The organism is Pedobacter sp. GW822-FHT03F06 (assembly GCF_058801365.1).
In genome coordinates, this window is sequence record NZ_JBXANE010000002.1 from 1 (window position 1) to 57,441 (window position 57,441).

58 protein-coding genes and 1 riboswitch are annotated in these 57,441 nt (G+C 38.1%); of the genes, 32 read left to right on the forward strand and 26 right to left on the reverse strand.

All coding sequences use genetic code 11. From position 1 onward, the window contains the following. Positions 1–156: 156 nt before the first annotated feature. A complete protein-coding gene (locus AC1RJ8_RS02500) occupies positions 157–537 on the reverse strand; it encodes a VOC family protein (RefSeq protein WP_492952383.1) in 381 nt (126 codons plus the stop codon). Between the two features lie 115 nt (positions 538–652). On the opposite strand from AC1RJ8_RS02500, the gene AC1RJ8_RS02505 reads away from it, so the two are divergent. The 4 genes from AC1RJ8_RS02505 to AC1RJ8_RS02520 all read left to right on the forward strand — a co-directional run bounded on the left by AC1RJ8_RS02505 (position 653) and on the right by AC1RJ8_RS02520 (position 5,021). Continuing rightward, the gene (locus AC1RJ8_RS02505; protein WP_492952384.1) at positions 653–1,933 is read left to right on the forward strand and encodes a replication-associated recombination protein A; all 1,281 of its coding nucleotides are present in this window, start codon (positions 653–655) and stop codon (positions 1,931–1,933) included. Positions 1,934–1,999: 66 nt separating this feature from the next. Then, the gene (locus tag AC1RJ8_RS02510; RefSeq protein ID WP_492952385.1) at positions 2,000–3,472 is read left to right on the forward strand and encodes a DUF5687 family protein; all 1,473 of its coding nucleotides are present in this window, start codon (positions 2,000–2,002) and stop codon (positions 3,470–3,472) included. A 2-nt stretch (positions 3,473–3,474) separates the two neighbouring features. After that, the gene (locus AC1RJ8_RS02515; protein WP_477579948.1) at positions 3,475–4,167 is read left to right on the forward strand and encodes an ABC transporter ATP-binding protein; all 693 of its coding nucleotides are present in this window, start codon (positions 3,475–3,477) and stop codon (positions 4,165–4,167) included. 176 nt (positions 4,168–4,343) lie between these two features. Then, positions 4,344–5,021 (forward strand): YiaD family glycine zipper/OmpA-like lipoprotein, encoded by a 678-nt coding sequence (locus AC1RJ8_RS02520; protein WP_029274435.1) that lies wholly within the window; start codon positions 4,344–4,346, stop codon positions 5,019–5,021. 623 nt (positions 5,022–5,644) lie between these two features. Here the strand turns inward: AC1RJ8_RS02520 and AC1RJ8_RS02525 are convergent. Then, on the reverse strand, positions 5,645–5,989 hold the full coding sequence (locus tag AC1RJ8_RS02525) for a hypothetical protein (protein WP_131028267.1): 345 nt from the start codon (positions 5,987–5,989) through the stop codon (positions 5,645–5,647). A 105-nt stretch (positions 5,990–6,094) separates the two neighbouring features. Here AC1RJ8_RS02525 and AC1RJ8_RS02530 point away from each other — a divergent pair, with 105 nt between their 5' ends. Genes AC1RJ8_RS02530 through AC1RJ8_RS02540 form a run of 3 tightly spaced genes read left to right on the forward strand, consistent with a single transcriptional unit; the run spans position 6,095 to position 8,852 of the window. After that, entirely contained in the window at positions 6,095–7,120 is a 1,026-nt protein-coding gene (locus AC1RJ8_RS02530) for a Gfo/Idh/MocA family oxidoreductase (protein WP_492952386.1), read from the forward strand. Between the two features lie 51 nt (positions 7,121–7,171). Beyond that, positions 7,172–7,945 (forward strand): M90 family metallopeptidase, encoded by a 774-nt coding sequence (locus tag AC1RJ8_RS02535; RefSeq protein ID WP_492952387.1) that lies wholly within the window; start codon positions 7,172–7,174, stop codon positions 7,943–7,945. A 16-nt stretch (positions 7,946–7,961) separates the two neighbouring features. Then, positions 7,962–8,852 carry a DUF6263 family protein gene (locus AC1RJ8_RS02540; RefSeq protein WP_492952388.1) on the forward strand — a complete coding sequence of 297 codons (891 nt, stop codon included), beginning with the start codon at positions 7,962–7,964 and terminating at the stop codon, positions 8,850–8,852. Between the two features lie 127 nt (positions 8,853–8,979). Here the strand turns inward: AC1RJ8_RS02540 and AC1RJ8_RS02545 are convergent, their stop codons facing one another. From AC1RJ8_RS02545 to AC1RJ8_RS02565, 5 genes are all read right to left on the reverse strand, one after another. Next, a complete protein-coding gene (locus tag AC1RJ8_RS02545) occupies positions 8,980–9,966 on the reverse strand; it encodes an alpha/beta fold hydrolase (protein WP_492952389.1) in 987 nt (328 codons plus the stop codon). Positions 9,967–10,094: 128 nt separating this feature from the next. Next, positions 10,095–10,952, reverse strand: a complete 858-nt coding sequence (locus AC1RJ8_RS02550) for a hypothetical protein (protein WP_492952390.1) — start codon at positions 10,950–10,952, stop codon at positions 10,095–10,097. Positions 10,953–10,955: 3 nt separating this feature from the next. Next, a complete protein-coding gene (locus AC1RJ8_RS02555) occupies positions 10,956–11,330 on the reverse strand; it encodes a GntR family transcriptional regulator (RefSeq protein WP_492952391.1) in 375 nt (124 codons plus the stop codon). Position 11,331: 1 nt separating this feature from the next. Next, entirely contained in the window at positions 11,332–12,129 is a 798-nt protein-coding gene (locus tag AC1RJ8_RS02560) for a hypothetical protein (RefSeq protein WP_492952392.1), read from the reverse strand. 3 nt (positions 12,130–12,132) lie between these two features. Beyond that, positions 12,133–12,960, reverse strand: a complete 828-nt coding sequence (locus tag AC1RJ8_RS02565) for an ABC transporter ATP-binding protein (protein WP_492952393.1) — start codon at positions 12,958–12,960, stop codon at positions 12,133–12,135. Between the two features lie 231 nt (positions 12,961–13,191). Between AC1RJ8_RS02565 and AC1RJ8_RS02570 the strand changes: the two genes are divergently transcribed. The 3 genes from AC1RJ8_RS02570 (at position 13,192) to AC1RJ8_RS02580 (ending at position 15,764) form a co-directional block, all read left to right on the forward strand. Then, positions 13,192–13,587, forward strand: coding sequence for a DoxX family protein (locus AC1RJ8_RS02570; RefSeq protein WP_057931607.1), 396 nt, complete (start codon positions 13,192–13,194; stop codon positions 13,585–13,587). Between the two features lie 2 nt (positions 13,588–13,589). Continuing rightward, positions 13,590–14,579, forward strand: coding sequence for an aldo/keto reductase (locus AC1RJ8_RS02575; protein WP_492952394.1), 990 nt, complete (start codon positions 13,590–13,592; stop codon positions 14,577–14,579). Between the two features lie 105 nt (positions 14,580–14,684). Next, positions 14,685–15,764, forward strand: coding sequence for an NADH:flavin oxidoreductase/NADH oxidase (locus tag AC1RJ8_RS02580; RefSeq protein ID WP_492952395.1), 1,080 nt, complete (start codon positions 14,685–14,687; stop codon positions 15,762–15,764). A 250-nt stretch (positions 15,765–16,014) separates the two neighbouring features. Here AC1RJ8_RS02580 and AC1RJ8_RS02585 read toward each other — a convergent pair whose 3' ends face one another. Next, the gene (locus tag AC1RJ8_RS02585; protein WP_492952396.1) at positions 16,015–18,327 is read right to left on the reverse strand and encodes a TonB-dependent receptor; all 2,313 of its coding nucleotides are present in this window, start codon (positions 18,325–18,327) and stop codon (positions 16,015–16,017) included. A gap of 633 nt (positions 18,328–18,960) precedes the next feature. On the opposite strand from AC1RJ8_RS02585, the gene AC1RJ8_RS02590 reads away from it, so the two are divergent. The 6 genes from AC1RJ8_RS02590 (at position 18,961) to AC1RJ8_RS02615 (ending at position 22,412) form a co-directional block, all read left to right on the forward strand. Continuing rightward, complete coding sequence (locus AC1RJ8_RS02590; protein WP_492952397.1) at positions 18,961–19,533, forward strand: TlpA family protein disulfide reductase; 573 nt, start codon at positions 18,961–18,963, stop codon at positions 19,531–19,533. 103 nt (positions 19,534–19,636) lie between these two features. Beyond that, a complete protein-coding gene (locus AC1RJ8_RS02595) occupies positions 19,637–20,140 on the forward strand; it encodes a GNAT family N-acetyltransferase (protein ID WP_492952398.1) in 504 nt (167 codons plus the stop codon). Then, the gene (locus tag AC1RJ8_RS02600; RefSeq protein WP_426327117.1) at positions 20,140–20,622 is read left to right on the forward strand and encodes a MarR family transcriptional regulator; all 483 of its coding nucleotides are present in this window, start codon (positions 20,140–20,142) and stop codon (positions 20,620–20,622) included. The genes AC1RJ8_RS02595 and AC1RJ8_RS02600 overlap by 1 nt, the downstream gene beginning before the upstream one ends. Before the next feature lie 87 nt (positions 20,623–20,709). After that, positions 20,710–21,768 (forward strand): nucleoid-associated protein, encoded by a 1,059-nt coding sequence (locus AC1RJ8_RS02605; protein ID WP_131528988.1) that lies wholly within the window; start codon positions 20,710–20,712, stop codon positions 21,766–21,768. 80 nt (positions 21,769–21,848) lie between these two features. Next, on the forward strand, positions 21,849–22,091 hold the full coding sequence (locus tag AC1RJ8_RS02610) for a transposase (RefSeq protein WP_492952399.1): 243 nt from the start codon (positions 21,849–21,851) through the stop codon (positions 22,089–22,091). Continuing rightward, positions 22,092–22,412, forward strand: coding sequence for a hypothetical protein (locus AC1RJ8_RS02615; RefSeq protein ID WP_492952400.1), 321 nt, complete (start codon positions 22,092–22,094; stop codon positions 22,410–22,412). 119 nt (positions 22,413–22,531) lie between these two features. Here AC1RJ8_RS02615 and AC1RJ8_RS02620 read toward each other — a convergent pair whose 3' ends face one another. From AC1RJ8_RS02620 to AC1RJ8_RS02645, 6 genes are all read right to left on the reverse strand, one after another. Further along, on the reverse strand, positions 22,532–23,878 hold the full coding sequence (locus AC1RJ8_RS02620) for a DUF58 domain-containing protein (RefSeq protein ID WP_492952401.1): 1,347 nt from the start codon (positions 23,876–23,878) through the stop codon (positions 22,532–22,534). Between the two features lie 82 nt (positions 23,879–23,960). Further along, the gene (locus tag AC1RJ8_RS02625) at positions 23,961–24,938 is read right to left on the reverse strand and encodes an AAA family ATPase (RefSeq protein WP_492952402.1); all 978 of its coding nucleotides are present in this window, start codon (positions 24,936–24,938) and stop codon (positions 23,961–23,963) included. Further along, positions 24,919–26,109 carry a DUF4350 domain-containing protein gene (locus tag AC1RJ8_RS02630; RefSeq protein ID WP_492952403.1) on the reverse strand — a complete coding sequence of 397 codons (1,191 nt, stop codon included), beginning with the start codon at positions 26,107–26,109 and terminating at the stop codon, positions 24,919–24,921. The genes AC1RJ8_RS02625 and AC1RJ8_RS02630 overlap by 20 nt, the downstream gene beginning before the upstream one ends. Next, entirely contained in the window at positions 26,106–26,834 is a 729-nt protein-coding gene (locus AC1RJ8_RS02635) for a DUF4129 domain-containing protein (protein WP_492952404.1), read from the reverse strand. The genes AC1RJ8_RS02630 and AC1RJ8_RS02635 overlap by 4 nt, the downstream gene beginning before the upstream one ends. 2 nt (positions 26,835–26,836) lie before the next feature. Continuing rightward, a complete protein-coding gene (locus tag AC1RJ8_RS02640) occupies positions 26,837–27,721 on the reverse strand; it encodes a hypothetical protein (RefSeq protein WP_492952405.1) in 885 nt (294 codons plus the stop codon). Between the two features lies 1 nt (position 27,722). After that, positions 27,723–28,676: a stage II sporulation protein M gene (locus AC1RJ8_RS02645; protein ID WP_492952406.1), complete on the reverse strand. Its 954-nt coding sequence runs from the start codon at positions 28,674–28,676 to the stop codon at positions 27,723–27,725. 197 nt (positions 28,677–28,873) lie between these two features. Between AC1RJ8_RS02645 and AC1RJ8_RS02650 the strand changes: the two genes are divergently transcribed. Further along, a complete protein-coding gene (locus AC1RJ8_RS02650) occupies positions 28,874–29,614 on the forward strand; it encodes an RDD family protein (protein ID WP_492952407.1) in 741 nt (246 codons plus the stop codon). Here AC1RJ8_RS02650 and AC1RJ8_RS02655 read toward each other — a convergent pair whose 3' ends face one another. From AC1RJ8_RS02655 to AC1RJ8_RS02680, 6 genes are all read right to left on the reverse strand, one after another. After that, on the reverse strand, positions 29,615–29,935 hold the full coding sequence (locus tag AC1RJ8_RS02655) for a DUF2752 domain-containing protein (RefSeq protein WP_492952408.1): 321 nt from the start codon (positions 29,933–29,935) through the stop codon (positions 29,615–29,617). Positions 29,936–30,010: 75 nt separating this feature from the next. Continuing rightward, positions 30,011–30,352, reverse strand: coding sequence for a CD225/dispanin family protein (locus tag AC1RJ8_RS02660; RefSeq protein WP_492952409.1), 342 nt, complete (start codon positions 30,350–30,352; stop codon positions 30,011–30,013). A gap of 84 nt (positions 30,353–30,436) precedes the next feature. Continuing rightward, positions 30,437–31,162: an SGNH/GDSL hydrolase family protein gene (locus tag AC1RJ8_RS02665; RefSeq protein ID WP_492952410.1), complete on the reverse strand. Its 726-nt coding sequence runs from the start codon at positions 31,160–31,162 to the stop codon at positions 30,437–30,439. 33 nt (positions 31,163–31,195) lie between these two features. Continuing rightward, positions 31,196–32,248 (reverse strand): serine hydrolase, encoded by a 1,053-nt coding sequence (locus tag AC1RJ8_RS02670; protein WP_492952411.1) that lies wholly within the window; start codon positions 32,246–32,248, stop codon positions 31,196–31,198. Continuing rightward, positions 32,245–32,976, reverse strand: coding sequence for a lipoyl(octanoyl) transferase LipB (gene lipB / locus AC1RJ8_RS02675; RefSeq protein WP_492952412.1), 732 nt, complete (start codon positions 32,974–32,976; stop codon positions 32,245–32,247). The genes AC1RJ8_RS02670 and lipB overlap by 4 nt, the downstream gene beginning before the upstream one ends. An 11-nt stretch (positions 32,977–32,987) precedes the next feature. Then, positions 32,988–33,635: a 4'-phosphopantetheinyl transferase family protein gene (locus AC1RJ8_RS02680; protein WP_492952413.1), complete on the reverse strand. Its 648-nt coding sequence runs from the start codon at positions 33,633–33,635 to the stop codon at positions 32,988–32,990. A gap of 71 nt (positions 33,636–33,706) precedes the next feature. Here AC1RJ8_RS02680 and dcd point away from each other — a divergent pair, with 71 nt between their 5' ends. From dcd to AC1RJ8_RS02730, 10 genes are all read left to right on the forward strand, one after another. Continuing rightward, positions 33,707–34,243, forward strand: coding sequence for a dCTP deaminase (gene dcd, locus AC1RJ8_RS02685; RefSeq protein ID WP_215129483.1), 537 nt, complete (start codon positions 33,707–33,709; stop codon positions 34,241–34,243). Positions 34,244–34,777: 534 nt separating this feature from the next. Continuing rightward, positions 34,778–37,468: a carboxypeptidase-like regulatory domain-containing protein gene (locus AC1RJ8_RS02690; RefSeq protein ID WP_492952414.1), complete on the forward strand. Its 2,691-nt coding sequence runs from the start codon at positions 34,778–34,780 to the stop codon at positions 37,466–37,468. Positions 37,469–37,566: 98 nt separating this feature from the next. Continuing rightward, the gene (locus AC1RJ8_RS02695) at positions 37,567–38,328 is read left to right on the forward strand and encodes an enoyl-CoA hydratase/isomerase family protein (RefSeq protein ID WP_492952415.1); all 762 of its coding nucleotides are present in this window, start codon (positions 37,567–37,569) and stop codon (positions 38,326–38,328) included. Positions 38,329–38,415: 87 nt separating this feature from the next. Continuing rightward, positions 38,416–39,291, forward strand: coding sequence for an SDR family oxidoreductase (locus tag AC1RJ8_RS02700; RefSeq protein WP_116249187.1), 876 nt, complete (start codon positions 38,416–38,418; stop codon positions 39,289–39,291). A gap of 6 nt (positions 39,292–39,297) precedes the next feature. Continuing rightward, positions 39,298–39,723, forward strand: coding sequence for a DoxX-like family protein (locus tag AC1RJ8_RS02705; RefSeq protein WP_492952416.1), 426 nt, complete (start codon positions 39,298–39,300; stop codon positions 39,721–39,723). Next, positions 39,708–40,445: a DUF2071 domain-containing protein gene (locus tag AC1RJ8_RS02710; RefSeq protein ID WP_492952417.1), complete on the forward strand. Its 738-nt coding sequence runs from the start codon at positions 39,708–39,710 to the stop codon at positions 40,443–40,445. Before AC1RJ8_RS02705 ends, AC1RJ8_RS02710 begins: the two co-directional genes overlap by 16 nt. Next, positions 40,436–41,188, forward strand: coding sequence for a class I SAM-dependent methyltransferase (locus AC1RJ8_RS02715; RefSeq protein ID WP_492952418.1), 753 nt, complete (start codon positions 40,436–40,438; stop codon positions 41,186–41,188). Before AC1RJ8_RS02710 ends, AC1RJ8_RS02715 begins: the two co-directional genes overlap by 10 nt. A gap of 127 nt (positions 41,189–41,315) precedes the next feature. Continuing rightward, the gene (locus AC1RJ8_RS02720) at positions 41,316–41,600 is read left to right on the forward strand and encodes a hypothetical protein (RefSeq protein ID WP_492952419.1); all 285 of its coding nucleotides are present in this window, start codon (positions 41,316–41,318) and stop codon (positions 41,598–41,600) included. Positions 41,601–41,675: 75 nt separating this feature from the next. Continuing rightward, on the forward strand, positions 41,676–42,947 hold the full coding sequence (gene purD, locus AC1RJ8_RS02725) for a phosphoribosylamine--glycine ligase (protein WP_492952420.1): 1,272 nt from the start codon (positions 41,676–41,678) through the stop codon (positions 42,945–42,947). A gap of 11 nt (positions 42,948–42,958) precedes the next feature. Continuing rightward, positions 42,959–43,465, forward strand: coding sequence for an SMI1/KNR4 family protein (locus tag AC1RJ8_RS02730; protein WP_492952421.1), 507 nt, complete (start codon positions 42,959–42,961; stop codon positions 43,463–43,465). Between the two features lie 64 nt (positions 43,466–43,529). Here the strand turns inward: AC1RJ8_RS02730 and AC1RJ8_RS02735 are convergent, their stop codons facing one another. Both AC1RJ8_RS02735 and AC1RJ8_RS02740 read right to left on the reverse strand, forming a co-directional pair. Then, complete coding sequence (locus AC1RJ8_RS02735; protein ID WP_492952422.1) at positions 43,530–44,684, reverse strand: redoxin domain-containing protein; 1,155 nt, start codon at positions 44,682–44,684, stop codon at positions 43,530–43,532. Between the two features lie 177 nt (positions 44,685–44,861). Next, positions 44,862–46,043: a formimidoylglutamase gene (locus tag AC1RJ8_RS02740; protein WP_492952423.1), complete on the reverse strand. Its 1,182-nt coding sequence runs from the start codon at positions 46,041–46,043 to the stop codon at positions 44,862–44,864. A 71-nt stretch (positions 46,044–46,114) separates the two neighbouring features. Here AC1RJ8_RS02740 and AC1RJ8_RS02745 point away from each other — a divergent pair, with 71 nt between their 5' ends. The 3 genes from AC1RJ8_RS02745 to AC1RJ8_RS02755 all read left to right on the forward strand — a co-directional run bounded on the left by AC1RJ8_RS02745 (position 46,115) and on the right by AC1RJ8_RS02755 (position 49,256). After that, positions 46,115–47,077, forward strand: a complete 963-nt coding sequence (locus AC1RJ8_RS02745; RefSeq protein WP_492952424.1) for an NAD-dependent epimerase/dehydratase family protein — start codon at positions 46,115–46,117, stop codon at positions 47,075–47,077. Further along, positions 47,077–48,378 carry an HAD-IB family phosphatase gene (locus tag AC1RJ8_RS02750; RefSeq protein WP_492952425.1) on the forward strand — a complete coding sequence of 434 codons (1,302 nt, stop codon included), beginning with the start codon at positions 47,077–47,079 and terminating at the stop codon, positions 48,376–48,378. Before AC1RJ8_RS02745 ends, AC1RJ8_RS02750 begins: the two co-directional genes overlap by 1 nt. Before the next feature lie 281 nt (positions 48,379–48,659). Beyond that, positions 48,660–49,256, forward strand: coding sequence for a transposase (locus AC1RJ8_RS02755; RefSeq protein ID WP_492952426.1), 597 nt, complete (start codon positions 48,660–48,662; stop codon positions 49,254–49,256). 96 nt (positions 49,257–49,352) lie between these two features. Here AC1RJ8_RS02755 and AC1RJ8_RS02760 read toward each other — a convergent pair whose 3' ends face one another. Further along, on the reverse strand, positions 49,353–50,642 hold the full coding sequence (locus tag AC1RJ8_RS02760) for a voltage-gated chloride channel family protein (protein ID WP_492952427.1): 1,290 nt from the start codon (positions 50,640–50,642) through the stop codon (positions 49,353–49,355). A 19-nt stretch (positions 50,643–50,661) separates the two neighbouring features. Further along, positions 50,662–50,724: riboswitch (Fluoride riboswitch) on the reverse strand. A 64-nt stretch (positions 50,725–50,788) separates the two neighbouring features. Here AC1RJ8_RS02760 and AC1RJ8_RS02765 point away from each other — a divergent pair. Both AC1RJ8_RS02765 and AC1RJ8_RS02770 read left to right on the forward strand, forming a co-directional pair. Further along, a complete protein-coding gene (locus AC1RJ8_RS02765) occupies positions 50,789–51,754 on the forward strand; it encodes a tryptophan 2,3-dioxygenase family protein (RefSeq protein WP_492952428.1) in 966 nt (321 codons plus the stop codon). Positions 51,755–51,899: 145 nt separating this feature from the next. Then, complete coding sequence (locus AC1RJ8_RS02770) at positions 51,900–52,964, forward strand: branched-chain amino acid aminotransferase (protein ID WP_492952429.1); 1,065 nt, start codon at positions 51,900–51,902, stop codon at positions 52,962–52,964. A gap of 155 nt (positions 52,965–53,119) precedes the next feature. Here the strand turns inward: AC1RJ8_RS02770 and AC1RJ8_RS02775 are convergent, their stop codons facing one another. From AC1RJ8_RS02775 to AC1RJ8_RS02785, 3 genes are all read right to left on the reverse strand, one after another. Further along, complete coding sequence (locus tag AC1RJ8_RS02775; protein ID WP_492952430.1) at positions 53,120–53,584, reverse strand: DUF4920 domain-containing protein; 465 nt, start codon at positions 53,582–53,584, stop codon at positions 53,120–53,122. 322 nt (positions 53,585–53,906) lie between these two features. Then, a complete protein-coding gene (gene radA / locus AC1RJ8_RS02780) occupies positions 53,907–55,283 on the reverse strand; it encodes a DNA repair protein RadA (protein ID WP_492952431.1) in 1,377 nt (458 codons plus the stop codon). 383 nt (positions 55,284–55,666) lie between these two features. Then, positions 55,667–57,217, reverse strand: a complete 1,551-nt coding sequence (locus AC1RJ8_RS02785; RefSeq protein WP_029274483.1) for an Rne/Rng family ribonuclease — start codon at positions 57,215–57,217, stop codon at positions 55,667–55,669. Positions 57,218–57,441 lie beyond the last annotated feature (224 nt).

Genomic DNA, 57,441 nt, shown 5'->3' on the forward strand with positions numbered 1-57,441 from the left:
AACGCTTACCAAGCTTTCTTCTTGTAATACTATTTGAAAGAAGAAAAATCAGTTTGATAAACCAAAGGAGATGACGCTTTTTCTATATGCCTATCATGATTAAATAACACCTCTGTGTCAATCCGTGTTTCCGTGGCAAAAATCTTTGCGAGGAGTTTACAAATAATTACTCACCTCAATTAAATTCATATCCGGGTCGCGGAGGTAAATAGAGGTGATTTTCCCATTGGCGCCGGTGCGTTCTACAGGACCTTCCTCAATTTCAATGCATTTTTCTTTAAGTTCCTGCATCACTTCGCGTAAGGGGAAATCGGTAATGAAACATAGATCGGCCGTTCCGGGCATGGGTTTGAAAGCTTTTGGTTCAAACTCACTTCCATATTGGTGCAGGTTAATTTTCTGATTCCCAAATTTCAAGGCTTTTCTGTTTTCGCCAAATTCAATAATTTCCATTCCCAGGGCAAGGCTGTAAAACCTGCAGGTGCTTTCTAAATTGGCAACCGTTAGTACAAGGTGATCTAAGTTTTTAATGTCCATAGTAATAAATTAGAACTAAAGCATTCGTCCTTTTGTTTTAAAACAGTTATGCTTTCAATATTTGGTTAGTAAATTATCGACAAACAAAATACTCAATTTTTATATATTTACCATTATGCAAAACCTGCCCCCTTTAGCCGAACGTATGCGCCCTCAAAATCTCGATGAATATGTTGGGCAACAGCATTTAGTTGGAGAAGGTGCGGTTTTACGCAAAGCGATCGAAAGCAGTCAGCTCCCCTCCATGATTTTTTGGGGACCTCCAGGTGTGGGTAAAACAACTTTGGCCTATATCATTTCGCAGGCATTAGATCGTCCGTTTTTTAACCTAAGCGCCATTAATAGTGGTGTTAAGGATATTCGGGAGGTGATCGATAGGGCCGCACAGCTGAAGGATAGTTTTTTAGGCCTTCCCATTCTGTTTATTGATGAGATTCACCGTTTTAGTAAATCGCAACAAGATAGTTTGTTGGGCGCAGTAGAAAGAGGCTTGGTTACCTTAATTGGCGCAACAACCGAAAATCCATCTTTCGAGGTGATCTCCGCTTTACTTTCCCGCTGTCAGGTTTACATTTTAAAATCCTTAACCGAAACGGAGCTGGCGGGTTTATTGGAAACAGCCATTAAAAAAGATAGTATTCTTTCAGCGAAGAATATTTCCATAAAAGAGCACGAAGCACTGATCCGTTTATCGGGTGGTGATGCACGGAAATTGTTAAATGTGCTCGAAATTGCCATTAATGGCATAGGCGGAAATAAAATTGTACTCACCAACGAAAATGTGCTGGCGCATGCGCAGCAGAACCTTGCGCTATACGATAAAGCCGGAGAGCAACACTACGATATCATTTCGGCCTTTATTAAATCCATCCGTGGCAGCGACCCGAATGCTGCCGTTTATTGGCTTGCGCGTATGATAGAAGGAGGGGAAGATCCGCTGTTCATTGCCCGTAGGTTACTGATCTTGTCTTCAGAAGATATTGGCAATGCCAACCCTAATGCCCTGCTTTTGGCCAATAACTGTTTCACTGCGGTGAATGTAATCGGTTATCCGGAGGCGAGGATCATCTTATCGCAGTGTGTAACCTATCTGGCGAGCTCGCCTAAAAGTAATGCATCTTACGAAGCCATTAACAAAGCACAGGCTTTGGTTAAACAAACAGGTAACTTGCCCGTGCCTTTGCATATCCGTAATGCACCAACCAAACTGATGAAAAATATCGGTTATGGAAAAGATTACCAGTATTCGCACGGATATGAAGGCAATTTTTCGCCACAAGAATATTTTCCGGAAGAATTAAGCGGCACTAAACTCTACGATCCGGGGAAAAACCCTGCAGAAGAGAAGTTGCGTGAAAAGCTTAAGCAGAACTGGAAAGACAAATACAAATATTAGTGTAACATTTTCTGCTGAATGCATACTAATAGATATATTGACTAAAATCAAACACCTAAACTAAATATGCTGAGTACTTTTTTAAGCCATCAAAGAAAATCTTTCTGGCGTTCGCGAAACAGGGGCAGTAGTATTGCTGGCCAGATTGTTTTGGGTTTTTTTATGCTGTATTTTTTTACGTTGGCACTTGGAGCTGGCTTAGGTATGTCTCATTTATTGGCCTACTTTTTCCCAAATCAAGATGTAATTAAAAGCTTCAACGGAATTATCCTCTATTATTTTGCATTCGATTTTATCATGCGCATGCAGTTTCAGGAGTTGCCAACATTAAGTATCATTCCTTACCTGCATCTCAAAATCCAGAAGAGTAAGATCATTAAATTTTTAAATGTTAAAGCACTCTTCTCGGCATTTAACCTTTGGCCATTTTTTATTTTTCTGCCTTTCTGTTTTATCAAAATTGCTCCAAGCCTTGGTGCAGTTACCACCATCATGTACATCGTTTCGATATTTTCGATCATGATTTTTAACAACTACATGGTGTTGTATATCAAACGGAAATCAATCACCAATACTTTGTATACTTTTTTAGGCCTGGTGGTTATTGCTGCCTTTGCTGCTTTAGAATATTATAAGGTTATTTCGATCATGGCAGGTTCTGATGTGGTATTCAGGGCCATCGCAGCACAGCCTTTATATGGCTTTGCCTTTACAATTGCTGCGGTTGCTATTTTTTACTTCAATTCTAATTTCCTGCGTAAAAATTTATATGTAGAAGAATTAAGTACAAAGCAAGAGAAGAAGGGGAGTACCGATTATGCTTTTCTTAACCGCTTTGGTAAAGTGGGCGAACTGGCAGCTTTAGAGCTGAAATTAATCCTTCGCCATAAACGCCCCCGTTCTTCGGTTATTCTTGGTTTCTTCTTCCTTTTCTATGGGTTTATCTTTTATAAGGAAAAAGCAATAGATCGCGATGCTTTCGGACAAATGATGTTTGGTGCTATTTTTATGACAGGTGTTTCGATCATTATTTATGGCCAGTTTATGTTTGCATGGCAAAGTGCCCATTTTGACGGAATATTAGCCAATAAAATCAATTTTAAAGATTACATCAGGGCTAAATTTCTACTATTTACCATTGGCTGTACCATTATTACCTTATTGGCGAGTTTTTACGGGTTTTTAAGTCCAAAGCTATTACTCTTACACCTGGCAGCCTATTTATACAACATTGGTTTTGGTACCGTAGTGGTGCTCTATCTCGCTACATTAAACTATAAAAGACTGGATATCACCAAGGCCGCGAGTTTTAATTACCAGGGCACCGGGGCTACCCAATGGTTGTTAATGTTTCCTTATGCACTTACGCCAATATTAATTTATGTGCCATTCGGCATATTAAATAAACCTTACTGGGGGTTGGTAGCCGTATCTGTTTTTGGCCTGGCCATGTTATTGTTGCGGGGCTTTTGGGTTAATTACATTGCAAAAAGATTAGAGTTACAACGTTATAAAATAGCCGAAGGCTTTAGAGAATAATTATGATTTTAGAAGTTAAGAATTTACAAAAAGTTTATGGCGATAAAACCGTTGTAAACATCGAAGATCTGCAGATTGCTGCTGGCGAAACCGTTGGCTTAGTTGGAAATAACGGCGCTGGTAAAACCACTTTCTTCCGGATGCTTTTAGATTTGATCCGCCCAACTAATGGCGAGGTTTTATCAAAAGGCGAAAATGTAATGCACAACGATAACTGGAAGAATTATACTGCATCATTTTTGGATGAAGGTTTTCTGATTGATTATTTAACCCCTGAGGAGTATTTTATTTTTATTGGCAGTTTGAATAACTTAAGTGTGGCTGATGTTTCTGCCTATCTGAGCCAGTACGGTGAGTTCTTTAATGGGGAAATATTAAACAGTGGAAAGTACATCCGCGATTTTAGTAAAGGAAACCAGAATAAAGTAGGAATTGCGGCTGCCCTGATGCAGAAGCCTGAAATTTTAATTTTGGATGAGCCTTTTGCCAACCTCGATCCAACTACGCAGATCCGATTGAAGAAACTGTTGAAAGAGCAAACAGGCAACATGACCACCTTTATCTCCAGTCACGATTTAAATCACGTTACCGACGTTTGTAACCGGATCATATTGGTTGAAAAAGGGCAGGTAATTAAGGATTTTAAAACAGATGAAAATACATTGAAAGAGTTGGAGAGTTATTTCTCCGCTTAGTTTTTGTACTAAGAATGATACATTATCAAAGAGTCTCCATTATTCGGGACTCTTTTTTTGTGCTGATAATTTTTATTTAGGGTAAAATTTGGGCAAAACAGACAGAAAATACGGTTCAATAACTTTTTGGCATTGTGTTTGAATATATGGAGTAGAAATTATAAATCTAGATTATTATGAGTATTTCAAAAGTAAGAATAGCAACATTAAGTATAGGGTTAGCAGTAGGTTCGATGGCATTCCAAAGTTGTGATAGTTTAACTAAAACACAAAAAGGAGCTGGTATTGGTGCTGCAGCTGGCGGTGTTATTGGTGCATTGATCGGTAAAAAAGCCGGTAATACAGCAGTAGGTGCCTTAATTGGTGGTGCTATTGGCGGTACAGCGGGAGCTTTTATCGGCCGTAGAATGGACAGACAGGCAGCTGAAATCCAGAAAGCTATTCCTAACGCAGAAGTTATTCGTGAAGGTGAAGGAATTATTGTAAAATTCGACAGTGGTATTCTATTCGATTTTGATAAAACGGCTTTAAAAGATGCAGCTAAAACAAATATCCAGAGTTTAGCTTCTTCATTAAATCAATATCCTGATACTGATATCAAAATTATCGGTCATACCGATAGCCGCGGTACAGAACAATATAACATGGGCCTATCGGAAAGAAGAGCAGCAGCAGTTAAAGCTTATGCCGTTTCTCAAGGCGTTCCATCATCAAGGTTAGTTACCATTGGTAAAGGTTTTGCTGAGCCAATTGCAGATAACGAAACTGATGCTGGCCGTGCAGCTAACCGTCGCGTAGAGATTGTAATCGTTGCTAACGATGCATTAAAAGCGACCGCGCAGAAACAAGGATAAGATTGCACGCAATTTCCCTCTACCTATGAGGTCATTATAAATGCAGCCCCAGTGTACATCCACTGGGGTTTTTTTGTGTTGTCAGATGTCGCCATCAAACGTAGGGTAGTTGTGTTGTCAGATGTTACCATTTGGCACTAGTTAATGAATTAGTCTGTTTTTTGAAAATCAGGTTCCTGTGTGTATCGGTTGCGAAAGCCCTGCTATCCACTTCAAGCCTCCACTTCGTTACGGGCTTTCCGTTTCTATCAGGTTTAGTTATCTTGGGTTTGGTGCTGGGCAGGCCAAACTTCCGAAGTTTCACTTAGGCTAAGGTCGAGGCCAAATCGGAAGTTTTCTAGCGCACCTGCAACCCCAAATACTTGCACAAACTGAATGATCTAAACGGGATTGAAGCGACATCCTTCCAATCCCGATTCTTCATCGGATTGGGAGATATAGCGAAAAGCCCGACTAACTTAAATAGATGTAAATGGCCTTGCTTTCCAAAACCTCTAAATGATCGTGTCGGATAGCAACATCCAACACCACGATGATGTTATGAAATCTATTGTGCCGTCAGATGTTACCATCTGATGGAGTAGATTGAGGCCGGATAGAAATATCCAACACCACGATAGGTTCTAAGAATAAATATCTTCGAAATAACTTACCACAAGCGATTTCATCAGCATTTCCTGCTCGAGCATGGTATAGGGAGGTATTGCTTTAATTAACTTCCAATGGGGCCAGCCGTCCTGATCTAAGCCCTCAAGCTCATAAAAGCCCATTTCGCTCAATAAACGGCAGGTAGCAATGTGCATCAGTTCCTCTTTTTGGCGTTTACTGTATTTCTTTGGTCCTTTGCCCAATTCCTGAACGCCAATTAGAAAAAGCATTACTTTTAAATCAGGAAAATCTGAATCAAATTCCTTTGAAATCTTTTCCTGTAAAACTTTCCACTTGGCATTAATCTCCGATGGCTTCATATCTTGCAAAGATAAGGTAAAAAGGTGTAAGGCCTAAGTAAAAGCTTTGCGGTTTTAACATTAAAGCTTGAATCGTAATTGTATTTTTAGCTACATTTATAACCTATGGATACGAATATCAATAAAACAGTTAATGCGGGTTTATTAGCTTATGGCATGTCGGGGCAAGTTTTTCATGCTCCCTTTTTACAGGCACATAGTGGATTCAATTTAAAGGCTATAGTAGAACGCAGTCAAAAAAAAGCGGTTAATAATTACCCAAATATTACAAGTTACAACAGTGTTGATGAACTTTTGAATGACGAGGAAATAGAATTGGTAGTCATTAATACCCCTAATAACCTGCATTATGAACATGCTAAAGCGGCATTAATCAAACATAAACATATTCTGGTTGAAAAACCGTTTACAGCAACGGCTGTACAGGCAAAAGAACTTTTTGAACTCGCCGATAGTGTAGGGAAACAAATCTTTTTCTACCAGAACCGCCGTTGGGACAGTGATTTTATCGCGGTGAAAAAGGTAATTGAAAGTGGTAAACTGGGTAAGCTGGTTGAAGTTCATATGCGTTACGATCGCTATCGTAATGTAATTGGCCCAAAGGCATTTAAAGAAAACCCGATAGCGGCCAGCGGACTTTTATACGATTTAGGTCCACACTTGTTAGACCAGGTAATCAGTCTGTTTGGCAAACCATTAAGTTACCATAAAATTCTGGGGAAAAATAGGGTAGGTACTTTGGTCGATGATTATTTCTCGATCCAACTGAGTTATCCAAATAGTCTGCAAGTTTTTGTTACGGCGAGTATGTTGGTGGTAAATCCGCAGGCGGGGTTTGTTTTACATGGCGTAAATGGAAGCTTTATTAAACAAAGAACAGATATTCAGGAAGAACAATTGCTGGCGGGTATGAAATTAACCGATCCGGGCTATGGTGTTGAGCCCGCAAGTAAAGATGGTTTATTAACAACTATTGATGCTGAAGGCCATAAAACCGAGGAGACGATTCCATCAGAAGTAGGAAGTTATTTGCCGCTTTTCGAAGCCGTTTATCAAGCAATAAACAACAATAAACCATATCCGGTTACACGTGAGGATGTTTTGACCCAATTAGAAATTATCGAAAGCTAATATAAATCATCATCCAACCTGTGTAATCCCCTAATCTGTGTAATCCCATTTATGAACTCGCTTCCACTTGCCTACTTAATTCCTATTTTTCTAATTGCCCTTTATCTTATCCTTAAAAAAAAGAAGGTGGCTATTGATCCTTTAACGGATGTAGACAAAAAGATACTGGATGATTACGTAGGGTATTACCATAATCTCGATTCGACCGATAAGCTGCGGTTTGAGCAAAAAGTGGCCGCATTTTTCAGTACGGTTAAGATAGAAGCGGTGGGTTTAGAAATGACAACATTAGACGAATTGCTGATTGCTTCAAGTGCCGTGATCCCGATTTTCGGTTTTGACGACTGGCAATACAAAAACTTAACCAGCGTTTTATTGTATCCGGATACTTTTAATAAAGATTTTCAGTTTGAAGGTGGCGAAAGGAACATTATGGGTATGGTAGGTACAGGCTATATGAATGGACAAATGATTTTATCGCGTTCGGCCTTGCGACATGGTTTTTCTAAAAGTGCAGGGAAAGAAAATACGGCTATACATGAATTTGTACACCTTTTAGATAAATCTGACGGCGCAACAGATGGGGTGCCGGAGAATTTAATTGCACATGAATATACTTTGCCCTGGATTAAAATGATGCATGAGGAAATGGAGAAGATTGAAGACAATAAATCGGATATTAATCCATACGCGATCACCAATCAGGCCGAATTTTTTGCTGTAGTTTCTGAATATTTCTTTGAAAAACCAGAGCAGCTAAGGGATAAACATCCAGAATTATATTTTCAGTTAAGCCGCATTTTTGCGCAACAGCCTGCAGGTTAAAATGATCAATCCACTAATGAAAATATTTGCAACAGTTATCTGGAGTTTAGTCTCTATATGTGCCTTTGCACAGAAAACCTATGTGCTAAGACAAAATTATCCAACGGGCTATAAGTACGATTTTACAATCGCTTCCGAACAGATTATTAACCAGAAAATTGCTGGCCGGGATGTACATTTGACCCAAAGCATTGGAACGGACTATACTTTTGATATTACCGAAGGCCATAGTGGCGAAAAGGATGTAAAAGTTACCTATAATAAGATTTTCATTAAATCTGTAGCAATGGGCAACACCATGAGCTATAGTTCAGATGATCAGGACAGTTCCAAAAAGAATCCTTTTAGTGGTTTTAAGGGTGCTTCTTTTTATATGACAGTAAGCCCAAATGGTGGGATTAAAACAGTTGCTGGCATAGATAAAATGCTCGATAATATGGCAGCCAGGATGACTAAAGATACTAGTCAGGTTAAACAGATTAAAAATGCTTTAAGTAAACAATTTAGTAATGAGGTGGTGAAACAAACCATGGAATCGTCGTTTAAAATTTACCCCGATAAACCGGTTAAAATAGGCGACAGCTGGACCGTTGATACCAAAATGCAGCTGAGTATGCCCATTGAAACGATTACACAATACACATTGAAGGAAGTGAAAGAGGGTATTGCTATTTTGAGCGTAAAAGGAACATTGGTCTCAAAAGGAAATTTTGAAGTGATGGGCAACAAAATGGAAACTGATTTACAAGGAACCAACTCGGGAGAAACTTCACTTGATATGAAAACGGGAATTGTGCTTAATAGCCACCTCCGTGTTGAGCTGTATGGTAAAATGAAATCGATGGGGCAGGACATCGATTTCGACATGCAAGGCATTAATAAAATTGTAGGGAAAGAGGTTAATTAGAAATTAAGTTCGCTATTTCTGCTGTCAGTCTGAGCCTGTCGAAGACCGTTATTCTTAAAAGAAATCAAAAAAGATTTTCCTTCGACAAGCTCAGGATGACATCTTTTTTGATTTGACTTCTTTCGTATTACAAACTACCAGTTAACGCTACCAGAAATTCCGTCGGGATTTCGATATGCGGAATATGGCCGCAGGCATCAAATTCGATAATTTTAGCACCGATAATTTTGGCTGCAGTCTGCTTTCCTAAAAGTTTATACTGCCCATGTAATGCCTGTTGATCTGGCGTAAGCAGCCCTTTGCCCACAATGGTTTTGTCTTCTTTACCAATAAACAAAACAGTGGGTACTTTTAAATTCTGAAATTCGTATACCACAGGTTGTTCATAAATCATGGTATAAGTTAACGCGGCAACTTTAGCCCAGCGCGGGTAGTCGGAGCTATTGGTTACGCCTCCGGCAATACTCACCAGGTACTCGTATTCAGGTTTCCAATAGGTAAAGTAGGAGCCCTGGTAATACTTTCGTACGCTCTCAGCTGTTGTTTTAAGTTCTGTTTGGTACTGTTGAGCAGTAGTGACATAAGGAATGAAAGTTTTATAATCTTCTAATCCGATTGGATTTTCGAGTAAAAGTTTTTCAGTCGTTTCCGGGTACATCAAAGCAAAACGTGTAGCCAGCATACCGCCCATACTATGACCTAAAACTACGGTCTTTTGAACGCCTAGCGTATCTAGAAGTCGTTTATTCCAGCTAGCCATTTGGTGGAAACTGTAATGGATAAATGCTTTAGAAGATTTACCAAAACCAATTTGATCAGGTACGATAACCCGGTAACCAATATTTGTAAGTGCTTTAATTACATTGCCCCAGTAATAACCTCCAAAATTTTTCCCATGGAAAAGGATGGCTGTTTTTCCATTGGCTGCTGCGGTTGGTGCAACATCCATATAAGCCATTTTAATATCTTGCCCTTCGGTGTGGATAGGAAAATATTTAACCGGATATGGGTATTTAACGTTATCAAGGGTGATAGATAGGGTGTCTGTTTTTTGTGCATGTACATGGCTAAAAACGAACAGGCTGAGGGCAAATAAAAGAAAATATTTCTTCATGATTGGTAATGATGTAAAAAACTAAAAAGCTAATTGGCCCAAGTTAAACTTTTGCCAATTAGTTAGCTTAAAAATCATGCCCTTTTTGCAAAATCACAATATATATGTGGTCTTAATCACACTAAACTTTATTTGATCAATTGTTTTAAATTAACAGTAGGAATCTGAATTGTAGTTTCGTCAGAAAGATTTCCTTTCGCTGTGTTAATCCTGATGTGCTGAAAATTGACATCGTTCTTACCTATACTATTTAGCGAGAGTGTTTCTATTGGGCCAATGTTCTTATTTTCTTCATTTTTAAATTCAGCTTTTGCATCCTTCACTTTTAGATCAACATTCCGGAGCGGCGTGTTATTCACAGTTAAATACCCCGAATTGATGTCTGCCCGGATATTTTCGATTTTTGCATCTTCGATGGTAATCTCAGGAATCACTATATATTGTGGATCATATGTAGTTTTCTTGGTCAAGCTCAAATTTTTGATTTTCATACCCTCACCAAACCTGAAGTTTATACCTTTTGTGATCTCTACATTTAAGCTATCAGTATTAGCCGATAACGCATCAATCGATACATTGTTAAAAATAATTCCTTTTAAGTTTGGGGAAAAAATCAGCAGTGTTCCATGCTGGTAATTGCGTTCTGCCTTTAAGGATATATGAAGTTTCCCATCTTTATCTACCTTATATTCAATATAAGGAGCAAGATCGTTTGTTGCTTTAAACAAAAACTTATCATTGGCAATTATTTTTATATTAAGATAAGATGATTCTGAGCCATTAATTACCACATTTTGAAATGCCTGGACAGGATATTTTTTGATATACCGACCTGCTGCACCATCTGTTGTCTCGGCTCCCATCAACATTTTGTTATAGGTTTTATTGTCGATCCGGTTTACTTTGGCAATCAAGATCATAACCGTTAGTGGAATGATAAGTAGTGCAATTGCCAATCCTATTAATAATTTATTGCTTGTTTTCATCTTTTAGGCATTAAAGTTTTGTGATATGAAAGTTTGATAACGGGATTTTAACTCGTCGAAATCAATTTCCAACAGATAGAGATTTCTAAATAAGTTTGGCAGTTCATCTTCGATGAAGCTGGTTTTCCGGTATTGTTTTACCTGATCGATGGTATTATCAGCCAGAAAAAAACCAATCCCTCTTTTATTGTTCAGGATGTTTTTGCCCTGTAACAATTCGTAGGTACGCATTACTGTATTGGGGTTTACTTCCAGTTCTACTGCCATTTCCCTTACAGAGGGTATTTTATCTTCGGTCTTCCATTTGCCCAACAATATCTGCTCACAAACGTATTCAGCTATCTGCAGGTAAATGGCCTTGTTATTGTTAAATTCCATTTCAGGCCTCCTTTTCTTTTAAACGTATAAATGAGATGAACCATAATGCCAAGGTTAAAAATATGCCTATTAGGCTCATTACAAGGGAGACGTTGTTCTTATCTTGCCAGTATGGGCCACCAACCCAAACGGTATTGTCAGTTAATCTGTTCATTACAAATATTATGGAGGTCACCCAGAGCACCACAAATGCCATTACGGATATAGCCGTTTTAATGTAATGGAAGTTCTGGAAAAAGATAGAACCTAATAGGAAAACAGCATTGATCAGGAATGGCACATAATAAAACTGATAAAACTCTTTAACCGTTGTAGTTGAGAAAAAATAAGCTAAATTATCTATAACTACTTTTTTGCCCTGGTAATCGGTGTAGCTTGCTATTAGTGTATGTGTTGCCCTAATAGATGAAACAAAAGCAAGATCGATCAGATAGAAGCACAGAAGATAAGTAGGGATTGCAATAATTAAGGTGTAAAATATGGCGCTTAAAAATTTTTCAACACCTGATGCCGGAACCAAAATGTTAATAATTGCTTTCGGTTTTTGTCCTAGATGCATAAAATAACTGTTTGCTATAATGCTTACAAATAAAAGTCCTGTGATCAGGAAAAGGGGGTATCTAAAATTTAAAGTGTTGGATGAAAGGTGTTGTAGATTATTATCAGTTAAGTTTATGGCATAAAATAAAGCCAAAACCCCAATTAATACACCAAAACTGATTAAATAGATTTTTCCAAACTCAAGCCATTGTCTTTTAAGCAATAAGCCAAATCGATTGATATTAAAGGTATTGTTCATTGCTTAACTGAATAAAGGTTTAAATTTGATTTTTTCGGTAAGTATGGCATTAAAAAGAAGTTCCATATCTAATTTGCTTTCTTCCTGGTGATAGTTCGGCATAACGGCATTATAGCCAGAAAGTGATGCCTCGGCATAGATGATGCTGTCATCGAGTTCTTTAACTTTCTTGAAGGTTAACTTGGCCGTAATTTCTTCTACTGAAGCTTTAAGTGCAACGTCATTTTCGTCAAGCATAATCACCGTGTCGATCAAATTGTCCAAATCTCTGACCTGGTGGGTGGAGATGATGATGCAACGTTCATCTGTCATGGCAGAAGCCATAATTTTTCTAAACTGTGCTTTAGAAGGAATGTCTAAACCATTGGTAGGCTCATCCATAATCACTAGTTTGGCTTGCGTAGCCAATCCGAAGGCGATAATTACTTTTTTCTTTTGGCCATAACTCATATTGATGAGCTTCTGTTTAACCGGAATATCAAATTCCTTAATCAGATCGGTAAAATACTGATGATCGAAATTTTTGTAAAATGGAGCGTTGGCTTTTAAATAGGCATCTATTTTAACCGGAGGCAAATAAAACTCTTCTGGTATAAAACAGATCTGCGCTAACAGTGCTGGCTGTCTTTTGGCAGGATTAAAGCCCATTACATCCAATGTGCCACTCTGCGCATGTACCAAGCCGGCCAGGTTTTTTAGCAAGGTGGATTTACCTGCTCCATTTTTTCCAAGCAAACCGTAAATATGACCATTGCTTAACCGCATGCTCATATTTTTAAATAATGGCTTATGCTTGCTGTAGCCAAAATTAAGATTGTTAATGTTGATCATATCTACTGTATTAGTTAAATAATACACTAATGTATGATCTATTTTGATATTGTCCAAATTATTTTGAAAAAAAAATGGCGCTAAGCGAATAACGCTTGGTGTTTTCATGCCTATCGCTCCACGCGCTCCGCCCTTTGCTCCGCCACGGGGAGGTAAAATATCAGTTTAATAATCGTTGCATTAAAACATCCTTAATGTGGAGATTGTATGTTTGTAGTATATCGATATAGTATGGATACAAAATGGGCATATTTACTTAGCCGCTTGGCAATTGGTTTAAGTTTTTTCGGACATGGTTTGGTACGTTTACCAAAACTTTCAGGTTTTAGCCATTGGATGGTAGGGCAATTTTCAAAATCGTATTTACCGGATGCATTGGTCATTCCCTTCAGTTATATTTTGCCATTTGCTGAATTTATAGCGGGGCTAATGATTATATTAGGATTATTTACAAGGCAAGGATTATTATTTGCGGGAGTAATTTCTTTAGCGCTTATTTTCGGAACAACAATAATTGAGAATTGGGAGGCACTACCTTCTCAACTCGTCCATGTGGCATTTTTGTCGGTACTACTCGCTTACTTGCCGCATAACAGCTATGCGGTTGATAAAATCATTAAAAAATAATTATGGAATACAGAAAAATTGGAAATTCAGATTTGGAACTTTCAGTAATCACTTTTGGGGCCTGGGCAGCCGGCGGATGGATGTGGGGAAGTACAGATAGAAACGATGCGATTAATGCAATTAAAGCAGGTTACGATTTAGGGGTTACATCAATCGATACCGCTCCAATATATGGTCAGGGCGATAGTGAAGAAATTGTGGGCGATGCGATAAAAGGCATCTCGCGCGATAAATTACAATTGGTAACCAAATTTGGGATGCGTTGGGATCTGGCCAAAGGCGATTTCGGCTTTAAGAGTAAAAACAACGACGGAAAAGAGATCGATATTTATAAATATGCCGGAAAAGAAAGTGTAATTTATGAATGCGAACAATCTTTGAAACGCCTGGGCACCGATTACATTGATCTTTACCAGATCCACTGGCCAGATATAACCACACCGATAAGCGAAACTTTCGAAGCGGTGAACAAGTTAATTGAGCAGGGTAAAGTGCGTTATGCGGGCGTATGCAATTATAATATAGCACAATTAAAAGAGGCAGATCAAACGCTAGAAATTATTTCTAACCAGATTCCATTTAGCATGGTAAACCGCGGTGTTGAGGAGGAAACTGTTCCATATTGCATCGAAAAAAATAAATCAGTTTTGGCTTATAGTCCGATGGAGCGCGGTTTATTAACCGGAAAAATGACCGCCGATTATAAATTCGAAGAAGGTGATCACCGTCAAGGAAATAAATTTTTCACACCAGAAAGTATCGAAAAAACAAATTCATTTTTAGCTAAAATAAAACCTTTGGCCGATGAGAAAAAAGCTACCCTATCCCAATTGGTTTTGCGTTGGACGGTTGAACGCCCAGGCATTACCATTGCTTTGGTTGGCGCAAGGAATGAAAAGCAAGCTGCACAAAATGCAGAAGCAATGAACGTAAAATTAAATGCTGAAGAAATTCAGCTTATCAATACAGCATTAAAGAACGCTGGTTTTTAAATTTCAACCGCATAGAAAAGAAGGAATACGCAAAGAACACAGAGGTTAAGGTCTTTGATTTCTTTGCGAAAAACATTGCGTCCTTTGCGGTAAAACTAACAAGATATGTCTAAATTATTTTCGCCTTTAACCATAAAGGATGTAACCTTAAAAAATAGAATTGTTATTTCGCCAATGTGCCAGTATTCTGCAGTTGATGGTTTTGCAACCGATTGGCATTTGGTGCATTTAGGAAGCCGTGCCGTTGGTGGTGCAGGTTTAATTATCCAGGAAGCCTCTGCAGTAACTGCCGATGGAAGAATTACCTATGCCGATCTGGGCATCTGGAAAGATGAACATGTAGCCAAATTAAAACAGATTGTTTCGTTTATCCATGATAATGGAGCAATTGCAGGCATTCAACTGGCGCACGCAGGTAGAAAAGCCAGCTGTGAGGTGCCTTGGAATGGAGGTGAGCAGCTAGCCTCAGGTGAAAACAGCTGGAAACCAGTTGCACCATCTCCAATTTCTTTTAAGCAAGGACAGGTGGAACCGCATGAATTAACGATAGCAGAGATTCAGGATATTGTTTTTGCTTTCCGGGCAGCCGCTAAACGTGCATTGGCTGTAGGCTATAAAGTTGTAGAAATACATGCTGCACACGGTTATTTACTGCATCAGTTTTTTAGTCCGCTGAGCAATAAACGTACAGATGTTTACGGTGGAAGTTTTGAAAACCGTATTCGTTTGGTAATTGATGTGGTTGAAGCCGTACAATCGGTATGGCCAGAGAACTTGCCTTTATTTGTTCGCATTTCTGCAACGGACTGGACGGAAGGTGGCTGGAACGAGCATGATTCGCTACAATTAGTTGCGGTTTTAAAAGATCGTGGAGTCGATTTAATCGATGCTTCGTCGGGAGGAAATGTGCCTGATGCTTTTATCCCTGCTGGACCAAATTATCAGGTTCCTTTTGCTGATAAGATCAGGAACGAAATTGGCGTTTATACAGGTGCGGTAGGCGTAATTGTAGAGGCAAAGCAGGCGGAAGAAATTTTAGAGCAAGGCAAAGCCGATTTAATTTTTATTGCCCGCGAATCGTTACGTGATCCTTATTTCCCTACACATGCGGCGCAAGTGCTTGGCGATGATACCGAATGGCCAAACCAGTACGTTAGGGCTAAAAGAGAAACATTTAAGAAATAATTGGGTTTGGATAGCAACCTCAAATAAATTGGGCGTCATCTTGACTGAAGCGCAGTCCCGAACATTCGGGAGAGAGATCTGTCTATGCAGATTTCTCGGCTCCGTTATACTTCGCTCGAAATGACGACCTTTCTATTGGAATCCGTCGACGATAGCGAAATGACGATTAATCTTAGATATACTTAAACAAAAAGCGGAGTGATCTTATTGATCAACCCCGCTTTTTGTCTGTAAATGGTGTCCGTGAGTTTTATTTTACCAGCGTAAAAGGAACATACAATCCGAAAGTGATATTTCTACCGGTATTGTAAACACCTAAATTAGGATTCTCCTGATCAAAACGGCCTGGTTTAAATCTACTTAAAGCATCATAATATTTCTGATCTAACAAGTTATTGGCCGAAACAGATAGTTTGATTGGCTGTTTGCCTAAATTAAATGTAGCACCAATACCCGCGTTTAATAGCGTATAACCACTGGTTGGCGTTTCGAAAACATCATCCACACGCGTTTGTTTAAATGCCGAGTTGATGCCTACAGAAAGATAAGCATCATTTGTTCCTTTAAGTTTAGGCTCGAAACGCAACTCGTTTCTCAAAGTTCCTGCGGGAATAAATGAAAGTGGCCTGTTTAAAGTGTTATTCTGTGCATGAACATATCCAAAGGTATTCTCGAAGTGGATAAACGGAACCGGGTGGATGGTTAAGCTTGCTTCAGCACCGTAAAGATTCGCGTTTACCTGTCCGTAACGGTAAACATCATAAAGTGTACCTTCAGCTACTCTTTGTTCGCCATTGTTGGAAGCATAAATATAATTGTGGATGTAGTTGTTATAAACACTTGCACTTGCACTTACAAATTTTCCCTCATATTCTAAAGCTGCATCTACCTGGTAACTGCGCTCAGGACTTAAGCCGGAGTTACCGATTTCATATCTAAATGTTCCTTCGTGTACGCCGTTCGAGCCTAATTCTGCCGGGTTTGGCGCACGGAATGCAGAACCTGCATTGGCTTTAAAATTTAGCTCTTCATTAAACTGATGGGTAAACCCCAATGCACCACTTACATTGGAAAACTTATTTTTGAAAGGTGCAAAAAGCTCTTCTCCGTCATCAAACAATTGTTTTCCGTTGTTTTTTCTAAAATCATAACGTGCACCAATGCTAAATGTATTGTTCTCCCAGTTTTTCTTGGCAAAAGCAAAAACACCTAAACCAAAAGTATCATAAGCTGGAATTAAAAATTCTGTTCCTTTATTTTGGCTATGTGCATCGTCTACACTTACACCAAAAACAGGCTGCCATCCATTGGTTTCGTGTATGTAGTATTTCAGGTCTGCATTGTAGGTTTTAAGATCGAAGAATAAGGCTGGGTCTGGTCCATCTAACTCGCGACGTTGGTTTTGTTGATAGCCAAAATCGGCTTTCAAATTACCGTTACCGATAATGAAATTGTTATTTAAGGCAATTTTAAAGTGTCGGATATCCTGACGAGGGTATTCTAAAGTACGGTTTTTATAATCATCATTGGTAAAAGCACTACCATCTTCTTTTACAAAATTTCCATTGTCATCTAAAGTTGGCTCATAAAAACCAATATTGTTATGAAAGTTCGAAACATTTAAGTGGGTATAACCCCAGCTTTTATTTAAACCAACCATACCACTTAAATCGGTTTCGTTAAAGCCCGAATTAGGGAAGTAACCTGTTGGTGTTTTAAAAGAATAAGCATTTTTATACGTTCCACGGGCTCTCCAAACAAACCCGTTTTCGTTACCATTTAACATTAATGAGTTAGCGGTAAGGCCATTGTTTGTAGAATAATTGGTAATAAATTCACCTTTAATCTGCCCTTCTGGTGCGGTACTTGGCTCTAATAGGTTAATTACACCGCCGAGTGCATCAGAACCGTACATTAACGATGCTGCGCCACGTAAAACTTCAACGCGGTCTGATTTAAACTGATCGATTTCAATACCATGCTCATCGCCCCATTGCTGGCCCTGTTGTTTTATCCCATCATCTAAAGTTACAATTCTGTTGTAGCCCAAGCCTCTGATTACAGGCTTAGAAATAGATGGGCCAGTGGTAATTTGCGATACACCGGGTATTTTAGTTAAGGCATCAATTAAATTGGTTGAAGGCTGTAAAAGCTGATCTTTGCCAATTACTGCAGAGGAAGCGCTATTTCTTTTGCTGGTACTGCTGATCAGACTTCCGGTAATTACAATTTCCTTTGTTTCTATTGCAGTAGGTTGTAAAGAAAACGCTAATTCAGTTGCATTGGCAAAGTTTACTACCTGCGTAGCGGTTTTATAGCCTACATAATGTACCTCAACCAGGTAACTTCCTTTTGAAGGAAGATTATTCAACGTAAATTCTCCGTCATTGTTGGTTACTGCCGAAACTTTTAAATCAGGGATAAAAATGGTTGCGCCTGGCAACGTTTGTTTGGTGCTGGCATCAATAACCTTACCTTTTATATTCTTTAAAGCGGCAGCAAAAACGGTGCTGCTTAATAATGTATATAGAACTACTAAGCTAATAAGCTGTAATTTTTTCATGTGTTGTAGTAAATAAAAATGATAGAAAAACCAAAGCAATAGCGTAATGAAGCTAGTTTTAGTTTCTCATATAAATAATTTGATTAAGCACGGATGCGCTTGAAAGGAAAAAATTATGCTAATGGGGGGCCGCGTAAGCAAGTGCGCTTTATTTCGGTAAAGGCATTCTTTAAGGTCGCTTCGGTTCGGCTAAAAATTTTGGCTGATAAGAAGATTCTGTAGATGTGGTGCGTTTGCACATAATTTTTTTCAAAACTCGCATTACAGATTAAACAGGTATCGCCGTGGGCCTGCACGTGGCTAACATGTTTACAGTTGATCTCTTTCTCCACAACCGGAAGAGGATTGTGGTGGTGAAGAACACTCCACGGAGTTAAAGCAATAGCAAATACGATCAGCATAAATGCCGATAGATATTTTTTAATGTTTTGTCTATGCTTTTTCAACAGGCCAAAAGTAGTAATTCCTAAGCAATTATATATATTTACAAAGTAACATTGTATTTATAGTGTTATGACCTTCGATTTAATCGATGGCTTAACGTAAGAGGGGTATGAATCTTCTAATTAATTATTGAAGTACCAATTGCAAGCCCATTTCTTTACTATTAACGATAAGTAAAACGAACAATTAGTGAAGTTTATCAGAAAAAATATATTCAACGCATTATTTATCATTGTCCTTTTGATAATCGTTTTTGTACCTGATGCAAAAGCATTTTTAATTAGGGGATTAATGGAAATTGGTTTTTATAAGCCTAGGATCGAAATGCCCGATAAAGCTTCTGCCAGCCTTAAAGGTATCCTGTTTAAGGATATAAAAGGAAATCTGATAGATTTGGGTGATTTAAAAGGTAAGATTATTTTTCTTAATTTTTGGGCAACCTGGTGCCCGCCGTGCAGAGCTGAAATGCCTTCGATCAATAAATTGTATACCCAGTTTAAGGATGATAAAAATGTTGTTTTCATTTTTGCAGATGCAGATGGCGATTTTGTGAAATCGGGCAAGTTCATGGCCGACCGTAAATATGCAATGCCAGTTTATAAAGTAGAAAGCGAAATTCCTGAAAAAGTATTTGCTGGCGCTTTACCAACAACAGTTATTTTTGATAAACAGGGCAGATTGTCTTTCAAGCATGAAGGCGTGGCCAATTATGCAGATAAAAAGATTGTTGATTTCCTCAATAAGTTAAAGAACACAAAATAACTTTCTCCAATACCAAAGCCTTCAAAAAAATTGAGGTTCAAATGATATTTGCATTTTGTATATGTGTAGTTAACTACATATATTTGTTTGATAATATTTAGCGATGCAAAACGACTTTAAAATTGAACGGTTAGATAATCAATTCTGTGAAACGATTATTGGGTTAATTCTGCCTATCCAACAAATAGAATTTAATGTAGATATCGATTTGGCAGCACAGCCAGATTTGTTGGATATAGAAAAAAATTACGATGGCTCAGGCGGCGCTTTTTGGGGTGCCATACTAAATGGTGAATTGATTGGGACTATTGCTTTAATTGCTGTACCTGAATATCAATCGGGGGCAATCAGAAAAATGTTTGTTAAAAAGGAATTCCGCGGGAAGAAGCTGTGCGTTGCGCAGGCCTTATTAAAAACCTTGTTGACCTATTGCAATGATAATAAATTGAATGAAGTATATTTGGGTACCAAGGATATATTGCAGGCAGCCTGCCGTTTTTATGAACGTAACGGATTTAAACCAGTTGCAATGGGAGATTTGCCGCTTTATTTCCCTCGGATGGCTGTAGACAACGTTTTTTATAGCCTGGATTTAAAATCTCTTTAATGGAACAAAATGTAATTGATGCTTCTGGTTTATTGGCCATTTCTACCCGTTTGCAAAGGCTGAGCGATCAGATCCGTAAAGATGGCCTGTTGATTTATAAAGCATTCGGAATTGATTTTCAACCCAAATGGTTCCCTGTGTTGTATACTTTGTATAAAAAATCGACCATGAATGTGGTTTCGTTGTCGGATGAAATTGGTTATGCACATCCTTCTACCATCAGTTTGTTAAAAGAATTGGAGAAGGAGAAACTGATCCGGTCTAAAAAAGATAAAGTAGATACCCGTAAACGTTTGGTTGAACTCACAGAAAAGGGTACAGCACTTCTTTCTACCATGGAGCCTGTTTGGGACGTAATTATTAAAGCTACAGCAGAAATTACGAACACTCAAAACAACTTAATGAAGGCGATAAATGAGGTGGAGGCATCGTTAAAGGAAAAAAGCTTTTTAGAAAGAGCAGAGGCTTATATTAAGAAATGAGTGAAGGATAGAATGATTGGATGATGGATTGGGAAATTGATTGATTGACGGAGAGGGTTAATCAATGATTTTACTATTTTTGCCCCCATGATTTCATTTTTCGAGGCTTCACTTAAGCAACTTTCTATCCACCATACAGGCAATAAACTGCTTGAAGAGTATTATAAATTATCTGATGCCCCGCTAAAAATTGATGATGAAGTGTTGGGAAACCTGTTGATGCAGTATTTCTTAAAACCTTTCGAAAAGGTAAATGAAGTCTACCGGTTTTATCACCCCAACGATAATTTAGAATTAAATGAAGTATTTCATTTTGTTCATGAAATTTTTGAGAACAATGAGCTTTTTCACGAAGATTCGCAACAACTGGCCAAACATTTATACGATGTAGCCAACCACCCAAAAATTAAATCTGGCGAGCTGTATGTGGCTTATTTCGAAAAGGTGCAGATAGAAGGCGAGCAGTTGGATGTTGTTGGGGTTTTTAAATCCGAAACGAAAGATACCTACTTAAAAGTTTATCCTGAGCAGGATGGCTTTAATGTAAGTTACGAGCAAGAAGCCATCAGTATTAATAAATTGGATAAAGGCTGCCTGATTTTTAATGTTGATAAAGAAGAAGGCTACAAAGTTGTGGTGTTGGATCAATCGAAAAGCAGCAACGATTCTGCTGTTTACTGGAAAGATGAATTCTTGAAGCTTAAAATCAGGAATGACAGTTATAACCAAACCAATAATGTTTTAGGGGTTTACAAAAACTTCGTTACGCAGAAGCTTGATGATGATTACGAAATCAGCAAAGCAGATAAAATCGATCTCTTAAACCGCTCGATGAAGTATTTCAAAGAAAAAGAAACCTTTGATATTGAGGAATTCGGCAATGAAGTAATTGGTAATGCCGAAGGGATTGAATCATTCAAAAACTATAAGAAGAATTACGAGCAAGAGTACGAAAGTCCGATAGCTGATAACTTTGAAATCGCCGAATCTGCTGTTAAAAAACAGGCCCGGGCCTACAAAAGCGTATTAAAGCTGGATAAAAACTTCCATATTTATATCCATGGCAATAAAGATATGATCGAAAAAGGTTACGACGATGATAAATCGATGAACTTTTACAAGGTGTATTTTAGGGAAGAGGAGTAGGTTTTAGTCCTGAGTCCTTAGTCTGTAGTCATGAGTCGTCCCCACAGACAGAAACTGAATTTTATTTTCTATTTTTAATAATGGAAAACAAAAATATTTTCAAGCAAGATCGCAACTCAAAAATGCTTTTGAATGAAACATATTTTTGGACGGATACGGTTAAAGATTGGAAACATATATTTTCTCAAATCAAGTACAAAGCCCTATTAATCGATACCTTAAGGGTGTTTGTAAAGAGAAAGAAAATTATCGTTTATGCTTTTTTGATTATGCCAAATCATTTACATTTAATATGGCAAATGATTGAAACTAATGGAAAATAAATGCCTAATACAAGTTTTAACAAGTACACTTCTCATCAAATTTTTCAGGATTTAAAACTTAATTATCCAGATGCATTGCCATATTTTAAAGTATCTGATGGCGAAAGAAATTTTCGTTTATGGCAGCGTGATCCCTTAGCTATTCTTTTGGATACGCAGGATAAACTTGAGCAAAAAATAGATTATATACATTATAATCCTTTACAAGTGCAATGGCAACTAAGTGAACAACCAGAAGATTATGAATGGTCTTCTGCCAGCTTTTACGAAACTGGTACGGACAATTTTGGATTTTTAACTGATTATAGAACTTTACTATAATATTTTGATATTATTTCGGTCTGTGGGGACACAGACCGAGGATTAGAGTAGGTTTTAGTCTAAAGTTCGTAGTCTTCGGTCATGAGTCCGACTTTGGACTACAGACTAAGGACTCGTGACTAAATTCGCTGTTGTGCCTTTAACGCCAAATACTGGTTAATTACATTAACTGTAAGTTTTTGGGGAGGGGTAAGGATGGCTAATATACCATGTTTGTTGAGTTCCTTAACCATTAGTTTTTTCTCGTAGATAAATTTCTCGGCAATGGTTTTATGATAAATGCCTTCTACGTCTTTAGCCGGTGCTGTACTTAATTCTTTTAGCTCGGTATTTTCGAAAAATACAACCACCAGTAGGTGATATTTGGCAATCCTTTTTAAATAGGGTAATTGCCTTTGCAGGGCAGATAAACTTTCAAAGTTGGTAAAGAAAACCAAAAGCCCCCTTTGTTTCACTACTGATCGTACCGCAGCATACAATGCCTCTAAATTACTCTCCAGGTATCTTGTTTTTTCTTTATAAAGTACGTTCATAATACTGCCAAGCTGCGAAGCTTTACGGTCTGCAGGTACGATTGATCCTATATTTTCGGATATGGTTATTAAACCGGCTTTATCTTCCTTCAGCATGGCTACTTTCGAGAGTGCAACGGTAGCATTTATGGCGTAATCGAGTAAGCTCAATCCTTCAAAAGGCATGCGCATTACACGCGATTTATCAATAACGCAATAAATATTCTGCGACTTTTCGTCTGTATAGGTATTCACCATTAAACCACCTTTCCTGGCGGTAGCTTTCCAGTTAATGGTACGGATATCGTCGCCACCCACATAATTTTTAATCTGGTCAAATTCGCTGCTTTGTCCAACTTTCCTGATTTTTTTAATCCCGAATTCTGTTAAATAGCGCGAGGCGGCCATCAATTCGTATTGACCAAGATTAATAAAAGAAGGAAAAACAGGTAGTATCTTGACGCCATCAAAATTATAACGGCGGTTAATTAAGCCCAGAGGTGAACTGATGTACGTTCTAATAAAGCCAAAATCATATTCACCACGTTTCGTTGGTCGCAGGTTGTAGTGGATTGATTTTATTTCAGCAGATTTTAGGTGAAGCTTAAAATCTTTATCCCGAAGTTGAAACTGAAAAGGTACTTCATCAATCACCCTGGCATTTACCCCAAAACCATAACTATTCCTGATTTCGATTTGTATCGGATTTTCATCGCCATTACTCAAACGTTTTGAGGTAATTCTTTTGGCATCAATCCCCTGGGTATTTCGGTATAGAATAAAAATATCGATAAAAAATAAAACAAATACGGCACCAGTGGCAATTTCAGGGATATCGCCCAGCCAGGCAAAAAAGAACTTCAACAAAAAAAGCACAATGCAGAGGCCTAAAGCTGCAAATAAGCGATCGCTTAGGAATAGATTGTTATAATATTGCTGAAAGAATTTTTTCAATGTTGTTTAATCGGTTAAGTGTTTAAACTGGTTAACTGTTAGTAGCCCACTGTAAACTGAAAATTGGCGACTGATAACTGACCTACCGCGGTACTTCAATTTTTTTGATAATCTGGTTAATAATGTCGCTTGTGGTTAATCCTTCCATTTCCTTTTCAGGTGATAACAATATCCTGTGCGCTAATACTGGGCCTGCAACAGCAATAATATCGTCAGGTGTAACAAAATCGCGGTTTTGAATAGCGGCGAAAGCTTTTGCACTGTGTACAATTGCTAAAGATGCCCTTGGCGAGGCGCCCAGATAAAGTGACGAATTGTTACGGGTTTCATTTACGATTTTGGCAATAAACTCCAGTAATTTTGGCTCTACAAACAGATTGCGGATGATTGCCCTAGCCTCTTGTATCTGTTTAACAGACAATACTGGTTTTACTTCGTTTAATAATGTTTTATTAACTAAGGTATGCTGAGCCATTAAAATCGCAGTTTCCTCTTCTAGCGAAGGGTATTTAACCTCTATTTTGAATAAAAACCTATCCAATTGTGCTTCAGGCAGGCGATATGTTCCTTCCTGCTCAATTGGGTTCTGTGTGGCCAATACCATAAAAGGCTCATCCATGGTATAGGTATGGCCATCAATGGTTATCTGGCGCTCCTCCATCACCTCGAACAGGGCCGATTGGGTTTTTGCCGGAGCACGGTTAATCTCATCAACCAGAATAATATTGCCAAAAATAGGCCCTTTTCTAAATTCGAAATCTCCTGTTTTGGTATTAAATATTGGTGTTCCCAAAACATCTGAGGGCATTAAATCAGGCGTAAATTGCACCCTCGAAAACTGTGCATCTATCGATTTTGCCAGCAACTTTGCACTAAGCGTTTTGGCCACACCAGGTACACCTTCAATTAAGATGTGTCCATCGGCAAGCAAACCAACAATTAAGAAATCAATAACCTGTTTTTGGCCGATAATGATATTTCCAAGTACTTCTCTAATCTGATTTACAGCTTCATTTAAAGCGCTTAAATCGGTACGTGGGTTAAACTGTTCTTGTTCCATTGCTTTGGGTGTTTTTATAAAACTGTTCTATACTTTCGTTTAAATTAATCAATTGGGTATCGCTTAATTCGCCCATGGTTGGCGTTTGGATAAAATATTTGGTCAGGGTTTTGGCTAGCGCTTCATTAATGCCTGTTTTCTCTATTAGTACCTGAGCAAATTTGCTGTCGATATCGTTTGTTTTTATATAATATCTGGCCCTTAAATATTCCATAAAGTAATTGATCTTTTTTAAGGCTATATCGAGGTTGTTGCGCTCGTGGTAATAAACACTGCCCACCACATTAACAAAGGCCAATGAAGAATTGGTAAGTGGATCTGCAATTGGGATAATTCTTTGCCTGCGCTTAATGTCGTACAAGACAAAAAATATCAGACTAAATATTGCCAGATAGTATGCAAACTCCAGTTCAGGATGTTTAAAGAACACCCTGAGCATATCGGTAGTGGTGTTCTTTTGAGTAGAGAAATATTCATCAAAAATTACCTGCTTATTTCCGTGCAAATAGCTTAAGGTTTTAGCGGCATATTCTGCACCATATTTATCCAGCAGATTAAAATTAGTGTAGAAACCGGGTTCAGCAATCAGGTAAAGATTACCCTTGCCGTAGTTATAACGGATAAAATTTGGCTTGTTATTGGCGTTTACGCCAAGTATCGTGGTTTTACTGGTGTCAACCTTATTAAAATACTGGCTGCCTATCCCTCTTTCAAAACCATAATTTGCATCGGTTTTTAATTCTGGATTGGTAAAATTTAAGGTACTTCCTTCGGGAGATATTGCGGTAGAAGTTTGCACTTTAAGTTCCTTCCTTATTTTTCCTAAATCATAAGTGGCTATAAATACATCATTACCCGCTTGCATATATTTTATCAGCTGTTCAAGATCAGTTTTACTAAAGTCTGTTTGTTGTGCAATAATTAAATAAGCGGTCTCCTTGAAATTTTTAGATTTTAAAGTGCTGTAAACAGCAGTTTTCGACTGTTGAATACCTGCCGATGGCAAAATATCTTTAATTCTATTGTATAAAATATATGTTCCGTAAGGGATTTTATCTTTAGTAGCATATGTTGGCGCCCAGTTTGTTGGCGTAGGTTTATTATACTGCGCAATTAAATAACCCAAAATTAGAATGGAACCGATAATCAGGTATAATTTGTAGCCTTTCATTTAATCTGGTTGTTAAACTGGTTAAACGATTGCTTAATAGGGTCGAATTTTACTTCATCGATAGGAAAATCGCCATACCAGATATAATCGAACTGTAGGGTAAGCTGGCTAAAATCATTTCTTAGCTCGGGCTTACTAATTTCCATTAAATAATTATAATTGGTTTTATCGGGCTGCCATTGGATAATTTCGGCGTCACTCAGTTTTTTTAGCGCCCTCAAGTACAAAAGCCTAACTGCCAAACGGAATTTTCTTTCGGCAACTAATCTTTGTAATTCCTGTTCATAATCTATCTCATGGATGTTTTCGGTAATTACATCGTATGGAAGGATTGTTTCTTTCGGTTTTTTAGTGAATATTTTTTCAGCACCAATAATCTTAACCACAATAAATATGATTAGCGCAACACCAAGTCCGATAAAAATATACCTGGAAAAAATGTTAGATGCTGCTCCCTGAAAGAGCTCACCGATTATACTCCAAAACCATAACCAAAACTTATCCCAGAGCGATAACTGTTGCTGACCTATTTCGTCGTATTGAAACTCTTTTTGTTCTTTATAATTGCTTATGGCCTCTTTGTCGAATTTTGAGGCCACAACCTTACTGCTATCTGTTTTAATTATAACAGTTACAGGCTTAGGTTTAGCCGTCTGTGCTTTGCTGATTACCGGAATAAAAAACAAAAGAGAAACAAGAAGATATCGTAAGAGTGCAGGCTGCATTGTTAATATTCTTCAGGTCTTGTATCTATAGGTTTTTCGGTATTGCCAAAATTAGAAATCCTTTCCATTAAGCCAGTGCTTTCTTTTTGTTCAACCAGACTGAAATACGCTAATGAAATAGTAATGATGGGGATGATGGTAAACACTTGGCATAACGACTGCAAAATAGTTGTAATCATGGTCAAGGTTAATGACATGTGCGGCGTTTTATGCGTAAACATACCAATCATATTAAATAAACTTGTAGGTAAAATGATCATGGTCATACAAGCATAAACAATAATCCATACTACGATCAGCGTACCGAAAGTAATCCAAAAATTATCTTTAATAATTTTGAAGCTTCTACTAAAGGAATAACCTAAAGAGCCATTTTCGATCACCATTATAGGGAGCGTCATGGCGGCATAAGGGAATAGCCAGAAGAAAGGCACCCCACAGAATAACATGGCTACGCCCAGCATCAGTATCAGTAAAAGGGAACTCCCAAAAATCCTGAAGAAGTAATATTTAAAGTATCCCCAAACCTCATCCGTAGTTGGTGTTTGGTTTCCTTTTTGCACATATATGGCGATATAAGAGAGGATGGCAACACTCATACTGGCATAGGTGGCTAAAGAAAATAAAATAGATAAAAAATATTCTAATCCATATATATTTGAAAAGCCTAAGCCCGTAGTGTTTTTTCCATTGCCGATGGTATTGATAATGTTAACCATTTTATATTGTTGCATTAACATGGTTAACATGCTGGCCACTACAAATAAGCCACAAAACGTAAAATATATTTTGATTAGCGGCTTAAAGTTTTGGCGCATAAAGGTAAAGGTATCGTTAATTACCTGCCCGAAATCTCTTCTTTTTTTAAATTCAATTTTCCCTAGCATGTTAATTTAGTGTTGCTTGTTTATTGTAGATTTTAATGGGGTAAATAAATACATACCAAATAATAAAAGCTGCAGACGATAGTAATATTAACATACTTAGCCATAAAGGCATTTCGGTATGCCGGGTAACAAAACTTTCAAAAAATGCCGCAACGATAAAAATCGGGATCAGGCCAATTACAATTTTCAACCCATCTTTTGCGCCTTTTAAAACTGAAGCCATACGGGTATAGGTTTTGGGGAATAAAAGGCTATTGCCCAAAATTAAACCGGCAGCGCCTGCCAAAACAATTGCCGATATTTCTAAAGTTCCGTGAATCCAGATAACCAGAACAGATTGAAAACCCAAGCCCTTGCTAAAAAAGAAATACTGGAACGAGCCGAGCATTATTCCATTTCTGAAGAGCGAAACGATAGAACCAAATGAAAATATAATGCCCAAAACGAAGGTATATAGCGCAACATAAATATTGTTGGCACCAATCTGCATAAACATCATAAACTCATTACTCTGTTTATAAACACCAAACGGATCACCTTTGGCAATGTTTTCGTTTGTCATGTTTACATAACCATCGCCCATAATCAATCGCACAAAAGTATCGTCGTATTTTGCTGATAGTGCGCCAATGGCACAAGAAACGAGGAAAAATGCCAGGGCATAAAACACCTGTTTTCTGTGTTGCAGGAATATTAAGGGGAGTTCTGTTTTCCAGAAATGAACAAAGCGGTTCGACTTTTCCTTTTTGTTTTTGTAAACCGATTGATGTAATTTAGAAGCTAAGCCATTGAGATAGGCCGTTGTTTTCGAATTTGGATAAAACGTTTTTGAGTAAGCCAAATCATTGGTGATTTCGATAAACTGATTGGCCACTTCATCAGGATTTGCCTGTTGCATGGAATCATAATGTTGCCACTTCTTCGAATTCTGTTTAACAAATAATGCTTCTCTCATTTAAAGGCCTTACCAAATCTCGGGTTAAAATAGCTAATTTTTTATGGAAATGAAACCAACATTATTTTCAAATTGCTTAACCAATCTAAACAAATATACATAGATGGACATTCTAAACTAAAAATATAAGGAAACTTTAGTTTAAAAAATAGCGATCGACATATAGCTATTATCTTTAAAAAAAATTATGTTTGAATATGGATAGCATTAGAATTAGCACTGCTCAAAATATTGATATTGATTACGAAATTGCTGGCCTTGGTGAGCGTATTGCTGCCAGGTGTATTGATCTGGCTGGCTTTTTGGTAATTGGGGTTGTTGCTATGATTCTGATTGGTGCGGCTTCATACAGTATGTCAAGCAATGCTGCTATGGTAGTTTTTTTTATTTTCCTGGCCATTTTTGCTTTCTACGATCTGGTTTGCGAAATCACTATGAACGGCCAGACTTTGGGAAAGAAAGTGTTAAAGATAAAAGTAATTAGCATTGATGGCACACAGCCAACTTTTGGGCAATATATTTTTAGGTGGTTATTTCGAATGATCGATTTTGGTTTCCCATTTGGCTGGGGTGTTGTTGCGCTGGTTTCGGTAGCGGTAACAAAAAATCATCAACGGTTAGGCGATATATTGGCTAAAACAACGCTGATTAAAACTCAACCAAGAACTGAATTTTCTAATGTAGCCTTCAGTTTTAATTTACCTGAAGAATATGAACCACAGTTTAAGGAAGTTCTGCACTTAAATGATAGGGATATAGAGCTTATTCACGAGGTGTTAACCGGTTATTACCAAACCGGAAATGCCGAACTGATTTATGCCATGGCGGCAAAAACCAAAGCACACATTTTTGTAGCCATTCCGAGCGGGATGAACGAGTTACAGTTTTTAGAGACAGTGTTAAAGGATTATAATCACCTTACGGCTACAATGGCCTAGTTAAGCTGCGAGATAATTGAATGGTGTGTAGGGCAAATTTCTGGCAATCCAGAATATCATTACAATAGCAAAAATTACCTTGGGCGTATTGGGGTTATACCAAAAGTGCATCACCAAGTTCTTCTTTGTTGAAAGGGAATAGATTTTGAAAGCCAGTTGGGTAATGAGCAGTGGTAAGCTGAGTACAAGGAGTAGATTATATCCTGCAGCCTTTTGAACATCGAGGTGAAGTAAGGCATGTATTGCCCTTTGTGAACCGCAACCAGGGCAATCGAGATGCAAATATTTGTGGAAAGGGCATTCCGGAAAGAAATTGTACATCTCAGGATTAAAATTATAGTAAATTATTACAAATGCTAACCCTATAACAATTCCTAAGATGTACGTTAATTTCATTTATCTGTAGCTACCCATCATGGCACCGCCAAAACCTAGCACCACAAAAAATAATATATATAAGACATAAACTCCAATTCCAATAAAGAATCCAATTTTTGTCCATTTGCCAGCGGCTGCAGATGCTGCCTGAGCTCCTGCATAATCGCCCATTGCATATTTACTGTTAACATTGGCAGCATTTACAATACCAGCTATTCCAAAAGGTAAGCAGCAGAATAATGTAACCAGAATTGATTCTACAAGCCAGTTCTTTGGTGCCGGGCCTTGATTTCCGAATGGCGTTTGTCCAAACGGTTGCTGGCCGAATGGTGCTTGTTCTTGAGGTTTTTGATCTTCCATAGTATCAACTTTTAAGTATATTAATTTAAATAGTTGAACTAAAATATATTTTTTAATTTAAAAACAGCATAAACAAGCGTTTAATTATTTCAATACATTAGCCACTTTTGGTAATAAAGCATTAGCCCATTCAGCGTACATTTTAGCACTTGGGTGCAATCCATCGCTTGCCACTAACGACGGGTCGGTTGCTGCATTTCGAGATGAGGGGGTAATGTTGGTATAGTTTACGCCAGCTGAAAGCGTGATTTCTTGGTTTGCAGCGTTAAAGCTATCGATTTCATTAGCAATCGTTAGTGGGTTTCGTCCTGAGTTTTTACCAAAAGGTGTAGCGCCCCAATCTGGAATAGAAACGACAAAAACCTTATTCTTGTTACCTCCCGCAAAAGCGATTGCCGTTTGTAACAATTCTGTGAACTCCTTCTTGTATGTATTTATTGGATAACCCCGATATTGATTGTTTACACCAATTAAGAGCGTAACAAAACTATAGGTGCCTGTTAGATTCTCCTTTTTTATACCCGCCAGAAGTTCATCGGTAGTCCAGCCGGTAACTGCAATAATTTTTGGATTTGCTACACTGCCGCCCTGAGCTTTTAATAAACTTTGAAGCTGATAGGGAAAAGATTCGGCTTGTTTAACCGATTCGCCAATCGTATAAGAATCGCCAAGTGCCAGATATGTAAAATTACCTTCTCCATTTGGTGAAGCTGTTGTTCGGTCGATAACTGGTTCAATAGGCATGGGCTGTTGTTTTGTGCAGCCCGAAGTTAAGAAAGAAAATAAAATAGCACTTAATAAAATCTTCATCACTTAATCTACGAATAAGCGCTCGGTTTAGTTTTATTTTAGGGCAGCAATGAGTTTTTGTCTAAAAGCGGCATCAGTGATAATACCTGTCTCAAAATTTGCAAAATTGCTTTGAATCATCAGTTTTTCTTTTTCAGTAAGGTTGTTAAAGAAAAACGCACAGGCTAAACTGGTTCCCCTTTTTTCGGTGGCATAAAAAGCATCTGTTAAAATAAACGCCGTTGAGCCACCTTTTTGCCCTAAATGTTTAAATGCTGCTTGGTTGCCTGGATATATCATCGGCCATTCCATAATCTGATCTATGATTTTTTGGATTTCGGGCTTAAAGTAATTTCTACTGTTAATTTTCTGCATAATGCTTGCGTAATCAGTAGCATTTGAGGCGACTAATCTATCAGACCATATTTTTTGTATTGAGAATGGCAAGTTTAGGGTGCTGAAAGTTTTGATAAATGTAGAATCTGTTTTTAATTTGATGTGATTGGTTTCGCATCGTTTTATATATTCATTCATTGACATTGCCTCCAATTGTTTTGCCCACATACTTTCATCGAGGTTATCAGGTTTGAGGCAAGTCATTAATGCTCCTGCAGTGAAGTAATAGTAGGGACTATGCTGCTGAAGTTTTAGTGTCCTGATGTTCCGGCTAATGTTTGCCAAGCCCAATAAATCCTCAAGATATTCAGTATTGGCATTTGAGCTAAATCTAATCATGCCTTGAGCAATCTTTAGCAAAGAAACACTGTCAGCCTTTGTCTTTTTTAAAGATTTAAGCCATGCTGAATGGGCGCCACCATCGGTAAAAGGAATATAGTATTTGCTTAGGTCGCTTATTGCTATGCTTTGGTTTGCGTCAATTTTTTTGGCAGCAACCTGATTGGAAAATTCGATGGCAATAATGGTTTTGGCTGCACTGGCCAATGGCATCAATTGATTGCCGTTAAAATTGAGTACTTCCTTGCTGTTCTCAATAAGTACAATCGAAGCTTTTTTAGGATTATCCTTTATAAATTTAATTATCCCATCCAGGTTTTGTGCAGAAACACGTGTGGTAATTAGCGCTAAAATAAAGATAAGCCTGATCATTGAACGAGCTTCATTTTAAAGAGTCCGGCAATATGATTCTTTAATTTTCCTTTTACCTCTTCCATATCAAGTTTAAAACCGAGTTCTTTTGCTAAAGAAGTTACGGCCTTATCATCAATACCGCAGGGCACAATATTTTTAAAGTAATCAAGATCTACATTTACATTAAAGGCAAACCCATGCATGGTAACCCAACGGCTGCAACGAACGCCCATCGCGCATATTTTACGGGCCTTTTCGTTATCGGCATCTAACCAAACCCCTGTAAAACCAGGATAACGGCCCGCTTCTATCCCATAATCTTTTAAGGTGAGGATAACGGCTTCTTCCAGTGTGCGTAAATATAGATGGATATCAGTAAAGAAATTATCAAGGTCAAGAATAGGGTAGCCCACTATCTGCCCAGGGCCATGATAGGTAATATCACCCCCCCGGTTTATTTTATAGTAGGTTGCCTGTTTATCTTTTAATCCCTGCTCATCCAATAATAAATTTTCGGGATGCCCGCTTTTACCTAAAGTGTAAACATGGGGGTGCTCGCAAAATACAAGATGGTTCGGGGTAGGCTTATTGCTGTTGTTTACGCGGTTTTCTGTTTTAATGGCCACCGTTTTATTTAGCAAATCTTCCTGTTTATCCCAGGCTTCCTGATAGTCTGTTAAGCCCCAGTCTGTAAAAATAGTTGGCTTTAAATCTATTGCAATTGCTTTTTCCGCTGTCTCGATCATCTTTATTTATTTTAAGAATTGCTGGCTACGTAGCCCAACATGTAACTGTCTTTTGTTTTAAAATAATTAACGGTCAGCTCCCTTGTTCCTGTTGGCAGTTCTACCAATGCATTTAGAGAACCTTCATTTTTTAGCTTAAAAGGCTTTATATGGATATGCTGTTTAAATTCTAAACCCTTTTTGCCATGCCACTTGTAAATAGCTTCTTTAGCACACCACGCAACATACAAACCATCCGTATTATCTCCAATCTGTTTCTGGGCAAGCTCTACATCGCTTAAAAACTTATGTTTAATGCTTTTTATCTTGTGCTTAATCAGTTCGATATCAACACCTACCGCATGATCTTTGCTAATCATTACGGCAGCATAATCATAAGAATGGCTTAACGAAATATGGTAATCGAAATTAACCAGATAGGGTTTGCCATGTTCATCAAACTGACAGTCGATATACTCAGTTGTATTAAGCATTGTTCTCAATAGCAATCTTGTACTTAACCAGTGCAGTAACCGCTTGCCGCTGTTTAAGGTTGAAATAATATCATGTTCATGCTGCTTAAGCTGCAGTCCGGCCAACAATTCTTCCTCTGTTTCCTCAATTTTCCAAATTGCTAAAACAGCATGCTGATCAATATTTTTATTGTAAATTATTGGCATTGATTAAATTGGAGATTACATGCAAAATTATCTTAAATAAATGATAATTTAGGCCAAAAATACGTATAAAAATGATATTATCTGATAGCAGGATATTAGAAGAAATTGAGAAGGGAACAATCATCATTGAGCCTTTTAAACGCGAATGTTTAGGAACCAACTCGTATGATGTGCATTTAGGAAAATACCTGGCTACTTATAAAAGCCGTGTGCTTGATGCGAAGGCGCACAATGAAATCGAACATTTCGAAATTCCTAAAGATGGATATGTCCTTCACCCAGGTACGCTGTATCTTGGTGTTACTTTAGAATATACCGAAACACACGGGCATGTACCTTTTTTAGAAGGTAAAAGTAGTACCGGCCGTTTAGGTATCGATATTCATGCAACTGCAGGTAAAGGTGATGTTGGTTTTTGTAATACCTGGACCTTAGAAATATCAGTAGCACAACCTGTAAAAATTTATGCCGGAATGCCTATTGGCCAATTGATTTATTTTGTTGTTGAAGGTAAGATCGAAACGATGTACAATTCAAAAGGTAATGCCAAGTACAACAATAAAACCACCAGGCCGGTAGAAAGCATGATGTGGAAGAATAAGTTTTAACAAGTTGCTTAATTGGTTAACTGTCAGATTGCTTTTAGACCACCCATTTGCAAATCACTGAGCCTAAAAAGAATGTTTTTTGTTTTTTAAATGAAAGCCAGTGTAACGTGGCCGCTTTAGTCCCGATAGAAAACCTATGAAACAAGCAAGCACACCAAATATAACATAAACCGGTGCTGAAATTGGGAGCCGCCACTACTGTCGGGTTTATGACTGGCGGTTTTGTTCTCTTGGCACTAAACATTGTTCCTAAACCCGATTAAAGCGAACATCCCGATTTTTCCATCGGGATAAAGCGTATGAGTGGACCTGTGGTTGCCAAACGCTCCGAACCCCTCATTTCCAAATCACTTAGCATGCAAGTATATTCTCTTATGGAAATGAGCGGGCAGTACTTTGGCTGTCTGTATTGATTAATATGTTTCTATAAATATCAACTAAAAACTTAGAAGTCAAACTAAATTTCATGGTATCTTCATGAAAATATGCCTTAGGTTTTGTACCTTGACACATATTTATTTGTTACCCAACCACATGAAACTCAAAATTACTCTCGCAATCAGTTTTCTATCTTTACTTATTGTTTTTGCCGCATTTAAAATGGATGATGATCCATTTAGCCAGCTCTTACAAAAACTCGAAGACTACACCAGTAAATATCCACAAGAAAAAGTTCACCTTCACTTAGATAAGCCTTATTATGCCATTGGCGATGATATTTGGTTCAAAGCCTATGTTGTAAATACCAAGACCTCTGCACCTTCAGGCATCAGTAAGATCCTGTATGTAGAGTTGATCAACGAAAAAGATTCGCTTAAAAAACTGGTTAAGTTACCTATTATGGGAGGAATTACCTGGGGCGATTTTAAGCTAACAGATTCACTTGGCGAGGGCAATTATAGAATTAGGGCCTATACCAACTATATGAGGAATTTTGGTACCGATTTTTTTTACGATAAGACAATTAAGATTGGAAATAGCTGGGCTAACAAAGTTTTTACAAAAACTTCTTACAGTTTTACCAAAGAGAACAATGCGGATAAAGTAACGGCAACAGTTCATTTTGAAGATAAAAATGGTGTCGCCTATAGTGAAAATGAGGTAAGTTATGAAGTTCAGTTAGATTATCGTACTGTTACAAAGGGTAAAGTTAAAACAAGTTTAACGGGTGATGCGGTAATTAGCTTCACAAACAATCAGTCGTTCCAAAATAAATCAGGGAAGATTATTGCGACCATCGTGTTGGATAATAAACAAAAAGTAATCAAATCTATCCCGATCACTTCCACATCTACCAATGTTGATGTACAGTTTATGCCAGAGGGGGGAACGCTTGTTGAAGAATTGCCGCAAAAAGTTGCCATTAAAGCGGTTAATGCCGATGGCCACGGCGAAGATGTGGAAGGAACTGTAGTAGACGAAGGGGGAAATGAAATAACCAGTTTTGCCACCAATTATTTAGGTATGGGTAACTTTGTGTTTAACAATCAGGCTGGTAAGTCATATTCGGCCAAGGTTAAATTTAAGGATGGATCAGAAAAAACGTTGAAATTACCTGTAGCCGTTAAAAGTGGTTATGCACTTTCTGTAAATGCTTTAGATACAGGTAAAGTGGTGGTTAAAATTATGGCCAGTGCCGATCTTGTGAATGGCGATGAACTAAAAGTTGTTGCACAGCATGGTGGCAATGTATATTATGGCTCGAAAGCTAAAATGGATAAACAGGTGCTGGTGGCCAATATTCCAAAAAAGAACCTGCCAACCGGTATTGTGCAGTTTACTTTATTTTCAAGCAGCAATCAACCTTTGGCAGAGCGATTGGCTTTTATTAACAACAAGGCCGAATTAATTGACGTATCGATTAATACATCAGGAGTTTCCAGTTCAAAAAGAGGAAAGGCAGCCTTTACTTTCGATGCCACTAATGATAATAAACCCGTTTTAGGTAGTTTTTCGGTTGCTGTAACCAACACAGCAAAAGTAACACCTGATGAAAATAATGAGTCGAATATCCTCACCTCGTTGTTACTTACCTCTGACCTGAGCGGCTATGTAGAGAAACCCAACCACTATTTTTTAAAGGACGATCTTCAAACACAAAAGGAACTTGATAACTTAATGCTTACCCAGGGCTGGAGAAGATTTCTTTGGAAAAATATAATCAATGGTGTTGGTCCGAATATTACCTATAAACCCGAGCAGTCTATTACCATTAGCGGAACGGTAATGAAGGGTAATAAACCTGTACCTGGTGGTAAGGTAATGCTAATGGCTACAAAAGGAACGGTGTATATTTTGGATACGGTAACCAATGCCGAAGGAAAATTTGTTTTCGATAATTTGAGTTTTGGCGACAGTACAAAATTTGTTGTTCAGGCTAGAACTAAAACAGAAAGGAAGTTTGTAGATATTAATCTCGACATCGTTCCCGGGCAGATTGTAACCAAGAACAAAAATGGAGCCGATATTGATATCAATGTGAATAATACTTTGATGAAGTATATCAAAGAAAGCGATAACTATTTTAATGAGATGACCCGTTTAGGCTTGCTGGAGCGGACCATTAAACTCGAAGAAGTAACCATTACTGAAAAGAAAAACCCTGCGAAAAATTCATCCAACCTAAATGGTGCCGGAAGAGCCGATTTCGTGATGACAGCCGATCAGTTATCTACCTGTGTAACCTTATCGCAATGTTTACAGGGCAGATTGCCCGGGGTAATATTTAGAGGCAATGTGCCATATCTAATGCGTAGTCAAAATCAACCTATTAATATTATTGTTGATGGTATGCAAATGGAAGCCGATTTTTTGGATAATGTTGTTCCAAGCGATGTAGAATCTATTGAGCTTTTAAAAAGTATCGGTAATACAGCCATTTACGGCTCGCAAGGAGGAGGTGGTGTAATTATTATCACTACTAAACGTGGCGATGGGGGAAGAAGCACCAACCGGTATGCGCCAGGAATTGTAACGTTTAATCCAAAAGGATTTACGGTTTCAAGAGAATTTTATTCGCCAAAATACGATGCAGCAAGTTCAAGTAGCAGGACCGATTTAAGAACAACCATTTATTGGGATCCACAGGTTGTTACAGATAAAGACGGAAAGGCAAAATTCGAATTTTATAATGCAGACGAGCCTGGAACCTACCGCGTAGTAATAGAAGGAATAGATGCTTTAGGGCATTTGTCAAGAAAAGTTTACACTTATGATGTTAAATAGAGAAAAATAGATAAATTTGAATTAGTATGCATGCATAGTTTATACTGTGATATATTTGTCTTGATACTAGATTCTTAAATCTTGATACTATTTAAAATATGAATACAATAAAAGTAAGTGTTAAAGATCGCCTGGCAACCATCACGTTAGATAGGGGAAAATCGAATGCCTTAAACCGTGAGTTGATTACCGAGTTGGGCGATATGCTTAAAAATATTACCGCAGATGACAACATTGGCGGTGTAATTTTAACCGGAACAGCACCTTTCTTTTCTGCGGGATTGGATTTGGTAGAACTTTATAACTATAACGAAGAAGAGGCTAAATCTTTCTGGCAGCTATTTTTGGGTTTTACGGCCAATATGGTTTCGTTTAAAAAACCAATGGTGGCGGCAATTAGTGGCCATAGCCCAGCTGGCGGATGCGTAATGGCATTAGCCTGCGATTACCGGGTAATGGCCGAAGGACCGTACATTATTGGCCTTAATGAGGTGCCGGTAGGCATTATTGTGCCGAATAGTATTTTTCAATTGTATGCGTTTTGGATAGGAAAAGCCGAAGCCAGCCGTAGTTTGCTTTCTGGTAAACTTTACAGCCCCGAAGAAGCTTTAAAAGTTGGTTTGGTTGATGAATTGGTGAGAAATGAAAGTTTGTTAACTGCTGCCGAGCGCAAGATTAAGAAATATATGGAGCTCGAAAGCAATACCTGGTCGCAAAGTAAGTTAAGTATCCGTGAGGAATTAATTGCTGCTGTAACTGCAGATCAATCGGCTACTTTAGAAAAAATGTTAGCACAATGGTGGTCGCCCGCAACACGTCATATTTTAAAAACAATTTTAGCTAACCTGCAGAGAAAGTAATCAGTTTGCAGTTGTTGGTTTTCAGCTAGGAATTAACCAATGCTACAGTTAGCCAATTACAACAATTAACCAGTTAACCAATATACTATGTTCAGTTATAATGCACCAATGCTCAGAGAAGACGCTTTAAAAGGAAAAACCATTGTGATTACAGGCGGTGGAACGGGTTTGGGGAAAGCAATGGGCGTATATTTCTTGAAATTAGGAGCCAACCTCGTAATCACAAGCAGAAAACAGGATGTATTGCAAAAAACTGCCGATGAAATGGAAGAAAAAACAGGCGGCAAAGTATTGGCAGTTGCCTGTGATGTTAGAGAAGTAGCACAGGTGGAAAACGTATTGGCCAAAACTTTAGAAAGATTTGGTTCAGTTGATGTATTATTAAACAACGCTGCGGGTAATTTCATCTCGCCAACCGAACGGTTATCAGCCAATGCATTTTCATCCATTATCGATATTGTTTTAAAAGGGACAGTTAACTGCACACTTACCTTTGGCAAACACTGGATTAAGGAAAAACAAGCGGCAACAGTTTTAAATATAATTACCACTTACGCTTTTACAGGCTCAGCTTATGTTGTGCCTTCGGCCTGTGCAAAAGGCGGCGTTTTAGCACTTACAAGGTCTTTGGCCGTTGAGTGGGGTAAATACGGTATCCGTACCAATGCGATTGCCCCTGGTCCATTCCCAACCAAGGGTGCATGGGAGCGTTTATTGCCCGGCGATTTAGCCAAAAAATTCGATTTCAAAAACCGTGTACCTTTGAAAAGAGTTGGCGATCATCAGGAACTCGCCAATTTAGCTGCATTTCTGGTGAGCGATTTCTCCGGATACATTAATGGCGAAGTAATTACCATTGATGGAGGCGAATGGTTGCAGGGAGCAGGCCAGATGAATGGCTTGGAAGCAATCCCGAACGAAATGTGGGATATGCTCGAACAAATGACAAGAAGCGCGAAATAAAGCGATATGGTAAATGTGATCAATCGCAACAATCAAGTATTGCCACAAAGAATACTTACCTGGTTTATTGCATTGGTTTGGCTTGCAAACGGATTGTTTTGCAAATTGTTAGGTCTTGTACCTCGCCACGAACAGATCGTTGCCAGAATTTTAACGCCCACCCATAGCCATTACTTTACCGTTTTTATCGGAATATCAGAGATTGTGATGGCAATCTGGATTTTGAGTAGTTTCAAAACTAAGCTAAATGCTGTTGTTCAGATTGTAATAGTTGCTACAATGAATACCATAGAATTTATACTTGTACCAGATCTATTGCTTTGGGGGAAATTCAATTCGCTCTTTGCATTTATATTTATTATAGTTGTGTTTATCAATGGGTTTTATTTTAACAAAAAAACAACGCAACAGGCATCATGTTCTCATTTCTGAAAAACCACCCATTTGCAGTCGATGCATTTTTTGAAAACTCACTCGTATTAACGTTTTCTGTTCCAAAAACAGAATTAGAACACCTTATTCCAGCGTGCTTATCCCTTGATACCTTTAAAAATGAATGGGCTTTCATTGCTATCGCGATGGTTCAAACGAAAAATTTGCGACCAAAAGGCTTTCCTAAATTTATGGGTAACGATTTTTTTCTTATTGGTTATCGCGTATTTGTGCGTTATACGAACAAAGCAGGGAAAAGCCTTCGCGGGCTGTATATTTTAAAATCAGAAACAAATAAAAAGAAAATGGAATTTATGGGCAATATTTTTACCCATTACAATTATACCACAACAGATATATCGCTAATTGACAACGGAAATAAAAAGGAAATTACTTCAACCAATTCTGATTTTAAAATCGTAATCGATAAAATAGATCAGGAAGTTCCATTGCCCGAACATTCGCCATTTGCCGATTGGAAAGAAGCCAGAAGATTTGCCGGGCCTTTACCCTTTACATTTACGTACAACGAAAAAAACAAAGAAGTTTTAATTATAGAGGGGGTTAGGCAAAACTGGCAGCCAACGCCAATAAAAATTGCCAGTTATAACTTTGGATTTTTAAATTCATTGAATCTAAATGGACTGATTTTAGCAAATGCCTTTGATATTCAAAACATCCCTTATTATTGGAAAAGAGGAAAAATTGAAAAATGGAAGTAAAAAGAAGAAAATTTCAGGGTGTGTTAAACATTTTAAGCTTTAACAGGCATTTTTACATATTTGGTCTTAGTGCTTTATTGTTAGTGATAATTAGTCAAATGGTAATGCCATGGCCTATTGCCCTATTTTGGTTAACCGCTTTAGCTTTTCTTTATGGTCTTTTAATGCCCTTAATAGTTTCTGCATATGTTTACGACTTTTCTGGGTATTATCATTTCGATTGGCTAAAAAAAGCTAGTATTTCTAATTCCAACCCAGATTTAATCTTAAATATTAATGCGGGTTTTGATGAAACAAGCTTCATTCTTAAAAGTCATTTTCCGCAAGCAACTTTAAAGGCCTTCGATTTTTATAATCCTGCGAAGCATACAGAGCAGGCTATAGTCAGGGCAAGAAAAGTAAGTTTAATGTTTCCTGATACAGCGCAAATAAATACAGATTTTATTCCTTTAGCCGATAAGTCCGTTGATATGATATTCCTTTTGTCGGCCGCACATGAAATAAGATCGCAACAAGAGAAGATCGTTTTCTTAAAGGAATGTTATAGGTTATGTAAACCAACAGGACAGGTAATTATGGTAGAGCATTTACGCGATTTACCCAATTTTATGGCTTTCTCTATTGGTTTTACGCATTTTTTCTCACGGGGAGTTTGGCGAAGAGCATTTAAAGCTGCAGGTTTTTCTTCTTTTTCTGAAACGAAATTCACACCATTTATGTCTATTTTTAATTGTTGCCCCTAGTTAAATGCAAATACACTTGTTAATAGTTGGTGCTCTTCTGGTCGCATTGGCACTTATTCACATTATTTTTCCAAGATACTTTAATTGGGAAAGTGAACTTAAATCGCTGAGTTTAATAAACAGACAAATGATGCTGGTACATACGTTTTTTATTGCGCTTACCGTATTTCTAATGGGCTTACTCTGTTTAACCTCGTCAAACGAATTAATACAAACCGATCTTGGGCGAAAAATATCGCTCGGTTTTGGTCTGTTTTGGACGACAAGATTCTTTATTCAGTTTTTTGTTTACGCTAAGGATTTGTGGAAAGGTAAGTTATTCGAAACCACCGTCCATGCCATGTTTTCTATTTTTTGGGCATATTTTAGCTCTGTATTTCTCTTTATATTTTTTAAATACGGAGCTGTTTAACGCAAAAGTGCTTTATCATAAAGTCTTACTACTTCATACTGGGCTACTTGATGGTAAAATATTATCTTTGCCGATATGAATATCTTACTTTTAGGGTCAGGCGGCAGAGAAAGCGCATTCGCTTGGAAAATGAGCCAGTCTTCGCACTGCGATAAACTAATTATTGCTCCAGGTAACGGTGGTACGGGAGCTTACGGTACAAACATCAACATCAATGTAAACGATTTTGATGCCATTAAAAAAGTAGTGCTTACCGAAAACATCGAACTCGTTGTAGTAGGCCCGGAAGAACCTTTGGTAAATGGTATTCACGATTTTTTCCTTGCAGACAAAGCCATTGCACACATTCCGGTTATCGGACCTAAAAAAGAAGGTGCTATTTTGGAAGGAAGTAAAGATTTCTCTAAACAGTTTATGGAGCGTCACGGTATTCCTACCGCGGCTTCAAAATCTTTCACGCCCGAAACTTTAGAAGATGGCTTGGCTTATCTGCAAAACCATGCTTTACCGGTTGTTTTAAAGGCCGATGGTTTGGCAGCAGGTAAAGGTGTGTTAATCTGTACCGAAACCATTGAGGCTCAGGAAGAATTAAAACTGATGCTTGGCGGTAAATTTGGTGTAGCCGGAGCAACCGTAGTAATTGAAGAATTTTTAAGCGGGATAGAACTTTCGGTATTTATTTTAACTGATGGTGAAAATTACATCACGTTGCCTTCGGCTAAAGATTATAAACGGATTGGCCAGGGCGATACCGGTTTAAATACTGGTGGTATGGGCTCAGTTTCGCCCGTCCCTTTTGCCACACCAGAATTTTTGGCTAAAGTAGAAGAGCGGATTATTAAGCCAACGGTTGATGGTTTAAAGAAAGATAATATCGATTATACCGGTTTCATCTTCTTCGGACTGATAAAAGTAGGAGAAGAGCCATTTGTAATTGAGTACAATGCGCGTATGGGCGATCCTGAAACAGAAAGTGTAATCCCTAGAGTTGAAAACGATTTGGTAGAACTGTTTTTAGCTACGGCCAACAAACAACTAAACCAGGTGAGTTTGGTTATTTCTGAGCAAACAGCTGCTACTGTAATGATTGTGGCAGGTGGTTACCCTGGCGATTACCTGAAGGGTAAAGCCATTACCGGAATTGAAAACTTGCGCCATTCTAATGCATTCCATGCCGGAACATTGTTAGAAAATGATGTGGTAAAAACTAATGGAGGAAGGGTAATTGCGATTACCAGTTTGCAAAAAGATTTGTTTACCGCTTTACAATCGGCAACTGCTGATGCTGGTAGAATTTATTTCGATGGCAAATATTTCAGAGAAGATATCGGTTTTGACTTAATTTAAAAGAATATAAGTTGAAAAAAATACTTAAGAAGATTTCCGAAACCGCAATTAAACAAGGAGAGTTTAGTTTTACAACCGAGCAGACCGAAACAAAATGGCTAGGTAATCAACCTGCCACCTTAGCCGAAATACAAGAAGCTGAAGTAAGATTGGGCGTAACGCTTCCAACGGATTATAAAGAATTTCTATTGATTACAAATGGATTTACTACGCCAAATGAACACGTTGATCCATCGTTTTCCAGAATAAGTGATGTAGCATTTCTAAAAGATGTTGATCCACAGCTGATTGAGATTTGGACAGAAAATGATGAGTTGCTTGAGGTAGCAGTTAAACTGGCCAGAAGCATTATTGTTGCTGGCTTAGGAGAAGAGCAATATTTTCTTCTAATCCCACCCATAATCGAAAATGCGGATTGGGAATACTGGAAATTTGCATCTTGGATTCCAGGAGAAGATCCTTACGAAGGACTTGAAAATTACTTTATTAATGTATTGGATTTCTTAAAATCTGCATAATACGTTTTCGTGTAAACAAAGAAAGCCCCAATTTCGATTGGGGCTTTCTTTGTTTACATGTTTTTTATTTCGATTTACTTCCCAATAATTCCTGAAGTTTATCTTGTAAAGCTTGTTCTCTTAAACCTTTTGCAATAATTTTGCCTGTTGGGTCAATTAAGAAATTAGCTGGAATAGATTGAATACCATACATTTGAGCCACTTCATTGCTCCAGCCTTTTAAGTCTGATACATGTGTCCATGTTAACTTGTCGGCCTCAATGGCTTTTTGCCAGGCTGCTTTAGTTGTTCTGGTATTTCCTCCATCTAAAGAAACGCCTAAAACAGTAAAGCCTTTATCTTTAAATTTGTTGTAAGCTGTTACCACATTTGGGTTTTCCTGACGGCATGGGCCACACCATGAAGCCCAAAAATCTACCAGTACATATTTACCTTTAAAATCGGATAATTTAACAGGTTTACCTGCGGTATCAACTTGTGTAAAGTCCATAGCCATGGCACCTACAGCGGTCTTTCTTCCAGCATCGAATATTTGAGCAATTTTTTTACCTGTTGTAGTTGCCTTCAATTCTGGCGATAATGTAACAAAAGCTTTTTCTGCTGCTGTTGCCTGATCAGGATCTGCAGCCAATTGGCTAAGCGCTGTTAAGCTGATATACGATTTAGGGTTGTTACCAGCGTAAGTTAATAAAATTGGGGTTAAGGCTTCGGTAGCTTTATTGTAACGCTCCATGGCTGCTTCCCTTAATTTAGGGTCTTTTTGCTGCTCAGGAGTTAGCTTAGCATATTCGCTGTTTATCGAGTTAATTTCATCATCAACAGGCTTAGTTAATGCTTTTAATTTTTTATTGTCATCATTAATTACCGAACCAGTAATAGCTGCAGTTTTGATCGAATCGGTACCGATTATCTTGATGTCAGCAGATTCAAGAAAAAGGGAGGTATAATCAAGTACCTCGCCTTTTGCCGGACGGTTAACGTAGGGGTTTTTGTTAAGAAATAGGTTTCCGGCAGCTGGATCCACTAAAGTACCTCTAAATATAAAAGTACCTTTGTCAACAGTTACTGAATCTGTTACTGATTTATCGTCTGCACGGTAAATCAAGTATATCTTATCGCCATCTTTCAGGCCTTTAATATAACCTGTAACAGTAAATGGCTTCTGTGCCAAAGCTGCAAGGGGCAATAATGCCATTGCAGATAATAATATTTTTTTCATCTGTATAATATTTTTCATTGGTGATAAAGCTATCATGATTTATTGATTTTACTTTGTGATTTTGAAAATCATGATGGTTTCATGAGGTTAGTTTAATTCCATCCAAATATAGAAATCTGTACCGCTAAAACGTAAATACCTGTGTAAAATTATAATGCTATTTATTGGCGCAGTTTTTTAATTTAACTTTTGGTAGGTTCTCCACCATAAATCGGGCATTTCACCATTAACAGCAGTCTGGTAATCATCATATCTGCAAGGCACCAGATGGTAACGCTCGTTTTTAGATTGTCCCGAAGGGTAAGGGACCTGCATCCACCAGCGGTCTGATTTTTTGCTTTTCACAAACATCATCTCTCCCGAACCATCTTTTAAACTGGTTCTATAGATCATAAATTGTGATTTCGGAGTAAGTGGGAAATCCTTTTTACGGGCGTAAAATCCATCCACAAAATACCAAACCATTTGAGCAAGTAAGAAAGCAGTTTGTCCGTTATTGTCATATGCCGGATTAAACTCGTAAAAACCAATTGAGGTTAACTTATCATTCATACCAGCATAACGGGCAATACGACATGCCTCTTCGCCATCAAAACCATTTGGCGTGGTATTCGCATTTGCTGCAGCATCTGCAGAACGGATAGCGCCTATATCAAAGCTAATCATGTTTGCATTGCGGATAATGGGCTCGGTTAAGGTAATATCCTGGGCAAACTCGCCCAAACGGTGTACATCAAAATACAATTTATCCATTACGCTCAAACTCTCTTGGTTTACAAAATAAGTTTGATAACCCACATTGCTAAAATTAAAAAGGTAATTGGGCTGGTGCAGGAAAATTTTGTTCAGGTAACAGTCCGATCGGGTAGCAATTCCTTCATTGTCGTCATCGCCAATGTCAAATTGGTTATCTATAACTACCAGATCTACTTTTTGCTCTAAATCTTCATAACCCAGGTATTGGCCATAAGTTAAGTCTTGTCCGCCACCAATAATGATCGGAATAATGTCCTTTTTAATCAGTTCCGAAACCACCATCTTGATGGCAATGTAAGTATCGGCAATGGTTGCGCCGTGTTTAATATTGCCTAAATCTACAATTCTGCTATTAAAAGCACCCTCGTTGAGTTTATAAAATTTCTCTCTAAAATAATCTGGTGCCAGGGCAGAACCTTCATTATTAACGGCGCCTCTTCCATCAAGTACCCCAAAAATGGCCAAATCGTAGGTATGCTCCTCAAAATCGGGGAATGATTCGGTGTAAATCTGCGCTTTTAACCCCAGCTGACTTGTAAAAAATCCTTGTTTGGGTGTAAAACTATCGGGGTTTATAGGGGAAAAGAAATCCGTTAATGACATATATTTAAAACTCTCGGCTCAAATATCTATTTTTGAATGCGTATTTCCACATATAGCTCGAAAAAAATAAAATGATACTGGTAACCGGAGGAACTGGATTTTTAGGATCTGAATTAATTAAGCAGTTAACCGATAGGGGCTTAGCTGTTCGGGCCTTGAGGCGGGAGCAATCTAAAATCCCTTTGCTAATCCAAAATATCCCACTTATCGAATGGTTTGAGGCTGATATAAACGAACCTTCTGCATTGGAAGATGCCTTTATCGGGATTACCAAAGTTTATCATTGCGCAGCTTTTGTATCCTTTAACCCAAAAGATAAAAAACAACTTTTTCACGTAAACATAGAAGGAACCTCGAACATTGTAAATCTTTGTGCCGAAAATAACTGCCGTTTATTGCATGTAAGCTCAGTTGCTGCGTTAGGAAATGCTAAAAAGGGCAATAAAATTACTGAAAAAGACTTTTGGGAATATGATGCCAAAGCACACGCCTATGGTTTATCGAAATACGAGGGTGAGATGGAAGTTTGGCGGGGCATTACTGAAGGTTTAGAGGCTATTATTGTTAACCCATCGGTAATTATCGGTAAAAATGCGGGCTTTGAAGGAAGTGGAGCAATTTTTAAATTGGTAAAAGGTGGTTTCCCCTTTTATACCGACGGTGCTTCGGGTTTTGTAGATGTTGAAGATGTAGCCAAAGCGATGATCCTGTTAATGGATGCGGAAGTTTCGGGAGAACGATATATTATTTCTGCCGATGATTATCATTATAAAGATCTGTTCAGCGAAATTGCACAGGGTTTTGCCGTTAAAGCACCAAAAAGAGAAGCAAAACCATGGATGCTCGGAATAGCCTGGAGAGCGCTAAAATTTGCATCCATATTCACTGGTAAACAGCCTTCCATCACTAAAGATGCTGCAAAGAGCAGTTTAACCTTAAGTTATTACAATAACAATAAAATAAAAACGGAAACAGGTATTACCTTTAAGCCAGTTGCCAAAAGCATAAAAGAAATTACCCAACATTTAAGATAATGCCCAAACAGAAAGCTTATTACATCATCGATTTTGATAGTACCTTTACACAGGTAGAAGCACTTGATGAACTTGCCCGAATTTCGCTGAAGAACCACCCAGATAAAGAGGCGATTTTCCAAAAAATTGAAGATTATACCAATTTTGCCATGGAAGGAAAACTCTCCTTTTCCGAAAGTTTAGCTCAACGTGTTAAACTACTTGAAGCAAATGAAGATCATTTAAAACAACTCATCAAACATTTAAAAAAGAAAGTATCAACTTCTTTTTCACGTAATGCCGATTTTTTTAAGAAACATGCCGATGAAGTTTTAATTGTATCTGGAGGATTTAAAGAGTTTATTACCCCTGTAGTAAGCCAGTACCACATTAAAAAGGAAAATATTTATGCCAATACCTTTGTAACCACAGGCGATGGTAAAATTATAGATTACGACCATGCCAATCCTTTAAGTGAAGAAGGTGGTAAAGTAAAATTGCTTCAGCATTTAAAGCTCGAAGGCGAACTATTCGGTATTGGTGATGGATATTCTGATTTCCAGTTGCGCGAAAGCGGTATCATCAATAAGTTTTTTGCATTTACCGAGAATATAGCGCGCGAAAGCATTGTTTCGAAAGCTGACCATGTAACCCCAAGCTTCGACGAGTTTTTGTATGTAAACGATCTGCCGCGTGCAATTTCTTATCCTAAAAACAGAATCCTTTGCCTGGTAATTGGTGAAGTTGATCCCTTAACGATTTCCATCCTTAAAAATGATGGTTTATCGATCAGGCATAAAACTTCTTTTGAAGATAAATATGTAAAGGATGTGGGAATTATTCTTTTAGGTGATGGTGAAAAAATAAATGCAGAACAGTTAAAAAATGCTGCTAAACTTAAAACCATCGGATATTTGGGAAATGCCAAGAATAAGGTAGATCTTAATCTTTGCACCAAACTAGGTATTGTGGTTTTTGATGATCCGAAAAACAATCCGCGTAATATCGATTTTATTCCAAAACGGGTTGCAGATTTTATGAATACCGGGGCAACTTATCTGAGCAGCAATTTCCCTAATTTACAACTGCCAAAAATTGATAAATCCCACCGCTTGATTCACATTCACAAAAACGTTCCGGGTATCATGGCGAAAATCAATACTGTTTTTGCCAAACACGATATCAATATTGTGAGCCAGTTTTTAATGACCAATCCTGAGATTGGCTATGCCATTACCGATATCAATGCACAGTATGATAAACAATTGTTTAAATCATTAAAAAAGATCGAGCAAACGATAAAGTTTAGGGTATTGTATTAATCAGTATCGTCATGCTTATAGAACGCTTTGACAACCTTAATAGGCTATATGTTCATTAGGTTGTCAAAGCTATTCTATAAAGATTTCTGTCTTTCGGTATATTGTATAAGCAACTGTTAAATCGCTTAAAGAGATCGGGCATGCAATAAAGTTAGGGTGTTGTTTAATAGTAGTCGATCGAAGGCTTTGACAACCTTTATATGCGTTTTACGAAAAGCTTGTCAAAGCTATTTCTGTAAAGGTTTCTGTTTTTTCGGTATATTGGCTTATGCAATATTCTTATGGCAAAAACCGAACATTACTATACTAAATTTGAAGAAGGAAAATTCTATCATATTTATAACCGATCTATCGATAGTCAACCACTTTTCAAGTCGGATGCTAATTATAAGTTTTTTCTCAAGAAATTTGACCAACACCTTTCTGGTGTTTTAGATGTATATGCATATTGTTTATTAGGAAATCATTTTCATTTACTAATTCGTGTTAAAGAAGATTTAAAAGATCCGAATGCCAATAATTTATCCATTCATGATATTTTGAGCAAGCAATTCAGAATATTTTTTCAATCCTATGCGCTAGCATTTAATATTCAGCATAAAAGAATAGGCACATTATTTCAGACACCATTTAAGCGCGCCAAGATAAATGATGAGTTCTATTTAAGCAGACTCATTTATTATATTCATGCAAATCCTCAAAAACATAACCTTATTTATGATTTCAGAGAGTGGAAATGGAGTTCATATAATCGGATTTTACTGGAAACCGATACCAAACTAAAGAAACAAGAAGTATTGGACTGGTTTGGCGGGAAAGCAGAATATTTAAAATTTCACTCCGATATCCATGAGGTTATATTGTTTGATGAGCTTTGACAACCTTCTTTTGCATAGCACTCGAAGGGTATCAAAACCAATTCGATAAACTTTGACAACCTTCGGGCATTTTGCTGAGAAGGTTGTCAAAGTTCCTTACCTCAAAAACTGATGCCGCTTCAATAGCAAATGTTTGGGGGCACCTATCGTTTGCGACCGATAAATTCCTGTATGGCCTGAAAATAAGTAAGCAGTAACACAGGCTAAGGCGATATAAATTCCAGATGAGGTACCAAATAGCTCTACACCCATAAAAATACAAGCTAAAGGGGTGTTTGCAGCCCCTGCGAAAACAGCTACAAAGCCCATTCCTGCCAGCAGGCCAAGAGGTAAGGGGATAAAGAAACTCAAAAAACTACCGAGTGTAGCCCCAATAAAGAAAAGTGGAGTAACCTCGCCACCCTTAAAGCCTGCACTCAAGGTAAATGCAGTTAAAAATAATTTGATCGCAAATGTATAGTAGGCTTCTTGTTGAACAAAGGATGCTGAAATAACCGGAATACCCAGACCGATATATCGTGTATTCCCGATCAGGTAAATAATGCCTATTAAAACTAATCCACCAATAAATGGCCTTAATGGTGGGTATTTAATTTTACTGAAAAGACTTGATAAGCCATGGTTTAAGGCCGAAAAAGATCTCGCCACCAGTCCAAACAATATTCCGGCACCTAAGGATAACAGTAAATTTATCGAATTCATTTCCGGTACCAGAGAAATGGAATAATGGGTATGGCCAACACCCCAGGCCTTGCAGGCATAATCGGCAATAACTGCGGTAATAAATGAAGGAAGGATTGAACTGTAGGTTAAACTTCCAATAACGAAAACCTCCAATCCGAATACGGCACCTGCTAAAGGCGTTCCGAAAACAGCCGCAAAACCAGCACCGATCCCGCAGATGAGGATCACTTTTCGATCTCTGGCTTTAAGTTTAAACAGTTTCGTAAACTGGTCGGCAAAGGCTCCTCCAATTTGCACAGCTGTACCCTCTCTTCCAGCCGATCCGCCAAATAAGTGGGTAATAATCGTGCCTGCAAAAATGAGTGGCGCCATGATCAGCGGAATCACATTTTTGGGCGATTGTAATTCTTCAATTAAGAGGTTGTTACCCTTTACAACGGCTGCACCCCAATAATGGTATGCCAGGCCAATGAGTATACCAGCGATTGGTAAAAATCCAATAATCCAAAGGTGTTGTTCACGGTAACTGGTTGCCCAGTTTAAAGTTTCTAAAAACAGGGCAGAGGCAGAGCCAATAATCCCACCCAATATTGCAGAAATCAATAACCACTTTAAAGTGCTAATGAAGAGTAATCCGAAGTCGAGTTCAATAAAATGTTTAATAGACAGAAGAAATCCTTCTGTTAGTTTTTTAACAGGCATTTGAATTCAATTTTAAATAAAAATCGTAGGAGTCATCAGCCTGTTTGGGCGGTTTTGGCGGTACTCCATCGCCATTGTCCCAAATGTATAAAATTTAGTTATTTGTTGCAAAATCTTTATCACCTTTGTGCAGCTAACTTTAAACCATGGATTTTACACCCGAAATAAAAGACAAACTACATCAACTGCAGGAAAAGTATACGGCAATGGGGCAAGATATGGCATCGTATCTTGATGGACTTTTGTATGCCGATTTCTTAACCTATTGGGACTACATTCATTTGGATACTTTGCTGAGCTTACAGAATCCTAAAACACCAATTCCGGATGAAGAGATTTTCATCATGTACCACCAGATCACGGAACTTTATTTTAAGCTTGCACTGCACGAATGCAGGCAGATTGCTGAGCATGAAAATTTAACTGTCGAATTTTTTACTGCACGCGTAAAACGGATCAACGCTTATTTCAATGCCTTAACTACTTCTTTCGAAGTGATGGTTGATGGTATGGAGAAAGAGCAGTTCCTGAAATTCCGCATGTCGTTATTGCCTGCCAGTGGATTCCAATCGGGCCAGTACCGGATGATCGAGATCTGTGCTACAGATTTTATCCGATTGGTAGATAAAAGCAGACGTGAAGAGTTAAGTAATGCAACTATAGAAGAACAATTCGAAAATATTTACTGGAAATTCGGTGCAACCGAACTGGCTTCGGGTAAACAAACATTAACCTTAAAGCAATTTATTAAAAAGTATGCCGCTCAGTTTCTACAGCTGGCCAAAGATCGCACTTTAACCAATTTTTCAGCTTTATACCATCAATTGCAAACGAATGGAGCCGATGTTTCTGCCCTTGCAGAGGAATTGCGCAAACTGGATTTGTATGTAAATGTCGAATGGCCTTTATCGCACTACAAATCGGCTGTACGTTATTTAGAGAAAGATCCGGTTGATATTGCTGCAACAGGTGGAACCAACTGGCAAAAGTATCTGCCTCCGCGTTTTCAGAAGAGAATCTTTTATCCGTTCTTATGGACCAGTGAGCAAATGGAAGAGTGGGGTAAAGGCTGGGTGCTTAGTGTACTTAAAACACTCAAAAACAAAGATTAATATTGCAAAAAGCTATTAAAAAAGCCTGTTTTTTCTTAATTTGCGCGAAATAATTAATGACAGGATGAGTGAATTATTGAATTAGCGAATGAGCGGGTAAAACACGCAATCATTCGATCGTTCACCCATTCAAAATTCAAATACAATGACCGAGACATTAGATATAAAAATTACCAAAGCAGACCAAACACGTTTGGCTGTTACTGATTTTTCGCAATTACCGTTCGGTAAGGTTTTTACCGATCACATGTTTACTGCCGACTATGAAGATGGCGAATGGAAAAACTTACAGATTCTTCCATATGGCCCAATTCCGATGAGCCCAGCAATTTCTGCGCTTCATTATGGACAGGCAATTTTTGAAGGATTAAAGGCTTACCGTCAACCAGATGGTAAAATAAGTGTATTCCGTGCCGATAAAAACTTCGAACGTTTTAACAAATCGGCGGCAAGAATGTCGATGCCGGGTATTCCTGAAGAAATTTTTATGCAGGGTTTGGCCGCATTAATCAATATTGATGAGAAGTGGGTGCCTAATCAAGAAGATTATGCTTTATACATCCGTCCGGTAATGTTTGCAATGGACCCTTACTTGGGTGTTAAGGCATCTGATACCTATAAATTTGCTTTGTTAACCACCCCAACTGGTCCTTATTACAGTAGCGCGTTAAAAGTTAAAATCGAAACTGAATTTACACGTGCAGACGAAGGTGGTGTAGGCTTTGCCAAAACTGCTGGAAATTATGCGCGTTCGTTATATCCTTTCGAGCAAGCAAAAAAAGAAGGTTATGATCAATTGATCTGGACAGATTCAGTAACGCATGAGTTTATTGAAGAAGCCGGAACTGCCAACTTACTTTTTGTAATTAATGGCAAATTGGTTACACCATCGGTGCGCAGCACGGTTTTGGATGGTGTAACGCGTGATACCATTATTAAACTGGCTAAAAATGCCGGAGTAGAAGTTGAAGAACGTAGGGTTTCTGTTAAAGAAGTGATCGAAGGAATTGAAAACGGGAGTTTAACCGAGGCTTTTGCCGCAGGAACGGCAGCTACGGTAACACATGTAGGCGAAATGGGCTACAATGGTCAGATCTATAAATTGACCGACCCATCTACAAGACATATTTCTAATGGCATTGCTAAAAAATTAAACGATATCCGTTACGGTTTAGCGCCTGATGAATTTGGTTGGAACTGGGTAATCTAAGATCATCGTCCATAAAAATATAAACCCCGATGCAGCATCTGCATCGGGGTTTATTATTTATAATATCGTCATGCTGAATTTATTTCAGCATCTTTCTTTGCCGCTATTAAGACTCTGAAATGAGTTCAGAGTGATGACTAACTATTGGAGATTAATTATTTATCCAAAATCACTACGCCCTTAGCTTCGAAAGCCAACTCCTTTTTAGGATCGGTAATTTTGGCTACTTCTTCAGGAGATTTTTTAGCATCTTCTGCATAGTGGCGTAAAGTTTCTACCGAGATGGTTTGTTTCTTTGCTAATCCATCCAAAACTACTTTCTTGCCAACAATATCCATCGGCATAAAGAAGGCATAATCTTTAAAAGTTACCCGCATTGGATCGCCATTGGGCATTTCTAAAGTCATCCAACAGCCCTTTTTTTTGCACACATCTACCACCTTGCCTTCGATTTTCATGTCGGCAATTTTTTTATCCCCCATGGCAGCTTCCATCTTTGCAGCTGGTTTTACATCTCCAGGTTTAACTTCTTCTCCGAATTTTTGACCAGTATATGCGGTTTGAGCGAATGAAAATGCCGCAAATAGGCAAAAGCTTATGCTTAGAATGATTTTTTTCATGATTTTATAATTATCCGGTTAATGATCTAATCAAAGTTATTTAAAATTTTTCATTAATAATGAAAACAAAAAATCCCCGCTAACATCCATTAGCGGGGAAAATCATCCCTATAATTGTAAATCACATTTTATGATGTACATTAATTGGTTATAGGCAAACTAGAATCCAAAAGTTTAATTTTTGTTTTGGATGTAGTTAATGTATTTATATACAGATAGTTATTGTCTTTTTTTTTGACTTGTTAATATTCAGCGATGTTGTAGGAATGTAGAATATTATCTTCTTTATGTGGAAATTTGTTGAGCTGTTTCCCCACCTTTATTATCCAAAAACAAGACTGAAAACTTCTTCTATTTTACTTACTGCTTTAATCTCAAGGTTGTATTTGTCTATAGCAATTCCTTTCAAGTTGTATTTAGAGATGTAAATCGTTTCGAAACCCAATTTGTCTGCTTCGGCAATACGTTGTTCGATTCTGTTTACCGCCCTAATTTCTCCTGACAGGCCTACTTCTGCGGCGAAACAGTTTTTTGAAGAAACGGCAATATCCTGATGCGATGATATAATGGCAATTAATACGGCCAGGTCAATTGCAGGGTCTTCTACTCTGATTCCGCCGGCAATATTTAAGAAAACATCTTGTGTACTTAACCTAAAGCCACAGCGTTTTTCTAAAACAGCTAAGAGCATATTCATCCTTTTGGTATCGAAGCCTGTTGCTGAACGTTGTGGGGTTCCATAAGCTGCCGAACTCACTAAAGCCTGTGTTTCAATCAACATTGGCCTCGCGCCTTCTAAGGTTGCGGCGATGGCGATTCCGCTCAGCTCTTCGTCTCGCTGTGATAACAAAATCTCCGAAGGATTGGAAACCTCTCTTAAACCACTGCCTTGCATTTCGTAGATCCCAAGTTCTGCTGCTGCACCAAACCGGTTTTTAATGGATCTTAGGATGCGATAAACGTGGTGCCTATCGCCTTCGAACTGCAAAACTGTATCAACCATGTGCTCTAGTATTTTAGGTCCTGCAATGGCACCATCTTTGGTGATGTGGCCTATAAGGAAAACAGGTACGCCGGTTTCTTTTGCAAAACGCAATAGTTCAGCAGTACATTCCCTTACCTGCGATACACTGCCTGGTGTTGAATCGATATGAGCGGAGTGCAAAGTCTGAATAGAATCTACAACTAAAATTTCAGGTTCCAGAATTTCGATCTGTTTAAATATATTCTGTGTAGATGTTTCTGTTAAAATGTAACAGTTGGATGAGGGGCTTTCCTGAATCCTTTCTGCCCGCATTTTAATCTGCTGTTCGCTTTCTTCACCGGAGATATAGAGCAGTTTTTTGCCTTTTAAATTTAATGCCAGTTGCAACATCAAGGTCGATTTTCCGATACCCGGTTCACCGCCAATGAGCACGAGCGATCCTTCTACCAATCCACCACCTAAAACGCGGTCTAATTCTTTATCGCCAGTTAATATTCTCCGTTCTGTTGACGATTGTATTTCATCAACCTTGCTTGGTTTGCTTAATTTGCGGCTAGTAGTATCGCTTTTCCACGTTGGAACAGAAGCGGAGCTTTTTTCTACAATTTCTTCCACAAAGGTATTCCATTGGTTACATGACGGACATTTACCCAACCATTTTGCCGATTCGTAGCCACAGCTCTGACAGAAGAATGCACTTTTTGATTTTGCCAATTGATTAAAATTTTAGATTACGAATTTAACCTTTCAGGATTGAAAGTGTTTTTATTTTTTTGAACAATTAATTTTACATCAAACCTCGCAGGTTTTCAAAACCTGTGAGGTTTGAAACATCACTATGAAATGCAGCGCCATTGTTGATAAACCTGATAGAACGGAAAGCCCGGAGCGAAGAATGAGTGAGAACTTGGAGGGATAGCAGGACTGTTGTAACCAAAATGTGCCGAACCCCGCTTTTCCAAAAAAAATAGTCACTGTCTTAACCATCCGAGTGCAACTTAGTGAGTCGCTTAATTAATATTGTAGGTTTGAAATATGCTTAAACAAGAAAAGCCTGGATTTAAAAAATCCAGGCTTTCTGTTAAATGTGTTTTGAGTTATAATTTAATCTCTTCATCTTTTGCGGAGATGAAGTGAAACTCGGTTAAGTGATAGGATGATTGTGCCTTAACTTTAATCCATTGGCCGTATTTAAAGAACCAGCGGCGTTGAAGGTTGAAAATGCCTTTTGTAATATAAGCTTCGATGTATGGGTGTACGCAAAGGGTTACGCCCTTTTCATTCTGCTCTCTTAAAATATAATTAAGGTTGTTCTCAATATCATCCATTAAAACGATACTCGCTTTAATTTCTCCGGTCCCATCGCAGGCCGGGCATTTTTCTACCGTAACAATATTCATTTCCGGACGAACACGTTGTCTGGTAATCTGTACCAAACCAAATTTGCTTGGAGGCAAAATAGTGTGTTTGGCTCTGTCCAATAACATCAGCTCACGCAAATAATCGAATAGCATTTTACGGTTTGTTGGTTTGTGCATATCGATAAAATCGATTACCACAATACCGCCCATATCGCGCAAGCGCAATTGACGGGCAATTTCTTTGGCCGCCTCTTTGTTTACCTGTAAAGCATTCTCTTCTTGATTCTCTTTACTGGCAGTACGGTTTCCACTGTTCACGTCTATCACGTGGAGTGCTTCAGTGTGCTCTACAACAAGGTAAGCACCGCCTGGTAAGTTTACTGTTTTTCCGAAAGCGTTTTTAATCTGCTTTTCTACACCAAAATGATCGAAGATAGGTTCTTTCTGTTTGTATAGTTTAACGATCTTTTCCATTTCAGGAGAAATATCATGAACATAAGAACGGATATCATCGTACAGCTCTGGCGTACTCACGTAAACGTTTGTAAAATCAGGGTTCAGAATATCACGGATTAACGTTGATGATCTGTCCATTTCTCCCCAAACTCTTTTTGATGGTTCGGTAGAGGGCATTTTTTTAATGAAGTTTTCCCATTTAGCAATTAAATCTAAAAGATCTTTTTGCATTTCGGCAACCCCTCTGCCTTCAGAAACGGTCCTGATAATGACCCCAAAATTTTGAGGTTTAATACTTTCGATAATCTTTTTTAAACGATTACGTTCGGTATTACTTTTAATTTTTTTTGATACAGATATGGTATTGGAGAATGGCACCAGTACCACATACCTGCCGGCAATCGAAATGTCGGAACTTAAACGCGGTCCCTTTGTAGAAATTGGCTCTTTGGCAATTTGTACAGGTAGGAGCATGTTTTTACTGAGCACATCAGAAATTTTGCCAGCCTTATTAATATCGGCTTCTAGCTTTAAATTATCTAATAATGTGCCTGTAACCGAGCCATTACGCTTGATCTTCGTTAGCTTAATTAAAGATTGCACCTGAGGGCCCAAATCAAAGTAATGCAAAAAAGCATCTTTTTCATAACCAACATCCACGAAAGCAGCGTTCAGACCAGGCATAATTTTTTTAATGCGGCCTAAATAAATATCGCCTACAGCGTAGTTAATATTGATTTGTTCTTTGTGAAGCTCAACAAGTTGTTTGTCTTCAATCAACGCTATGGTAACTCCGGCAGGAGTCGAATTGATAATTAATTCTTTTACCAACAGCTACAGATTTAAGGCTTTCGCCTATTAACAAATGGATAGTAAATAAAAACAGTGATGTAGCCAAAAAGATATACAATAAAAAAATCATATAAATTGTTTAAACCTCATAGTGTTTACTATGAGGTTTAACTGGCTGTATCAAATAAGAAACTATTTTTTCTTATGTCTGTTTTTTCTTAAACGTTTTTTACGTTTGTGGGTAGCCATTTTATGTCTCTTTC

Excerpts from the sequence above, each read along its gene's own strand:
- AC1RJ8_RS02500 (WP_492952383.1), bottom strand. The coding sequence starts at position 537 with ATGGACATTAAAAACTTAGATCACCTTGTACTAACGGTTGCCAATTTA.
- AC1RJ8_RS02505 (WP_492952384.1), top strand. The coding sequence starts at position 653 with ATGCAAAACCTGCCCCCTTTAGCCGAACGTATGCGCCCTCAAAATCTC.
- AC1RJ8_RS02510 (WP_492952385.1), top strand. The coding sequence starts at position 2,000 with ATGCTGAGTACTTTTTTAAGCCATCAAAGAAAATCTTTCTGGCGTTCG.
- AC1RJ8_RS02515 (WP_477579948.1), top strand. The coding sequence starts at position 3,475 with ATGATTTTAGAAGTTAAGAATTTACAAAAAGTTTATGGCGATAAAACC.
- AC1RJ8_RS02520 (WP_029274435.1), top strand. The coding sequence starts at position 4,344 with ATGAGTATTTCAAAAGTAAGAATAGCAACATTAAGTATAGGGTTAGCA.
- AC1RJ8_RS02525 (WP_131028267.1), bottom strand. The coding sequence starts at position 5,989 with ATGAAGCCATCGGAGATTAATGCCAAGTGGAAAGTTTTACAGGAAAAG.
- AC1RJ8_RS02530 (WP_492952386.1), top strand. The coding sequence starts at position 6,095 with ATGGATACGAATATCAATAAAACAGTTAATGCGGGTTTATTAGCTTAT.
- AC1RJ8_RS02535 (WP_492952387.1), top strand. The coding sequence starts at position 7,172 with ATGAACTCGCTTCCACTTGCCTACTTAATTCCTATTTTTCTAATTGCC.
- AC1RJ8_RS02540 (WP_492952388.1), top strand. The coding sequence starts at position 7,962 with ATGAAAATATTTGCAACAGTTATCTGGAGTTTAGTCTCTATATGTGCC.
- AC1RJ8_RS02545 (WP_492952389.1), bottom strand. The coding sequence starts at position 9,966 with ATGAAGAAATATTTTCTTTTATTTGCCCTCAGCCTGTTCGTTTTTAGC.
- AC1RJ8_RS02550 (WP_492952390.1), bottom strand. The coding sequence starts at position 10,952 with ATGAAAACAAGCAATAAATTATTAATAGGATTGGCAATTGCACTACTT.
- AC1RJ8_RS02555 (WP_492952391.1), bottom strand. The coding sequence starts at position 11,330 with ATGGAATTTAACAATAACAAGGCCATTTACCTGCAGATAGCTGAATAC.
- AC1RJ8_RS02560 (WP_492952392.1), bottom strand. The coding sequence starts at position 12,129 with ATGAACAATACCTTTAATATCAATCGATTTGGCTTATTGCTTAAAAGA.
- AC1RJ8_RS02565 (WP_492952393.1), bottom strand. The coding sequence starts at position 12,960 with ATGATCAACATTAACAATCTTAATTTTGGCTACAGCAAGCATAAGCCA.
- AC1RJ8_RS02570 (WP_057931607.1), top strand. The coding sequence starts at position 13,192 with ATGGATACAAAATGGGCATATTTACTTAGCCGCTTGGCAATTGGTTTA.
- AC1RJ8_RS02575 (WP_492952394.1), top strand. The coding sequence starts at position 13,590 with ATGGAATACAGAAAAATTGGAAATTCAGATTTGGAACTTTCAGTAATC.
- AC1RJ8_RS02580 (WP_492952395.1), top strand. The coding sequence starts at position 14,685 with ATGTCTAAATTATTTTCGCCTTTAACCATAAAGGATGTAACCTTAAAA.
- AC1RJ8_RS02585 (WP_492952396.1), bottom strand. The coding sequence starts at position 18,327 with ATGAAAAAATTACAGCTTATTAGCTTAGTAGTTCTATATACATTATTA.
- AC1RJ8_RS02595 (WP_492952398.1), top strand. The coding sequence starts at position 19,637 with ATGCAAAACGACTTTAAAATTGAACGGTTAGATAATCAATTCTGTGAA.
- AC1RJ8_RS02600 (WP_426327117.1), top strand. The coding sequence starts at position 20,140 with ATGGAACAAAATGTAATTGATGCTTCTGGTTTATTGGCCATTTCTACC.
- AC1RJ8_RS02605 (WP_131528988.1), top strand. The coding sequence starts at position 20,710 with ATGATTTCATTTTTCGAGGCTTCACTTAAGCAACTTTCTATCCACCAT.
- AC1RJ8_RS02610 (WP_492952399.1), top strand. The coding sequence starts at position 21,849 with ATGGAAAACAAAAATATTTTCAAGCAAGATCGCAACTCAAAAATGCTT.
- AC1RJ8_RS02615 (WP_492952400.1), top strand. The coding sequence starts at position 22,092 with ATGCCTAATACAAGTTTTAACAAGTACACTTCTCATCAAATTTTTCAG.
- AC1RJ8_RS02625 (WP_492952402.1), bottom strand. The coding sequence starts at position 24,938 with ATGGAACAAGAACAGTTTAACCCACGTACCGATTTAAGCGCTTTAAAT.
- AC1RJ8_RS02630 (WP_492952403.1), bottom strand. The coding sequence starts at position 26,109 with ATGAAAGGCTACAAATTATACCTGATTATCGGTTCCATTCTAATTTTG.
- AC1RJ8_RS02635 (WP_492952404.1), bottom strand. The coding sequence starts at position 26,834 with ATGCAGCCTGCACTCTTACGATATCTTCTTGTTTCTCTTTTGTTTTTT.
- AC1RJ8_RS02640 (WP_492952405.1), bottom strand. The coding sequence starts at position 27,721 with ATGCTAGGGAAAATTGAATTTAAAAAAAGAAGAGATTTCGGGCAGGTA.
- AC1RJ8_RS02645 (WP_492952406.1), bottom strand. The coding sequence starts at position 28,676 with ATGAGAGAAGCATTATTTGTTAAACAGAATTCGAAGAAGTGGCAACAT.
- AC1RJ8_RS02650 (WP_492952407.1), top strand. The coding sequence starts at position 28,874 with ATGGATAGCATTAGAATTAGCACTGCTCAAAATATTGATATTGATTAC.
- AC1RJ8_RS02655 (WP_492952408.1), bottom strand. The coding sequence starts at position 29,935 with ATGTACAATTTCTTTCCGGAATGCCCTTTCCACAAATATTTGCATCTC.
- AC1RJ8_RS02660 (WP_492952409.1), bottom strand. The coding sequence starts at position 30,352 with ATGGAAGATCAAAAACCTCAAGAACAAGCACCATTCGGCCAGCAACCG.
- AC1RJ8_RS02665 (WP_492952410.1), bottom strand. The coding sequence starts at position 31,162 with ATGAAGATTTTATTAAGTGCTATTTTATTTTCTTTCTTAACTTCGGGC.
- AC1RJ8_RS02670 (WP_492952411.1), bottom strand. The coding sequence starts at position 32,248 with ATGATCAGGCTTATCTTTATTTTAGCGCTAATTACCACACGTGTTTCT.
- lipB (WP_492952412.1), bottom strand. The coding sequence starts at position 32,976 with ATGATCGAGACAGCGGAAAAAGCAATTGCAATAGATTTAAAGCCAACT.
- AC1RJ8_RS02680 (WP_492952413.1), bottom strand. The coding sequence starts at position 33,635 with ATGCCAATAATTTACAATAAAAATATTGATCAGCATGCTGTTTTAGCA.
- dcd (WP_215129483.1), top strand. The coding sequence starts at position 33,707 with ATGATATTATCTGATAGCAGGATATTAGAAGAAATTGAGAAGGGAACA.
- AC1RJ8_RS02690 (WP_492952414.1), top strand. The coding sequence starts at position 34,778 with ATGAAACTCAAAATTACTCTCGCAATCAGTTTTCTATCTTTACTTATT.
- AC1RJ8_RS02695 (WP_492952415.1), top strand. The coding sequence starts at position 37,567 with ATGAATACAATAAAAGTAAGTGTTAAAGATCGCCTGGCAACCATCACG.
- AC1RJ8_RS02700 (WP_116249187.1), top strand. The coding sequence starts at position 38,416 with ATGTTCAGTTATAATGCACCAATGCTCAGAGAAGACGCTTTAAAAGGA.
- AC1RJ8_RS02705 (WP_492952416.1), top strand. The coding sequence starts at position 39,298 with ATGGTAAATGTGATCAATCGCAACAATCAAGTATTGCCACAAAGAATA.
- AC1RJ8_RS02710 (WP_492952417.1), top strand. The coding sequence starts at position 39,708 with ATGTTCTCATTTCTGAAAAACCACCCATTTGCAGTCGATGCATTTTTT.
- AC1RJ8_RS02715 (WP_492952418.1), top strand. The coding sequence starts at position 40,436 with ATGGAAGTAAAAAGAAGAAAATTTCAGGGTGTGTTAAACATTTTAAGC.
- AC1RJ8_RS02720 (WP_492952419.1), top strand. The coding sequence starts at position 41,316 with ATGATGCTGGTACATACGTTTTTTATTGCGCTTACCGTATTTCTAATG.
- purD (WP_492952420.1), top strand. The coding sequence starts at position 41,676 with ATGAATATCTTACTTTTAGGGTCAGGCGGCAGAGAAAGCGCATTCGCT.
- AC1RJ8_RS02735 (WP_492952422.1), bottom strand. The coding sequence starts at position 44,684 with ATGAAAAAAATATTATTATCTGCAATGGCATTATTGCCCCTTGCAGCT.
- AC1RJ8_RS02740 (WP_492952423.1), bottom strand. The coding sequence starts at position 46,043 with ATGTCATTAACGGATTTCTTTTCCCCTATAAACCCCGATAGTTTTACA.
- AC1RJ8_RS02745 (WP_492952424.1), top strand. The coding sequence starts at position 46,115 with ATGATACTGGTAACCGGAGGAACTGGATTTTTAGGATCTGAATTAATT.
- AC1RJ8_RS02750 (WP_492952425.1), top strand. The coding sequence starts at position 47,077 with ATGCCCAAACAGAAAGCTTATTACATCATCGATTTTGATAGTACCTTT.
- AC1RJ8_RS02755 (WP_492952426.1), top strand. The coding sequence starts at position 48,660 with ATGGCAAAAACCGAACATTACTATACTAAATTTGAAGAAGGAAAATTC.
- AC1RJ8_RS02760 (WP_492952427.1), bottom strand. The coding sequence starts at position 50,642 with ATGCCTGTTAAAAAACTAACAGAAGGATTTCTTCTGTCTATTAAACAT.
- AC1RJ8_RS02765 (WP_492952428.1), top strand. The coding sequence starts at position 50,789 with ATGGATTTTACACCCGAAATAAAAGACAAACTACATCAACTGCAGGAA.
- AC1RJ8_RS02770 (WP_492952429.1), top strand. The coding sequence starts at position 51,900 with ATGACCGAGACATTAGATATAAAAATTACCAAAGCAGACCAAACACGT.
- AC1RJ8_RS02775 (WP_492952430.1), bottom strand. The coding sequence starts at position 53,584 with ATGAAAAAAATCATTCTAAGCATAAGCTTTTGCCTATTTGCGGCATTT.